Raw genomic sequence first — 57,671 nt, forward strand, 5'->3', positions numbered from 1 at the left:
ATCACCGGCCTCAACGAGCCCAGCGCGCATCTGCACCAGGAGCTGTCGGGCACCCTCACCGGCGGACACTGACCCCGGGTTCCGCAGAACACGCGGCGGGCCGCCAGGGTGGGCGGATTCTAGGGGTCGTTGCAACACCGAAGGTCAGTTGCTTGCTTGAAGCAGCTTAGTCAGACGCTCGGCTGGGTATCCCAGCCGAGCGTCTTGCGTGGACGCCCGTTGAGCTGCACGGCCACCGCCTCGTGACCGGCGCTCGGGCGGCGGGAGAACTCGCCGCCGCGCATACGGACGGCCAGGATCAGTACGGCCAGGCCGACGAGGGTGATCAGCGCCCCCGTCCACAGGGGCGAGGCGTAGCCGAGCCCGGCCGCCAAGCCGAGGCCGCCCGCCCAGGCACCGAGGGCGTTGCCGACGTTGAACGCGGCGATGTTGGCGCCGGAGGCGATCGTGGGTGCCCGGTCGGCGAAGCCCATGATCCGCATCTGCAACCCCGGAACGGTCGCGAAACCGAAGGCGCCCATGAGCAGCAGGGCCGCCAGCGCCGCCCACTTGAGGTGCGCGACCAGGGCGAACACCGCCAGGACCAGGGCGAGCACCGCGAACAGCGTCAGCAGGGTACGGCCGAGGTCGCGGTCGGCCAGGCGCCCGCCCCACAGGTTCCCCGCGAACAGGCCCACACCGAACAGCACGAGCAGCCACGGTACGGTGGCCGCGGCGAACCCGCTGACCTCGGTCAGGGTGAAGGCGATGTAGGTGAAGCCGCCGAACATACCGCCGAAACCGAGCACCGTGACGGCCAGTGACAGCCAAACCTGGACGCTGCGGAAGGCCCCGAACTCCGCGCGCAGCCCGCCCCGGGCACGCTTTCCCTCATCCCTCCGGCTCGGGACGAGCAGGGCGATACCGGCGAACGCGACCACGCCGATGGCGGTGATGGCCCAGAAGGTCGACCGCCAGCCGAGCGCCTGGCCCAGGAAGGTACCGAAGGGCACGCCCAGGACGTTGGCGGTGGTCAGGCCCGCGAACATCAGGGAGACCGCGGCGGCTCCGCGGTGCGCTGGTACGACGCTGGCGGCCAGCACGGCACCGATACCGAAGAAGGCCCCGTGGCACAGGGCCGCCAGGACGCGCCCGGCGAGCATGACCTCGTAGGTGGAGGCCAGCGCGGAGACCGCGTTGCCCGCGATGAACAGCACCATGAGCAGCAGCAGCGCACGTTTGCGGTTGACGTCGTTGAGCAGTGCGGTCAGGCCGACGCCCCCGACCGCGACGGCGAGCGCGTAGCCGGAGACGAGGTAGCCCGCGACCGTGGGCGTGACGCCGAAGTCGGCGCCGACCTCCGGCAGCAGACCCATGATGACGAACTCGGTGAGTCCGATACCGAAGCCCCCGACGGCGAGGGCGTACAGCGCGAGCGGCATGGGGACGTACTCCTTCGAGAGACTTGTATTTGCGTGTGCACTAGTTGCAGACACAACGAGATAGTTGCACACGCCTCCTATCAGCGCAAGCTGCTATGATGTGTGTGCTTCAGTAAGCCGTGTCACCCGAAGGAGGCTGCGGAGCATGGGCATCGCCGACGACGCCGTCGAGATCCGGGCACATGGGTGGCGCACGCTCGCCGCGGTCCACGGCCTGATCGAGACCGCCCTGGAGAAGGCGCTCCAGTCCCGGCACGGCATCTCCGTGGTGGAGTACACGGTCATGGACGCCCTGGGACGCCAGGACGGCTGGCACATGCGTATGCGTCAGCTCGCCCGCGCCGCCGCCCTGTCCAACAGCGCTACCACCCGCCTGGTCACACGGCTGGAGGACCGGGGCCTGCTCACCCGGGTGCTGTGCGCGGACGACCGGCGCGGCATCTATACCGAGCTCACCCCTGACGGGTCGGCCCTGCTCGCCGAGGCGCGCCCCACCCACGACGCGGTTCTCAAGGAGACGCTGGACGAGGCCGCGGCCACACCCGAGCTGGCACCCCTGGTGTCCGCCCTGCGCGACCTCGCTCCCCGGTCACTCGTGTGAGCCGCACGCCCGCGGCCGTGTCCGCGGACGGATGCCGCAGGCGGTTGTCCACAGGCCGGAGAGGCCCCTGGTCCGCTGGTCGGGCGTGCCCTACTTTCGAATCATGAAGTTCCTGGTACGCGAGCGCGTGTTCGACATCGGTGACGACTACTGGGTAACCGACGAGGAGGACCGCAAGGTCTTCCTCGTGGACGGCAAGGCGCTGCGGTTGCGCACGACCTTCGAGCTCAAGGACACCGAGGGCAACGTCCTGGCGGTCATCCGCAAGAAGCTGTTCCGGGTGCGCGACCGGATACGCGTCGAACGCGAGGGCGGCACCTCGGCCACCGTGCGCAAGCGCCTGTTCAATCCCGTGCGCGACAAACTCGTGGTGGAGGTGGAGGACGCACCGGACTGGGAGGTGGCCGGGGACCTCTTCGACAAGGAATACGTCATCAGCGACGAGCACGGCACCGTCGCGCACGTGTCCCGCAGATGGTTCCGTGTCCGCGACACCTACGCCGTGGACGTCAACACCCACCGACACGACATCGGCGGCGACCCCGCTCTGGTGATCGGCGTGGCGGTGGCCGTGGACACCCTGACCGACGACGGGGACTGAGCACCGCCGCCCTCGGTCCATCCCCCGGCCGGTCGGGGAGCCGGCCCGCCGCGGACACCGGTCGTACCCCGCTCCGGAACGGGCGGGGCTCCCCGCCCACGGTGTCAGTGGCCGGTGCCACCGTCGACGCGCTCGCGCAGCAGGTCGGCGTGGCCGTTGTGGCGGGCGTACTCGGCGACCAGCCTGACCAGGGCCACCCGTAGCTGGAACGGCTCGCCGCTGCGTGCCTCCGTCCCGGTTGCGTCCAGGGAGGAGGCGGCGGCGATCTCCCGGGCGCGGACGACCTCCTCGCGCCAGACCGCGAAGTCCTCGACCGGGTCGCCATCCAGTCCGTCGAAGTCCTGGTCGGGGTCGTCGTCGGAGTAGTACAGCAGCGGCAGCTCCTCCCCCGCGAACTGGATACGCAACCACCACCGCTCGACACCGGCCAGGTGCCGGACCAGTCCGTGCAGGCTCATCCCGGAGGGTTCGACCGACCTCCTGGAGAGTTGCGCGGCGGTGAGTCCCGCGCACTTGGCAGCGAAGGTGGCGCGGTGCCAGTCCAGGTACGCGGTGAGGACCCCGCGCTCGTCCCCGGTCCTGGGCAGGGGCGGCCGGTCGGCCGCCTCCCAGATGGGCGCGTAGTTGTTCGACAGGATCTGGTGCATGGTTCCAGTGTGCGCCGCGCCCGCGACAGTCGGCCGCCGGGAGGTCCCGCGCCGTCCCGCGGACCGGGTGGCTGGCTTGTAGTGCCCGGCATGTCCCGGACGGGTCAGGCTGGCCCTGCCAAGGGACGGCGTGGGCGGAAGGGGCCATGAGGAAGAGGGACGCCTGGGAGCGGGCGGATCTCCTCAGGCGGCGGGCCAGGAGCTGCCCGTGAGGTCGTAGGCCAGGTGGAACCACACCTTGCGGATACTGGGATGCCCGTTGTCGCCCCAGGTGGTGGCGAAGCTGTCGACCAGGGCCAGCCCCCGGCCGCTCTCGGCGGTGAGCCGGTCGCCCTCCATGGGCTCGGCGCTCAGCGGGCCGTCCTCACCGGCTGGGGAGCGTGTCGGTTTGCCGCCGTCGCGGCAGACCAGGGTGAGCCCGTTGGCCGACCGGGTCACCCGCAGCACGAAGGTCTGGCCCTCCTCCCCGGAGCGGCTGTGCCGGATGGCGTTGGTCGCCAGCTCGGTGCCCAGGAGCGAGAAGACGTACCGGTAGTCGCTGTCCCGGCTGGCCGCGCAGGTGTCCAGGAAGGCGCGGGCCAGCGGCACGCTCGCGGGCTCGCCGGGGAACTCCCAGTGACGCTTGGTGAACGGAACCGGCGACCGTCCGCTGAAGTAGTGCCGGTACTCGTCCGGTACACCCGCGAGAACGGTGTCCTCGGCCTTGGTCAGGGTGGGTACGGAAACGAGCGTGGGCATGGAGGACTCCTTCGGCGGGGCGGCTCGGACGGGCAGGCGAACCGCGTGAGGGGCGGCTGGGGGAGCGTCCAGCGGCCGCATGTGAGGGAAGGCGGCACGGAACGGCTACGACCTTACGCGATCAGACCCCTGTGGGACAGGGGATGTGGATGTGGTGAGTCGCGCGAATCCCGGTGTGTGCCCCGTGTTCGTGCCCGCGGGTCCGGACCGCCTCCCCTCCCGGCGGCTCAGCCCGCGGCGTCGAGCGCCTCCTTGGCGGCGGCCTCCGCCTCGACGCGCTCGGCCGGGACCAGCCCCACACGCGTGCGCCGGTCCAGTAGGTCGCCGGTGTCCATGGCCCCCTCGTGGCGCACCCCGAACCGGAGTTCGGCGCCGGTGACCCCGCGTACGACGGGCGTGAGCAGCGCCGGGTCCGCGTCGGCCCCGGACAGGACGTCGACCGCCTCGGTGCCGTACCTGGTTACCAGGCGGCGCGGGGCGTCGATGGCGTCGAGCTCCTCGTAGGAGGCCGCGCCCACCAGCGGCAGCGCGCGTGTCCGACAGGGCCCGGCGGACAGGCGGCGGGCGTGCACCGCGGTGTCCACGGCCTGCTCGGCCATCGCACGGTAGGTGGTGAGCTTGCCGCCGACCACGGTGACCGTGCCGTTCGGAGCGACCGTGACGGAGTGCTCTCGCGACAGGTCGGCGCTGTGGCCGTCACCCTCCAGCAGCGGACGCAGCCCGGCGAAGGCGCCGAGGACTTCGCTCCGGTCCAGACGGGTCGCCAGGGCCCGGTTGATCTGGCGGAGCAGGAAGTCCACGTCGTCCTCGGGGACCTCGGGGACGCGAAGGGCCGGGCCGTCCACGGGCTCGTCCGTGAGTCCGGCGTACACCCGGCCGTCCGGCTGGGGCAGCGCGAACACGAACCGGCTGGCGCTGCCGTCGATCGGCACGGTGAGCGCGGCCTTCGGGCCGCCGAGCGCGGCACCGTCGAGCACCAGGTGGCTGCCCCGGCTGGGGCGCAGGCGCACGTGCGGGTCGAGCTGGTCGGCGTGGACCCCGGTGGCGTTGACGACCGCGCGCGGGCGCACGGGGACGATCCGGCCCGTGGTCTCGTCGCGCAACACGACACCGTCGGCGGAGACGCTCTCGGCCGAGCAGCGCGTGATGACCCGGGCCCCCTCGCGCGCGGCGGTGCGTGCCAGGCCGAGGACGAACCGGGCGTCGTCGACGAGCTGGCCGTCGAAGGAGAGGACGCCGCCGAGGAGGCCGTCGGTGGCGACGCCGGGGAGCAGGCGCCGGGTCTGGCGTGCGCTGAGCACGCGCGGTCGGGGCAGTACGCTGCCGGGGGTGCCGGCCAGGGATCGCAGGAGGTCGCCCATGCCCGTACCCGCACGTACGAACAGTGCTCTGGCCAGTCCGCTCCCCCGGTGGACGGGCACCACCATGGGCAGGGGCCGTACCAGGTGGGGCGCGGTCACCCGCATGAGGACGTCCCGTTCGCGGGCGCTCTCGTAGGCGATGCCGACCTGCCCCTTGGCGAGGTAGCGAAGGCCGCCGTGGACGAGCTTGGAGCTCCAGCGACTGGTACCGAAGGCCAGGTCGTGGCGTTCGACCAGCACGGTGGACAGGCCTCGCGAGGCGGCGTCGAGCGCGACACCGGCGCCCGTCACTCCCCCTCCGATGACCAGGACGTCCGCCTGGGGGTGGTGCTCCAGCGAGGCGAGGTCCGCGGCGCGCCGCGTGGCGTTGAGGGAGGAGGACGCGGGGGTCGTGGTGTTCATGAGTGCTCCTGATTCCTTCGTCGGTGGTTGCGGCCCGTCCTTCTCGGGGCTGGTGTACGTGGGCTGACCGAGGACCCGGCCTGGTGGTTCACGGAGCGAGGTAGCCGTCCAGCAGGGAGGTGAGTTCGTCGACGAGCCCGGGCTCGTCGATCACGTCGGCGAACAGGCGGCGGGAGGTGACGGTCCCCTGGACAGTCACCAGCACGAAGCGGGCCAGTACCTCGGGGTCGCCCGTGCGGACCGAACCGTCGCGCTGCCCCTCGGCGATGGCCGGCTCCACCAGCTCCAGGGCGGCGTGGTGGCTGGTGCCCAGCCGATGGAAGGTATAGGTCGTCAGGAGCTCGGGCTCGGTGTCCACGATCCTGGTGAACAGCGGGTGGGCGAGCATGGCGCGGGCGATCCCGGCGGCGTGCCGTACCAGGAGGACGCGCACGTTCTCCCCGGCCGGGCCGTCACTGGAGGAGGTCTCCTCCTCCAGCAGGATCCGTCGCAGTTCCCGGGTGAGCAGGTCGGCGACGAGCGCGGTCACGTCGGGCCAGCGCCGGTAGACGGTGGGCCTGCTGACCCCGGCCCGGCGGGCCACGTCGGTCAGGGTGGCGCGACGCACCCCGAAGTCCTCGACACAGGCACGGGTCGCGTCCAGGATCCGATCATCAACGTTACGTTTTGACGCCATATGTAAAACTGTAGAGCATGACTGACGACACTGCCCCCTCCGGTGGCTCCGGGCCGGCTCCTGACGCCGACACCGCTCCGGACATGAGCTGGTTCGCCTGGGGCGATCCCGCCAAGGCGACCGGTCTGGACCCCGGGCTGCGCGATCTGATCTCCCAGGTGCTGCGGGCGCCGCTGGAGGACCTGCCCCCGGTCCCCGAGGAGCGGGTGGAGCTTCCCCCCTCTCGTCTGGATGCCCGGCTGCGCGAAGTCCTCGCCGGGGTGGTCGGTGACGGCCACGTGCGCACCGACGACGCCGTCCGGCTGCGCCACAGCGGCGGCAAGAGCACCCCCGACCTGCTGCTGCGTCGCGCGGGCTCGGCCGATCCCGCCCCGGACGCCGTCCTGTACCCCGCCGGCCACGACGAGGTTCAGCACGTTCTGGAGGTGTGCTCGGCCGAGCGCGTCGCCGTGGTGCCCTTCGGCGGCGGCACCAGCGTGGTGGGCGGAGTGGCCCCGCTGCGCGGCGGCTTCCACGCCGTGATCGCCCTGGACCTGCGCCGTCTGGACCGGCTGGTGTCCGTGGACACCACGTCGATGACCGCCGTCCTGGGCGCGGGCGTGCGTACCCCGCACGCGGAGGCGATGCTGGCCGAGTACGGGTGCACGCTCGGACACCTCCCGCAGAGCTACGAGTACGCGAGCATCGGCGGATACGCGGCCACCCGGTCCAGCGGCCAGGCCTCCTCCGGTTACGGCCGCTTCGAGGACATGGTGGTGTCACTGCGTGTGGCCACTCCACGCGGCACCCTGGAGACGGGCGGTCCCCCCGCCTCGGCCGCCGGACCGGACCTCGGCCGCCTGCTGCTGGGCTCGGAGGGCACGCTGGGGGTGATCACCGAGGTGGGCCTACGGGTACGGCGCCGCCCGGAGCGGGTCCTGGACGAGGCGTGGTCCTTTCCCGACTTCGCGACCGGGGTGGAGGCGCTGCGGACCCTGGCCCAGTCCGACATACGCCCGACCATGGCGCGGGTGCTGGACGAGTCGGAGACCTTCGTGGGCGCGGCCATGGGCGGGCGCGAGGCGGCTCCCGGATGCCAGGCGGTGCTGGGCTTCGAGGGCGCCGGGGCCGAGGTGGAGGCCCGGGCGGCGGCTGCCCGGGAGGCCATGGCCGCGGTGGGCGGCGCCCCGCTTGGCCCGGAGCCGGTGGCGCACTGGCGGCGCAACCGGTTCTCCGCGCCCTACCTGCGCGACACCCTGCTGTCGGCGGGGGTCCTCGCCGAGACCCTGGAGACCGCATCGTCCTGGGCTGACCTGCTGCCGCTGTACACGGCGGTCACGGGCGCCCTCACCGGGGCGCTGGAGGACGGAGAGGGCGGTGCGGTGGTGATGTGCCACGTGTCGCACACCTATCCCACGGGCGCCTCGCTGTACTTCACGGTGGCGGCGGCGGCCGGTGCCGCGCCGCTGGAACGGTGGAGCCGGGCCAAGCGGTCGGCCTCGGACGCGATCACGGCCCACGGCGGGACGATCACCCACCACCACGCTGTGGGCACCGACCACCGGCCGTGGATGGCCACGGAGATCGGGCCGCTGGGCGGCGATGTGCTGCGCGCGGTCAAGGCTTCGCTGGACCCCGGGGGCGTGCTGAACCCGGGCAAGCTCATTCCCGACCCGTAGGCGGCACCTGCCGACGGCCCCGCACGTCCTTCTGGCACACGTCCATCAGGCCCTCCCCGTGGGAGAGCTGCCGCTCCACCTGACGGGCGAAACCGTCGAGGAAGTCCAGGAGCTCCGCCTCTTCGAAGTGCGGGGCCTCGACGGTGCAGGAGGTGGTGGCCAGAGCGTTGACGGTGGTGAAGGCGGAACTGCCGAAGACCAGGCCCGTCCTGCCCCCGGGCTGACCCGGCCGGGGTCCCGCGTGAACGGGGGACCCGGCCGGGGCCGGTCCTACTCGGTCTCGCCGACCCTGGCGATCTGGCTCTCGACCTCGTCCGTGAGATCGTGGACCGTGTCCAGCGCGTCCGTCAGCTCCGTCTCCTCCGGAGAGAAACCGTAGTAGACGACCACCCACATGTTGTCGGCGATGAAGACGCCGGAGGCGAACCCCGCTTCCATGTCGAGCTCGGAGAAGGCCTCGACGAACCCGATGGAGAAACCGGAGTCACCGAACGAGCCGGGGCGCCAGACGGCCTCGTCGTACTCCTCGCCCTCGAAGGAGAGCGTGCCCACCTCGCCGGGCGCGGGCCACCCCTCGGCCTCCTCCAGGATGTCGAGCATGTCCTGCGAGCGCTCCTCCATGCTCTCGCCCTCAGGGTCCAGGGCGTTGACGGTGATCGAGACGGACGCCTCCGAGGCATCGGCCTGCGCCCCGCACTCGAGGTACCCGTAGTCGTCGCCGTCGGAGGGTGAGAACTCCCCGCTGAGCTCCAGGTCGCCGCGCTCCAGCACGTCCTCGACCATCTCGGAGGGGAACGCCTCCTCGCAGTCGGGGAAGGCCGTGTAGAGCTTGGGCACCGATGACACCGCCCAGATGACGCCGCCACCGACGACCAGCAAGAGCGCGGCGCCCGCGGCCCCGGCGATGATCATATTCCGCCGTCTGGTGTTGCCGGAGCCGGGCTGTCCCGGGTGGCCGGGCACACCTCCGGGAGGGTAGGGGCCCTGGGGCGGCATGCCGCCGGGGGGAGCCGCGTACCCGTACTGGGGGCCGGCTCCCGGTACGCCCTGGGGCGGCTGCGGGCCCTGAGGGCCGGAAGGGCCGCCGCCGTAGGGCGGCTGGGGAGGTTGCGGGCCGGGAGGGCCCGGGGGAGGACCGGGAGGGCCGCCGCCGTAGGGCCCCTGGGGGTGCTGCTGCCCCGGGTGGGGGCGGCCCTGGTGGGGGCCGGGCGGGCCGTGGGGCGGTTGAGCCGTCATCTGAGGAGACTCCAGAGGGGGAGGGAGGATACGGACACGTACGGTGCGCCTGCCGATGACAGCGACACACGACCCCGCGTGACATACGAAGCGTCACCAAGCTACCGACGAATCACCCCGGACAGGCACGGAAACGGAGTTTCGCATTGGCCCGAACCGGCCAATGCGGCTTCCCGGTGCCCCGACAATGGATCCTGTGGCACGAGGAAAGCTCCGTATCTATCTGGGATCGGCCCCCGGCGTCGGCACCACGCACAACGCCCTGACCGAGGTCCGCCGCCGGGCCGAGCACGGCACCGACGTGGTGGTCGCCGCCGTCCACACCTACCGCCGCGAACGCACCTCCGCCCTGCTGGAGGGCCTGGAGGAGGTACCACCGCACCCGTCCGGCTCCGTGGACACCGCCGCCGTGGTCTCGCGCGCCCCGGACACGGCCCTGGTCGACGACCTCGCCCGCACCAACGCGTCCGGCGCGTCCAACACCACCCGCTGGCAGGACGTGGAGGAGCTGTTGGAGGCGGGTGTGAATGTGCTGTCCACCGTGGGCATCCACCAGCTGGAGTCGCTCAACGACGTGGTCCACCAGATCACCGGCGTACGCCCGGAACAGACCGTCCCCGACCATGTGGTGCGCCGCGCCGCCGAGGTCGAACTCGTGGACGTCACCCCGCAGGAGCTACGCCGCAGGATGGCGTACGGAGACATCCACCCAGCCGAGCGCGTGGACGCCGCCCTGGCCGACTACTACCGGGAGGGCAACCTGGCGGCACTGCGCGAGCTGGCACTGCTGTGGACCGCCGACCGGGTGGAGCAGGGCCTGGCCCGTTACCGGGGCGAGCACGAGATCCGGCGGACCTGGGAGGCCCGGGAGCGGGTCGTGGTGGCGCTCACCGGCGGACCCGAGGGCGAGACGCTGATCCGCCGTGCCGCCCGCGTGGCCGCCCGGTCGCGGGGCGGCCATCCCCAGCCCAGCCACCTGCTGGCCGTGCACGTGGTACCGCCGAACGGGATGGCACAGGCACCCACCGAGGACTTGTTGCGGCAGCGCAGACTGCTCGCCGAACTGGGCGGCACCTACCACCAGGTGGTCGGCAACGACGTCCCGACCGGGCTGCTGGACTTCGCACGGGGAGTGCACGCCACCCAGATCGTGCTCGGTTCCTCGCGCCGCCGCAGCTGGCAGTACGTGTTCGGCCCCGGGGTCGGCGCGATCGTGGCGCGCGACTCCGGGGACATCGACGTGCACATCGTCACCCATGAGCGGGTGGGCAGCGGGCGGTGGCTGCTGCCGCCGCCCGGCCGGGGCCTGGGCGAACACCGGCGGGTGGCCGGGTGGACGCTGGCCTTGCTGGCTCCCGCCCTGATGTCGATGGCGATGGCACTGCCCCTGTTCGAGGGCGTGAGCGCGGCCTCGGACGCGATGCTGCTGTTGCTGGCCACCGTGGCCGCGGCGGCGGTGGGCGGCCTGCGCCCCGCACTGCTGTCGGCGCTGTGGAGCACGTCCCTGCTCACCTTGTTGCTGTCCCCGCTGCACGGACGTCCTCCGGTGTCCCTGGACAACGTGCTGGCGCTGACCGCGTTCACCCTGGTGGGAGCACTGGTGGCGATCGTGGTGGAGGTGGCGGCCCGGCGGTCGGCGCAGGCCGCACGGGCCCGGGCCGAGGCCGACGCGGTAACCCTGCTGGCGAGCAGCGTCCTGGCGGGCAAGGAACCCCTCCAGGCCCTGCTGAGACGGATCCGGGAGACCTTCGGGCAGCGGTCGGCGACACTGCTGGACCGGCTGGACGACGGCCGGTGGCGGGCGGCGCACAGCGTGGGAGCCCCGGCGTGTGAGTCCCCCGAGGAGTCGGACGTGCTGGTGTCGATCTCCGACAACCTGGCGCTGGCGCTGCGCGGCCGGGTACTCCCCGCGGCCGACCGGGGCGTACTGCGGGCGTTCGCCGCGCATATCGGCATCGCCCTGGAGCACCAGCGGCTGGAGTGGGACGCGGCCGAGGCACGCAGCCAGGTGGCGGGCAACCGCATCCGCACGGCTCTGCTGGCGGCCGTCTCGCACGACCTGCGCACACCACTGACCTCGATCAAGGCGAGCCTTTCGAGCCTGCGCGCCACCGACATCGCCCTTACCGACGAGGACCGCGAGGACCTGCTGGAGACGGTGGAGGAGTCCACCGACCGGCTCAACCGGCTGATCGACAACCTGTTGGACATGAGCCGGGTGCACACCGACAACGTGCGTCCCAAGCTGCGCACGGTAGGCCTGGAGGAGGTCGTGCCCGTCACCCTTCTGGGCCTGCCGCACGGAGCGGTCACGGTGGACGTGCCCGACTGCCTGCCCCGGGTGCTGGCCGACTCCGGACTGCTGGAGCGCTCGGTGGCCAACGTGGTCTCCAACGCGGTCCGCCACAACCCGGATCCGCGTGTGCCGGTGCTGGTCGCGGCCAGTGCGCACGGTGACAGCGTGCAGTTGCGGGTGGTGGACCGGGGGCCGGGCGTCTCCGACGAGGCCAAACAGCGCATGTTCGAGGCCTTCCAGCGCCTGGGCGACGCCCCTCGGGGCACGGGGGTCGGTCTCGGACTGGCGGTCGCGCGTGGTTTCGTTGAGGCGATGCATGGGAGGCTCGACCCCGAGGACACCCCAGGAGGCGGGCTGACCATGGTGTTCACGCTCCGTGCCGTGGATGGGGACGAGGCGGACAGCGGGGACGAGAGGCAGGTCGATGCGAGTCCTGGTCGTTGACGACGACATACAGATCATCCGGGCGATGCGGATCAACCTCCGGGCCCGCGGGCATGATGTGGACACCGCGGCCAACGGCGCGTCAGCACTGCGGCTGGCCGCCGAGAACCACCCCGACGTGATCCTGCTCGACCTGGGCCTACCCGACATGGAGGGCATGGAGGTCATCCAGGGACTGCGTGGATGGTCCCAGGTTCCGATCATCGTGCTGTCGGCCCGGCACTCGGCCGGGGAGAAGGTGCGCTGCCTGGACTCGGGCGCCGACGACTACGTCACCAAGCCGTTCGGTATGGACGAGCTGCTGGCTCGGATGCGGGCCGCCGAGCGCCGGTCGGTGCGTACCGAGGAGGCTCCGCTGGTACGTACGCCGTGCTTCACCGTGGACCTGGGCGCCAAGCGGGTGCTGCGGGAGGGCGAGGAGGTGCGGTTGACCCCGACGGAGTGGCACATCCTGGAGCTTCTGTCACGGCACGCGGGGCAGCTGGTCACCCAGCGCCAGCTGCTGCACGGCGTGTGGGGCCCGGCCTACCAGAGCGAGACCAACTACCTGCGGGTGTACATGGCCCAGCTGCGCCGCAAGCTGGAGCCCGACCCCGCGCGTCCCCGGTACCTGATCACGGAGGCGGGGCGGGGGTACCGCTTCGAGAGGAGCGGTTCTCCACAGCCGGAGTAACGCGCCCCGATCAGCTGGCGAAGGCCAGTCCCTCGGACAGCTCCATGAGCATGTCGAACTCGTCGGTCCCCACATGGCCCCGATTGGCCCTGGCCACCGCCAGGCAGGGCGCGAAGGCGCGCACCCATGCCATCAGCCGGTCACCGTCCACCCCCAGGACTCCGGAGAGCACGTCCACTCGGTACACCACCTCTGTCAGGCTGGTGGCCCTCCACAGGGCCCATTCCACGGCGTCGACCGCGCCGTCGCCCAGGCAGGCGCGCGGATCGACGGCCACCAGGCCGCGCTCGCCGCCGTCGATCACGTTGCCCGGGTGCAGGTCCCCGTGCAGGGGCACGACGTCGACCGTCCCGTTGGCCAGGTCGCGGGCCCGGCAGAACCCCTGGTGCATGGCCGACGCGGGCACCACGTCGGCGGCCGGCCCCTCGGCGCGCTCGCGGTTCCACAGGTCGAAGACGAACTGCACCCGCGAGGTCAGGGGGCGCAGTTCGAGCAGTTCCCGGCGGGGCACCTCGACGGCGTGCAGCTGGGCGATGAGTGCGCCGATGGTCTCCATGGACGGGATCACTCCGCCCGCCGCGATGGTGTCGCCGTCGACCCACTCCATGAGGATGGCGCCCCGCTCGCAGTCCACCCCCCGCACGCGTGGCACGCGCCCGGAAGCCTCCCACATGCGCAGGAGCCGGGCCTCGGACACGGCCAGACCGGTGTCCGGAGACAGCTTGAGCACGGCCCGGGTGCCGTCGGGCAGGACGGCGCCGATGACGACGGAGGTCCGGCCGTGGGGGGCCGGCCCCTCGATGGTCAGCCGCCACTCCGAGGCAAGCTTCTCGACGATCGCGGGGAGCTCGGTCAGCCAATCACTGACATGGCTGCCGAAGCGCCGTTCCAGACGCCGACGCTGCCGGTCGTCGACGAACTGCACTGTGACGTCGTTCATACATCCACCTTAGATCGCCCACGTCGATGCCTGCCCGGGGTCGAGCCCCTTCGCGGGTCGACGGACCGGCGGTCCGTGCTGCGCGAGCGTTGTTCGGGCCCCGGGCCGGTCGCGGGGGAGCCTCCATACGACGTGGGGAATGCGAAGCCGCCGGAGGAGCCGCGCCCGGATCACTGCCGTGCCGCCTGACGGCGGCGCGGTACGGGTACCGCATTTGTGGGTACGGGGAGTTCCCGCCCGCTTGGTTCCTACCCGCCCTCGTGTCTTCGGTAACGGTACGGAAACGGCCCGAATCACGGGATCACCCACGGGCTCCACTGAGTCACCCTTGGTGGAGTCCTGCCGAGGATCCCTGGCGGCCGAGGACGCCGTGCGGTTCAGACCAGGCGCCCCTTGATCACCCGGTGCTGGGCGAGGAGGGTGTCCACGACCAGCTCCGAGGGCCACAGGGGCGCGGTGATGGCGGTGACGTCCAGCTCACGCAGCAGGTCGAAGTCGGGTCCGTCGACCAGCCTCCAGGCGGCGACGGCGACCTTGTCGTGGCCGTGGCGGCGCAGCCGGTCGACGGCGTCGAACACCGAGGGTGCCCAGGTGCGCAGGTAGCCGACCTGGACCGGGGAGCTGAGGCGGCGGCTGAGCATGCGTGCCACGTCCATGACGACCTGGCGCTCCTCGGTGCCGGTGGTGCCGTCAGCGGCCAGGACCACGCCGTCGGACGGCTTCCGGCCGGAGTCGGTGAGCCGTGCGGCGAGATCGGCGACGATGGACGGGACCGCCCCCAGGGGAGCGGTGCGGCAGGAGTCCTCCAGACGGCCGAGGTCGAGCCGGGAGAGCAGGCGGGCACTGGCGACGTCGCCACCCGCGACGAAGGCGGGGACGACCACCTTGGGGCCCCGGACGGAGCGCAGGGCGGCGGTGACGTCGGCGGGGCCGCCGAATGCCTGGGCCACCGGCACCTCGCCCCTGCTGGCCACAGCCTCGGCCAGGCCGCACAGGGCCTCCCTTCGGTGGGCGTCACGCGAGTCGTCGGCTACGAGGACCATCGTGGGGACCATGCACAACTCCTTCGTACTTCGCCTGGAAAACTGCCGTTGCCCGCAGATCGTAAAGCGGCACAGTTTCGAGGGGGTTCTGCCGTGTTACACGGAGGAAAACAGCGGACAATGGCTGCTGTGGTTATCACCGCCGAGAGCACCCGTGAACCATCACAATCGCCGAAAAAATCAGGGCTGTCCACTTCTCCGGAGGGTGGCGTACGCCTCACGGCACGCGCCGGGGAAGACGGCTATCCTTGCTCCTCAGGAAGCACGGTGCCGACCACCTGCCCAGACGGACGCTCCACGCTCCACGCCGGCAATTACCCCGCAGCAGGACATGGCGGACACCACATCCATAATTCACAGATGAACAAACCGCTGATTTCGCCTGAGCACCTCTCTAGAGAAATCTCCGGCAAAGGATTTCACATGCATTCGTCAAGTGCGGATGCACGTGCCGCTGAATGTGCGCTGGGCGCCCCGCCTGATACGGCGTGGATTTTCCGCCTCCTCCCTAGGCCGCCGTTTCCACTCCGGTTCGTCCCCGACGCCCGCCGGGCGCCCTCGGGCCGGTCGCCCCGCCCGAGATTCCCTACCGCGCGACCCCTTGGCATACCGCGCCCTCATCTGTCAAGGGTGCGCACTCCCCCAGGGCGCCATAACCGCGCACCACCTGACGTGGGGAGACAGGACGCGGGTTCGGCGTGACTACTTGCCATGAACCCCCGGATCCGCCCACACTTGGTACTGATGGAGCATGTCCCCGCAGGCACAGGAGCCGCAGGACCGCTCCGGGTGACCGCGGCCGCCGGTCTCCTCACCACCGGACGGGCCGCGCCCTGAGATCCGCACCGAACCATCCAGACTGGAGTGAGCATGGCCGTCCACCCTCGGGTGCAGACGCTGGCCCAGACCTTTCTCGCGCACGCCGACCAGGAGGCCCCCGGCCTGGTCGAAGGTCTCTACCTGACCGGTTCGGTCGCCCTCGGCGACTTCCGCCCCCACACCAGCGACGTCGACTTCGTCATCGTCACCGGTCGCACACCGGGACCACGCGAGCTGGAGCTGCTGCGCAGGGCCCACGCGCGCACACGCGCCGACATCCCCAAGCCCCAGTTCAACGGCGTCCACGTCACCTGGAACGACCTCACCCACGACCCGGCCTCCTGCGGCTCGGTCGCCTCGGTGATCAGCGGCCGGTTCCGCAGCCGCGCCAGCGCCGACGTCAATCCCGTCACCTGGCACATCCTCGCCGAGCACGGTGTCACCGTCCGCGGCCCGCACCCTCTCGAACTGGACGTGTGGGACGAGCCCGAGAGCCTGCGCGCCTGGTCCCTCGGTTCCTTGGACGAGCAGTGGCGGCGCTGGCGGGAGAAGGCGGGGCGTCTGGTCACTCCGCGCGGCCTGGCGGTCCTCGGCTCGCTGGCACCCTCGTGGAGCGTGCTGAGCGTCAGCTGCCTGCACTTCACCCTCAAGACCGGGGAGATCACCTCCAAGTCCTGCGCGGGCGCCTATGCCCTCCACGCCTTCCCCGAACGGTGGCAGCGCATCGTCAACGAGTGCCTGCGTGTGCGCCGCAGCGCCAACGCGTCCTCCCTGTACGAGAGCGCCCTGGCCCGACGACGAGCCGCCCTGGACTACATCGAGATGGTGCTGGACGACTCCCTGCGCCGCGGCCTGGCCGCCTGACGTGCCTCCTCGGTGCGCGCGGCGCCCCTTCGGCCGTCCGCCGCCGGGTCCGGATTCTCCGCTTCCGTACGACCTCCCGCACGGTCCCGCTAACCTGGTCGCATGACCATGCGACCCATCGTCCGTTTCGGCGACCCCGTCCTCGTCGCGCCGACCACCCCCGTCACGAAGTTCGACCAGCACACCGAGGTACTGGTCAGGGACCTCCTGGAGACGGTCGACGCCCCCGGACGGGCCGGCTTGGCCGCCACCCAGATCGGGGTGGGCCTGCGCGTGTTCAGCTACAACGTCGAGAACCGGGTCGGCTATGTGATCAACCCGGAGATCGCCGAGCTGTCGGAGGAGGTCCAGGAGGGCGAGGAGGGCTGTCTGTCGGTCCCCGGGCTGTGGTATCCCACCAAGCGGGCCGAGCGCGCCGTGGTCACCGGCGTGGACCTGCGCAACGAGCCGGTCACCCTGGAGGGAACCGGGCTGATGGCCCGCTGCCTCCAGCACGAGACCGACCACCTGGACGGCATCCTCTACGTGGACCGTCTGAGCCCCCAGTCCCGCAAACAGGCCCTGCGCGATATCCGCCGCTCGGACTGGTTCATGCCCGCCGAGCCGCCCGAACCGACGGGTGTGCAGCTCCCCCGCGCCTTCGGCGGCGCGAGCTGACGGAACCTCCCGCGCACGGCCCCTCAGTCATGCCGTGAGGGGACGATCCGGTCCTTCGCTCCGGGTATCTTCGGGCACATCCCCGCGCACTCCCCCAAGTCACGTGAGTCAAAGCAATAGGCATATAACGCCAAGATCTCGTATGGCCTGATGAGCATCTCCCACCGCCGCGGCCCCCCCGGCACACGCCGGCGGCACCGGATGCGCCAGGACCATCCTCGGAGCAGACATGAGACCCACTCCTTCCTCCTTCCCGCGCGGCAGACGTGCCGCCCTGGCCCTGGCCGGGCTGACCACGGCCCTCGCGGTCGGCCTGCCCGGCACGGTGCACGCGGAGCCGGAAGACGACGAGGTTGACATCGATGAGCTGAACCGGCGAGCCGAGGAACTGGAGGAGTCCTACGACGGCGAGCTACTCCAGTTCACCGAGATCAAGGAACGCGTGGAGGAGGCCGAGGAGGACCTGGAGGAGGTCGAGGAACGCCTGGACGCCTCCCGGGACGGCGTGTCCACCATCGCTTCCACCCAGTACAAGAGCGGAGGCGCCCTCGACCCCGCGTTCCAGGTGATCTTCTCCAGCCAGCCGGAGGAGATGTTCTCCGACTCCGCGGTCCTGAGCTACCTCGGGCAGAGCCAGTCCGAGCAGATCGCCGAGCTCGTCGAGACCCGCGACGAGGCCTCGCAGGTCGCTGAGGGGCTCCAGGAGGAGAAGGACGAGGCCGCGGAACTCATCGAGACGCTGGAGGCGGAGAAGGACGAGGTCGAGGAGCGCATCAAGAAGTACGAGGAGGAGCAGGTCCCCGAGACCTCCGGCGACGGCACCATCCCCGAGAGCGCCAAGGGCTGGGGGTGGAGCGGTGCCTCCCCGCGTATGGCAGCGATCCGCGACGAGATCGTGCAGACGATGGGCGCCCCCTACCCTGTGGGCTGCCTGCGCGCCGACTCCGGCGACCACGGCGCTGGCAACGCATGCGACTTCATGATGAGTTCGGGCGGTGCCCTGCCATCAGCGGAGAACAAGGCCCTGGGCGCCCAGATCTCCCAGTACGGGATCGACAACGCCGACCGGCTGGGCATCAAGTACATCATCTGGGAACAGCAGATCTGGCAGTCCACGGCACGCCAGTGGACGTGGATGAACGACCGGGGCGACAACACCCAGAACCACTACGACCACGTGCACATCTCGTCGTACTAGGCGTAGGGCGTTCTCGCCTCAGCCGCGGGCACGGCGAGGAGCACGCGGCGGTGCCGGCCGGACGGCAGGGGCCGCCGGGTCAGGCGCGGGACCCTCGCCCGCTGAGGGCGACCGGGAGGGCGGCCAGCAGCGCCACGGCCGTGAACGCGAAGGCGGGGCCGTAACCGAGCAGCTGGATCAGCAGGCCCAGAGCCACCGCTCCGGCGCCCGAGCCCGCGTCGTAGCCGATGTTCCACACCGCGCTGGCCCGGCCGTACCCGGCCGGACCGGCGCGGTTGAGCATGAGGGTGACGGTCTCGTTCTGGACCGCACCGAAGCCGAGGCCGAACACCGCCGCGCCGAGAAGCACCAGCAGCGCCGTCCCCGCACCCGGGCCGTCCCCTCCTCCGGACGACCACAGGGCAGCGGTGATCAGGGCCATGCCGAGGACCGCGCCGACCATGCCCGGCAGCAGCAGGAGGACACGCCGGTAGCGGTCGTGCAGCATCCCGGCGGTCCAGCGCCCCACCACGACCGCCAGCGCGTAGGTGGTCAGAGCGCCACCCACCAGCCACGCCGCCTGCTCGAAGGGGATGGCCAGGAAGGTGATGATCGCGCTGGCAGCCGACGCGGTCAGCAGCATGAGCACCAGCGGCGCCGCCAGCGCCAGTAGCAGCGAGGGTTTCGCGGAGGTGCCGGGGACGCTCTCAGCCGACCGGTCCACGCTGCGCAGCGCCGCACGGTTGCGGCCGCCGTCGGCGAACCAGACGCCCCCGGCCAGGACCGCGCCCAGCACTGAGCACAGACCGGTGATCCAGAACGCGGTGCCGAAGCCGATGTTGAGGGCCAGCCCCACCCCGCCGGGCAGGATAAGCACCTGGGGCAGACCGACCGCCAGCCCGTAGTAGCCGGTGGCCCGGCCCACCTGGTGCTGTGGGACCAGACGGGCGGCGAGCACCGTCCCGGCGACGCTGACCATACCGAAACCGACACCGCGCACCGCCGAGATGGCCAGGAGCGCGGCCAGGTCGGTGGTCAGGGCGAACAGCGGGGCGGGCAGGCCCATGATCAGCGATCCGACCGGGAACGCCCACCGATAGCCGCCCCTCTCCAACAGCCAGGGCATGGCGAGTTGGGTGAGCACGGTGGTGAGCATGAACACGGCGGTGGTGCTCCCCGCGCCGAACTCGCCCACGCCGCCACGGGTGGCCCACAGCGGTACCAGCGGGAGGACGGCGGCGAAACCGCACAGTCCGATCGCCGTGGCCGCGATGAGAAGGGCGAAGCCCTTGCCGCGCAGCCCTGGCAGGGCCTTGTCCGCGGACTCGTCGGACGGTGTTCCGCCGCTCCCGGGGGAGGACGAACGAGATCGGATCATCCGTCCTTTCTAGCCGACGTAGGTATACCTGTCGAAACCGTGCGTATCAGGCCCCGTCCGTCTCTCACGCCACCGCGTCGGGAAATCCGCCCGAGCGGCGCTACCCGTGTTCGGGAGCGGTCCTCTCCGCGAGCCAGTCCCGGATGCGCACGGTCAGTTCGGGGGTGAGGGCGCGTTCGGCGTGCCCCATCCCCGGGATGATCCACAGGTCGCGGGGCTCCAGGGCGGCTTCGTAGATCGCGGTGGCGTGGGAGACGGGGAAGTAGGTGTCGGCGTCCCCGTGCACGACCAGCAGAGGTGTCGGGGAGATCTTCCCGGCGGCCTCGCGCGGCTCGGCCGGTCTGGAGTCCCACTCGCGGTTGATGACCCGGACCCTGCGGAAGCTGCGCAGGAGGAAGCGGCCCACGCTGCCTCCGATGCCGAGGTGAAGCAGCCGCATGCGGCGTGTGCCCTTGTAGTACCAGCGGCTCGGTCCACTGACCGAGACCACCGCGTCCGTCCCGCCGTAGACGGCGGCGTGCCGGACGGCGACGGCGGCCCCCATCGAGAAGCCCACGACGGAGACGGAGGTGTAGCCGAGTTCGCGCAGACGGACGACGGCCGCCTCCAGATCGTGGATCTCCTCGTTGCCGACGGTGCTGCGTCCGCCGGAACGGTGGTGGCCGCGGAAGTCGAAGGTCATCACGTCGCCGACGGGCAGGAGCGCCTCGGCGAAGGCACGGGTGTTCGGGTTGCGGTAGGTACCGGTGAACCCGTTGGCGAGGACCACGGCGGTGGTGCGGGCTTCGGAGCAGCTCAGGAGCACGGCGTCGATACCGACTCCGTCGGAGGTGGTCAGCCAGTAGCGGTTCTCTTGGGGCTGGGAGAGCGGGTGGTCAATGGCATCGGACACCCCACCATCGTGCCCGATCAGTTCCGTGGGTCGAAGCCCGGGCCCAGTGTGTCAGTCCCGTCGCCGTAGCCGGCAGCGGTGCCATGGGAGGGGTGGCCGGCGGGCGGAGCCTCCCGGGAGGGGACTCCGCGGGGCTCACCGTAATCGGCTTCCGCGTGCTCGTATCCGTCGTCGTACTCGCCGTAATCGTCGTCGTACTCGTACCCGTACTCGTCCTCGTACCCGTCATAGCCCTGGTCCCAGGCCTCACGGACAGCGGCGGGCGGGAAGGCCAGCGAGCGCAGGTCGAGCACCGCGTGGACGAGGACCGGCACCCATATGCTCCCGGTTCCCAGGTAGAGGACGGTGAACAGGGTGCCCGACACGCCTGCGCTGACCAGCCCCCACCAGCCCTGGTAGAGGTGCGCGACGGAGAACAGCACCACCGACAGCACGGCGGCGATCCACAGCGGCACGTCCATGCTGGCCACCAGGACGATGAACAACCCCCGGTAGAGCAGTTCCCCGAACACTCCCCCGGTGACGGCCACCCCGGCGGCCAGCACCCGCTCGGTGGCGGTGCGCGGCACGAGCAGGCCACGGGCGCGCTCGGGCTCGGGAAGGGCGACGGGCGTGGCCGCGCGCCGTCTGCGGCGGCCGGAGGCCCGACCGCCGTGCGGGTCGTACCCCGCCTGCTCAGCGGCTCTCCCGGAGCCGCGGCGCCTGCGGCCCCCACCCTGCTTCTGGCCCGTACCGAGTATGGGCAGGTTCTTCGGCAGTCCGTTGACCAGTACCCACAGCACCGCCAGGGCCAGTAGGCCGCCGACGGCGCCGCCCGCGACCGGTCCCCAGGCGTGGGGTGCGCGCAGCCCCAGGTCGGCGGCGGCGAGGTTCGGCGAGAGCAGCAGCACCCCGAGGGCCGCCAGACCCCACAGCACGTGGACTCCCAGCGTGAGGGCGTGCACCAGCGTGAGGGCTTGCGCGTGGCTGTCGCGCCTACGGGACAGCCACGCGAAGGCCCTCCTTCCGAGGAGGGGTTCGCCGACCGCCGCGAAGAGGAGCAGCAGGACCGTCAGAACGGTTCCGGCGAAGCTGAACTGAGGGAGGGATTCCGACCATGGCACGGAGGTAATAGTAGAGGTCCGAAACGAGTCTTAGTGCACATGCCAGATTTCGGTCCCAGCTTCCTCTTGCCGTGCGACCCGCGAGGGGTGACCGTGGAAGTGCCACAGGTCACACCACGGGCGGTGGCACCCGGCCCGCGTGACCACCGCTCGGACCCCGAAGGGCTGGGTAGCAGGGATGGCAGACCGAGCCGTAGACGTACCGAGGGCCGACAGGCCCCAGAACATCCGCGATATCGCGCTGGTCGGCCCGTCCGGCGCCGGTAAGACGAGTCTGGTCGAGGCGCTGCTTCTGACCACGGGGGAGATCAGCCGCCCCGGCAGCGTGGCGGAGGGCACGACCGTCAGCGACCACGACGATGTCGAGATCCGCCAGAGGCGTTCGGTCCACCTCACCGTCAACCCGGTCATGGCCGGTGACGTGAAGGTCAACCTGCTGGACACCCCCGGATACGCCGACTTCATCGGGGCCATGCGCGCCGGGCTGCGCGGCGCCGACGCCGCCCTGTTCGTCATCTCCGCCCTGGACGGTGTGGACGGCCGCACCCGCGTGCTGTGGGAGGAGTGCGCCGCCGTGGGCATGCCCCGGGCGGTGGCCGTCACCAAGATCGACCATCCTCGCGCGGACTACGACGAGGTGGTCGCCCAGTGCCAGGAGGCGTTCGGCCCCGGCGTCCATCCCGCCTACGTCCCCGCCGTGGAGGGCACGGGGGACGATCGCCGCGTGGTCGGCGTGTGGGGACTGGTCTCCGAGCGCTACTACGACTACTCCGACGGGGGCGGAGCCGCCCCCGCTCCGCGCTCCGCGCCTGACTGGCTGCGTGAGACCGCGGGTCCGCTTCGGGAGGCCCTCATCGAGGAGGTCATCACCGAAAGCGAGGACGAGGACCTCATGGAACGCTACATGGAGGGCGGTGGACTCGACCCGGACCGGCTCATCGCCGACCTGAAGACGGCCGTGGCCGCGGGCGGCTTCCACCCGGTCCTGGCGACCAGTCCCACCCAGGGCGTGGGCGTGCGCGAGCTGCTGCGCGAACTGCCGCTGTCGTGCCCGGATCCGACCCGCCGCCCGTTCCCACCGGTGACCACACCCGCGGGGAAGCCGGTGCGGGGCATGTCCTGCGACCCGGACGGACCGCTCGTCGCGGAGGTTCTCAGCACCACCGGTGACCCGTACGTGGGCCGGATGAGCCTGGTGCGCGTGTTCTCCGGAACACTGCGCCCCGACGCCCGCGTTCACCTACACGGACACGGCGTGCCCTGCGGCCTGGCCGGGTCCGGTGAGCTCGACCGTGCGGGCAACGACGAGCGCGTGGGTTCGTGTCCGTACCCCTGGGCCGCGAGAGCCGCCCGGCGGGCCAGGTGGTCGCCGGTGACCTGTGCCTGGTGGCGAAGCTGCCGGACGCCCGTACCGGTGACACCCTCTCCGACCCGGACCGGCCGCTGCGGGTGGCCCCATGGCACTTCCCGCAGCCTCTACTGCCCGTGTCGCTGACCGCCGCCTCCTCCGGGGACGAGGACAAGCTGTCACAGGCGGTGGCCCGTCTGGTGGCGGAGGATCCGTCGCTGCGGGTGGAGGTGAACCCGGAGACCCGCCAGATGGTGCTGTGGAGCCTGGGTGAGGCGCACCTGGACGCCGCGCTCGACCGGTTGGAGCACCGCGGCGGGGTGCGGGTGGGGACCGGCGAGGTGCGGGTGCCGCTGCGTGAGACCTTCGCGGTCCCGGCACAGGGCATGGGGCGCAACGTCAAGCAGAGCGGCGGACACGGCGAGTTCGGCGTCTGCCGGATCCAGGTGGAGCCGCTGGAGTCGGGCGCGGGCCTGGAGTTCGTCGACGAGATCGTGGGCGGGGTCGTGCCCCGCCAGTTCATCCCTTCGGTGGAGAAGGGCGTTCGCGCCCAGATGGCGGACGGCATGGACTCGGGATATCCGCTGGTGGACATCCGGGTGAGGCTCTACGACGGCAAGGCGCACTCGGTGGACTCCTCCGACATGGCCTTCCAGAAGGCGGGCCGCCTGGCGCTGAGGGACGCGGCGTCGGCCGGGAGGCTGACGATGTTGGAACCGGTGGACGAGGTGTCCGTGGAGGTGGACGACGCCTACCTGGGCGCGGTGATGAGCGATCTGTCGGCCCGGCGCGGCCGGGTGGTGGGGACCGAGACGGCCAGCGGTGGACGAGCGGTGGTGCGTGCGGAGGTGCCGGAGCTGGAGATCACCCGGTACGCGGTGGAGCTGCGGTCGGTCTCGCACGGCACGGGGGTGCTCGCCCGCCACTATCTGTGCCACGAACCGCTGCCGCACCAGGTCGCCGCCAGGCTGCCCGAACCGAGCCGGGCGCACTGATCCGGCAGACGGGTTCCGGACGGCGCGGGCCGGCGGCGGCTAGAAGATCCGGCCCGGCCCGCTGCGGTCGGCGAGGGCCGCGAAACGGAAGGTGTTCACCGGGTGGCTGGACAGGAGGTTGACCAGCATCACGAAGAAACCGGTGTCGGTGTGGGCGCGCGCGGCGATGTCGTCGAAGTCCACGGACCGGTAGAGGTACTTGCCCGCCGCCAGCACCCTGAGCCCTTGCACGCCCTCGGGGCAGAACGCGTAGGCGTGGTTGTCGGCCGTGTACTCCTGCGCGCGGCCCAGGGTGGTGCCCACACCGGGGATCACGTTCGCCACCGAGACACCGAACTGCCGCCAGAACGACGTGTGCCCGGCGGCGATGTGCCCGACCTCGTGGCCGATCACGAACCGCAGCGCGTCGGGGTCGGCCAGGCGCCCGCCCACCTCGAACAGGTCACTGTTGACGGCCACGTAGCGGCGGAACCCGTGCCCCGAGGCGAACGCGTTGATCACACCGTTGCCCAGCACGATGTAGGCCTCGGGCACGTGCCGCATGTTGAACGCGGCGGCGGCCTCGGCCACCATCCGGTGCGCCTCCGGAAACTGCCCCTCGGTGATACGCACCCCGTTGACGCGCTGGCGCGCGTACAGCTGCCCGCGCACGAAGTACACGAGCGCGGGGATGCTGAGCAGTAGCAGCGGCTCGTTCGGGTCACCGGAGTAGGCGCGGCTGAGCGCGCCCACCACGGCGAACAGGGTCACCCCCACGCACGCGGCGAGGAGGGGGATCTCCCTGGGATGGCGCAACGACCTGCGCAGACGGCGGTCACCCCACCGCCATGGGACGACCCCCATCCGCGGTCAGAGACGGTAGTCGGTGTCGGGATGGTCGTCGTCGGGCCCGGGGGGCGGCGCGTCGTGGGCGCTGCCCCGCGGCGGCGGACCGCCGTAGGCCGGACCGGACGGCGGGCCCTGCGGCGGGCGCAGCCCCTGCGGGAAGTCGTCCTCGTCCAGCAGCGCGGCCATGTCCGCGGACAGCGTGGACTCCTCGACCTTCTCGCTGCGCCACTCCTCGCGGAGCTCCTCGTCCTGGCCCTCCATCACCGACTCCATGTCGGCGTCGTGGGTGGTCTTGGACCGGTCCGTCTCGGGGTCGGGCCAGGAGGAGGCGAGGTAGGCGCTGTCGTAGGCGTCGTTGGAATCGGACGGGCCGGAGACCGGGGAGCCGGACGGCGGCGGGCCGAGCGGGTCGGAGAGGGGATCCGAAAGCGGGTCGGAGAGCGGCTCCCCCTGTGGCGCGGGCGCGTCGATCGGGGCGCCGCTCGGCGGCTCGGCCGGACCGCTCATGGTCGCGTACGTGTCCGCGGGCTCCTCGGGCGGCGGCCCCGGGAACGCCTCGCCCGCGGGCGCCGCGGAAGCGCCGCCCGGCTGGCGGTCTTTGCCCAGGTAGGACAGCGCGGCGACGGTGATCGCGGCGAGTCCGGCGCGCAGGGTGGGCTCGCGGGCGGGCGCGAAGAACGGCGAGTGGTTGCTGGGGACGTTGCCCATCTTCTCGTACGGGGTGTCGCCGGGGGCGGCCTCCCACACGTCGTGCGGGGTGGCGCCGACGAACCAGAGCACGTAAGGGATGGGCTGTGGGTCGTCGGGCAGGCCGAAGTAGCCGAAGTCCTCGGTCGCCGGGGAGGGGTCCGGCAGGTGGATGACGTAGTCGTCGCCGAAGTAGGCGTGGTGCGCGGCGGCCACGTCGGCGGTGCTCTGCGCGTCGTTGAGGGTGGCCCCGGCACCCTGGAAGCGCTCGATGTCAGGCTCGCGGGTGGCCCCGGACGCGGCGGCCTCGGCGCGCACGATCCGCTCGATGGCGGACTCCAGCTGCGCGGCGACGTTGTCGTTCAGGGTCCGGGTGTTGATCTCCAGGTACGCCTCGTCGGGGATGATGTTGGCCTTCGTCCCGGCCTGGATCCTGCCGACGGTGAGTACCGCCATCTCACTCGGGCTGACCTCGCGGGAGACCACGCCCTGTAGACGGGTGACGATGCTCGCGGCGATGAGCACCGGGTCCACGGTCGTGTTCGGCTGGGAGGCGTGGCCGCCCTCCCCGTACACGCGCACCCGGTAGGAGCTGGAGGCGCCCAGGATGACCCCGGCGCGGTGGGAGATCAGCCCGGCGGGCTGCGGCCCCAGGTGCTGGCCGAGGACGACGTCGGGGCGGCCGAACCGGTCGAACAGCCCGTCCTCCAGCATGGTCTGCGCGCCGTCGAGGGTCTCCTCTCCCGGCTGGGCGACGACCATCACGGTCCCGGACCACTCGTCGCGGGTCTCCGAGAGCAGGTCGGCCGCGCCCACCAGGCAGGCGGTGTGGGCGTCGTGCCCGCAGGCGTGCATGACGGGAACCTCGACGCCGTCGTCGACGGCACGAGTGGTGCTGGCGTAGGGCAGCCCGGTCTTCTCCTCCAGGGGGAGCGCGTCCATGTCGGCGCGCAGCATCACCGTGGGTCCGGGGCCGTTGCGCAGGATGCCGACGACCCCGGCCCCGCCCACACCCTTGTGGACCTCGTAGCCGGTCCGGGTGAGCCATTCGGCCACACCGCTGGCGGTGCGGTGTTCAGCATGGGAGAGCTCGGGGTTCTTGTGCAGATCGACGTAGAACCCCTCCACGAGCGGGAAGAGCTCGTCCAGGAGTCGCATGACCACGTTCCCGTGCTGGGCGGCACGGTTGGGGTCCACCGCGTGCGGCACGGCTTTCACCGCCTTCTTCCGTATCTCAACTGGGTCGGAGCTGCCCAGCGGGCACCCGTCTGACGGCACAGCCTATCGGCGCGCCTGTCACGGGCACACACTGGCACGTTCACCCACGGTGCGCCGCGGTGTGACGTATGGGTTAGGGTCTGCACACGGAAAGCCACCCCCCGTCGAGTTGCTCACATCACACGCGCCTCAGGCACCTCGATCCCACATCTGGGTGAGGAAGAACTCCGGCGGTTTTCCACCGAATACGGGAGAACTGCTGGCATCCCTTGCTACATCACAGTAAGGTAACGCAGCACATGTCCGTTCGTCCGACCCTACGGTGTCCCCCTCGCGCGCCACGCGGCACCGTCCCTGCGTACTCCCTGGCCTGTACACACGGCCACGAGAGCACGCACACACCCTCAGTATCAGAGTGATCTCGGAGTCCACCCGTGTCCTCATCCATGACCAGTCCGACAGACCGAAATCCGGAGCCGGGACGAGGCGCGACAACCCCGGCCACGGACGAGAAGACAGATACGACGGCCCCGGTCCCCGGCCGTGACTCCCGCCTGGACAACGCCAAGTTCGTTCTGATCGCGCTGGTCGTCATCGGCCACGCGATCGGACCACTGCACGACTACGGGCCCGCCAGTGCCCTGTACTACTGGATCTACTTCTTCCACATGCCCGCGTTCATCCTGATCAGCGGCTACCTCTCGCGGTCCTTCGACGCCTCGTCGAAGCGCGTGGAGAAGCTGGTCCTGACGTTGGCCGTGCCCTATCTGACCTTCTGGACGATCCACCAGACCATCCACTTCTTCACGCGCGGCGGGCTTCCCGACTCCCTGTCGGTGCTCCAGCCGACCTACGCCCTGTGGTTCCTGGTCGCCCTCTTCCTGTGGCGCCTGAGCGTGCCGATCTGGAAGCGGCTGCGCTGGCCCGTGCTCATAGCGGTGGCCGTCTCGATGTTCGCCGCCACGACCGACCTCGGCGGGACGCTCTCGCTGGGGCGTGTCCTCAGCTTCCTTCCGTTCTTCGTCCTGGGCCTCAGCCTGCGCCGCGAGCACTTCGACCACCTGGACAGGCTGTGGGTGCGGATCGCGTCCGTACTGGTGCTGGGGACGACGGCGGTACTGGCCGTGCCCATCTCCGACCGCCTGAGCAGCGACTGGCTCTTCTGGGCGAGCAGCCTCACCGACCGGGACATCGACCCGCTCCTGCCCAGTCTGGGCCTGCGGATGGCCTTCATGGGCCTCGCGCTGGTGATGACCGTCGCCGTACTCGCGCTGATTCCGAAGCAGCGCATGTGGTTCACGCCGTTGGGCGCCTACACCTTGTACGTGTACCTGGGCCACTCGGTGGTCATCGTCATCCTCCAGGCATCCTCCTGGTACGGCCTCATGTCCGGGGCACCGGGGATGGTGACCATGGTCGCCTTCGGCCTGGGACTGACACTCCTGCTGTGCACCCCGTGGGTGCGCCGGAGTATGCGCTGGGCGGTGGAACCGCAGCTGACCTGGTTCCTGCGCGAGGACGCCGCGGTGCACTCCGGGGACAGCGCCCGGAAGCACGGCGGGGCCGACGGGGGCTCCGGGGACGACCGGAAGAAGAGAGCCGGGGCCTGACTCCGTTCCCCCCTTCCACGAGCCGGGTCACGCGGAAACGACGGGGGCGGTGCGCCGACACGCACCGCCCCCGCCCTTGCGTACCCTGCCCCGCCTCGGAAACGGGAGGGACCAGGGAGATCAGCTTCCGCTGTTGACCACCGTGCCGGAATCGGCGCCACCGGCGCCCGTGGCGGATCCGGAGGCGGTCTCCGTCCCGGCCCCGGAGGCGAGCAGCCCGCGGCGACGCGTCTCGAAACGGCGCGTCTCCTTCCACAGCCGCAGCACCAGGACGAACTCGAAGAAGGCCAGCGCCAGGACGGAGAACACGGCGACCGGGATGATCAGGCTGTTCAGCGGCGTGAAGAGGGCGACCAGCACGGTCACCGGCGCCACCACGCACAGGAACATCTCGAACTCGATGCCGCTGAACAGGTGGGGGCGCACCCGGTGCCGCAGAAGCATGTCACGCACACGCGGGTAGAAGCCGGTCGGCACCGGGGCGTCCGGGCGGGCGGGGGCATCCGCCGTCTCGTCGTCCTCGAGATCGGCGTCGCCCTGGCCGGCGGCCCCCAACTGGTCGGTGTCACCGGTCAGCTCGGCGAGGGTCTGGTGCATGCTCCTACGGGTCTTGGCCACCTGTGAGCCGTTGAGGTAGCGCAGCAGGTCGAAGAAGACCACGACCGGCGCCACGATCAGGTAGGCCGCGTTCCCGGTGACCGCCCACTGGCCGATCAGCAGGGCCATCACGCAGCCGAAGAACCGGATGCGGTCGAAGACGAAGTCGACCCAGGTGCCGAAGACCGAACCGGTGCCCTTCAGCCGGGCGATCTTGCCGTCCATGCAGTCCAGCACGAAGCTGAGGTGGAACAACAGGGCGCCCAGCAGGAGCCAGGGCCAGCCGCTGCCCGTGACGAGGGCCGGTGCGGCGAAGCACAGCGCGGAGAACAGACCGAGGATCCCGGCTCCCAGCGTCAGCTGGTTGGGGGTGATGCTTGTGCGGTTCGCCGTCCAGGCGACCAGGCGTCCGGCCAGGGGGTCCACCAGGAAGACCGTCCACCAGGCATCCTTCGCCTTGTAGGTCTCTTCCTTGACTTGCGCGAACGTGAAACGCGACATTCGGGTTCTCCAGGAGTGCCGTTCCCGCGTGCCGCCGTCCGGTCGCGCACAGGCACCGACCGAGGGCACGGGAAGGGGCCGAATAGGCGGGGATCGAGTCATCATGCCAGATCGGAGGTCGCTCAACCTAATCAGTGACGGCATACTTGACTGGTAAGAGGGGGATCAACAGGCGGTCGCGCGGTAGAAGCGGATGGTCCACCCCCTTCGGTCTCGACCGAGGTATGAGGCATTGCGTTTTCTGAACGACCAGGCACCCCAGCAGGACCTGACCTACAGCGACGTGTTCATGGTTCCGGGCCGCAGCGCCGTGGGCTCCCGGCTCAGTGTGGACCTGTCGTCGTCGGACGGCACCGGCACCACCATCCCGCTGGTGGTGGCGAACATGACGGCGGTCGCCGGACGCAGGATGGCCGAGACCGTCGCCAGGCGCGGCGGAATCGCGGTCATCCCGCAGGACATCCCCATTGAGGTGGTCTCCGACGTCGTCGCCTGGACCAAGCAGCGGCACCTGGTCCACGACACCGCCATCACACTCAACCCCACCAGCACCGTCGGCGAAGCGCTCAACCTGCTGCCCAAGCGTGCGCACAACGCCGTGATCGTGGTCGACGGGGGCCGCTGCCCCGTCGGTGTGGTCACCGAGGCCGACTGCGTCGGCGTCGACCGCTTCGCACAGCTGCGCGACGTGATGTCCACCGAGCTGCTGACCATCCAGGCGGACACCAAGCCGCGCGAGGCGTTCGGGAGGCTGCACGACTTCCGGCACCGGCTGGCACCGGTCGTGGACGGGGACGGCGCCCTGGTGGGCGTACTCACCCGCACGGGCGCGCTGCGCTCCACTCTGTACACGCCCGCCGTGGACGCCGACCACAACCTGCGCGTGGCCGCCGCCGTCGGCATCAACGGCGACGTGGTGGGCAAGGCCGCCGAGCTGCTGGCCGCCGGTGTGGACACACTGGTGATCGACACCGCACACGGTCACCAGGAGAAGATGCTCACCGCGGTCTCCAAGGTGCGCTCGCTGGCGCCGAAGGTGCCGATCGTGGCGGGCAACATCGTCACCGCGCAGGGCACCCGCGACCTGATCGAGGCGGGCGCCGACATCGTCAAGGTCGGCGTCGGCCCGGGCGCGATGTGCACGACCCGCATGATGACCGCTGTGGGCCGCCCGCAGTTCTCCGCCGTGCTGGAGTGCGCCGAGGCCGCACACGAGCTGGGTAAGCACGTGTGGGCGGACGGTGGCGTGCGCCATCCGCGCGACGTGGCCCTGGCCCTGGCGGCGGGCGCGTCCAACGTGATGGTGGGCTCGTGGTTCGCGGGCACCTACGAGTCGCCGGGCGACGTCATGCGCGACGCCGAGGGCGGACAGTACAAGGAGAGCTTCGGCATGGCGTCAGCCCGCGCGGTCCGGCTGCGTACGGCCGAGGACTCCCCCTTCGAGCGGGCCCGAAAGGCCCTGTTCGAGGAGGGCATCTCCACTGGCCGCATGTACCTGGACCCGGAGCGGCCCGGCGTGGAGGACCTGATCGACCAGATCGTCGCCGGTGTGCGCAGCTCGATGACCTACGCGGGCGCCACCTCGCTGGCGGAGTTCCGCGAGCGCGCCGTGGTGGGCGTGCAGAGCGCCGCCGGCTACAACGAGGGGCGCCCGGTCCCCACCAGCTGGTAGGGACCGTTCTCTTTACGCGCTCGCAAGCTCGCGTCGGGGCTGGGGAGTGTTTTTTAGAAGGCTTTCAGGTCAGTGAGCGGCCGTCCGGGCCATCTCTCGCAAGACGATGTGCGAAGTTCAGCCTGGTCGTGCTTCACGAGCGCAGAGGCGTAGCGAGAGGCAGCCCGGTGGACGCGAGCCCGAAATGATGCAAAAAACACGACCTAATGGCCCTCCTTCGCGGCGAGTACCGCCTTGCGGTGCTCGCCGCACAGCTTGTCGGCGTGCCGTACCGGCTCGGGCACCCGGTACTTGGGCGACATCCTCAGTACGAGCTCGGCCGAGCCCTCCAGGTCCACGCGGTGGCCGACGGACACATAGACGGGTTTGACGCCCACGCGGGTGCGCAGCACGCGCCCGATGACCTCACCGCCCCGCTCGGCCAGCGCGAAGGAGTCGGCGACCACCTCCGAGCGCCCGGCGACCATGGGCGTCCATGATCCCCGCTCGTTCCCGGGCACGCTGTGTTTGCCGTAGAGCACCGACTTGGCCGATCCCACCACCGGCAGGTCCAGTAGGACCCCCAGGTGGGAGGCGACCCCGAAGCGACGCGGGTGCGCCAGGCCGAAACCGTCACACAGGTACACGTCCGGGGTCACCTTGAGCTGGCCCAACGCCTCCAGGACCGGCGGGGACTCACGGAACCCGAACAGCCCCGAGATGTAGGGGAACGACGGCTCGGAGGAGATGGCCACGGACTCGACCACCTCCAGCGTCCGGACGTCCATCACCACGGCCGCCGCCGAGAGCGCCGTGTCGTCCTTGGCGTAGCTGACGTCCAGACCGGCCACCAACCGCACCGCGTCCACGTCCAGCGGTTCCTCACGCGCCTGGTCGGCCATGCGCCGTTGGAGCGCGACGGCCTCCTTCGGGTCGCTGGGCCAGTTCTCGGGGTCGTCCAGGACCCGTGCGACCCGTTCGGAGATCTCCGACACCCTGATCCTCCCCTTCGTCCGGTGGTCCACTGCCTCCATCCAACCTCATCCCCGCACCGGGACGCCGCGCTGTGGCCCACCCCACAGGATTCGGCTCCCGGAGCAACCGGCTCGGAGCAGTACCGTGGCGTCCGCAGTTTTGCACTGACTGGTCAGTTCAAAAAGTAGAGGAGACCAGGGATGCGCCGAGCCACCGGAGCTCGTGTCCAGGCTGAGGGCCTCACCCTCGCCACCCGGGAGGGCCCCGTCTACACGGAGGTGGGGTTCACCGCCGGACCGGGCACGCTCACCGCCTTCCAGGCCGACTCCGGCGGCGGCCGCAGCGCCCTGCTGCTGACCCTGACCGGACGGATGCGCCCCTCGGCGGGGACCCTGTACGTGGACGGCCACTCCCTGCCCCGGCGAGCCCGCGGTGTCCGCCGGATCAGCTCACTCGGGCTGATGGACGGTGTCAACGACCAGGACGAGCGGCTCCGGGTCCGCGAACACCTCTCCGAAGGGCTGCTGCTGCGCGCGGGTCCCGCCTCACGTGGGCTCGCCGACGAGGCCATGGACGCCGCCGACCTGGGCGAACTCGACCGGAGAACGATGGTCAGGGACCTGTCGATGCTCGAACGGCGCCGCTTCGGGGTGGCCCTGGCCCTGCTGGCCGAGCCCCGGCTACTGGCCGTCGACGACGTCGACGGCGGACTGGGCACCGACCACCAGGCCGCCATGTGGCGCACCCTCAAACGGCTGTCCGAGGAGGGGCTGACGGTGATCGCGGCCTGCGCCGACGCCGACGCGTTGGAGGAGGTCGCCGGGCCGGACGACCGGGGGCCGATCCCCCTGCCCCAGGCCCCCCAGGAGCAGCGCCCCGACCGGACCCGGCCGGCCCTCCCCGGGAAGGCGGGTGGCCACCATGACCAGGCGTAGGCGCCTTCTCCCGACCAGAGCGCTCGCGGTGTCCCGGGCCGGGCTGCTGACCGCGCGATCCTTCCTGCGCTCACCGCTGCCCACCGCGGCGCTGGCCGCGCTCCTGCTCGTCCCACTGCTCTACTCCGGCATGTACCTGTGGTCGTTCTGGGACCCGTTCGGCAGGATGGAGCACCTGCCGGTGGCCCTGGTCAACGAGGACCAGCCGGTGGAGGTGGACGGCCAGGAGGTCGGCGCCGGGGAGGAACTCACCGACACCCTCCTGGAGGGCGGCGACCTCGACTGGCACCTGGTGGACGCCGAGGAGGCCGCACGCGGCGTCGGTGACGGCACCTACTACGTCTCCCTCACCATCCCCCCTGGTTTCAGCGCCGACCTGACCTCACCCTCCCGCGACCGGGAGTCCCCGGCACCGGCGACCCTGGAGGCGCACTACAACGACTCCAACAGCTTCGTCGTCCGCCAGCTGGCCGGGAGCGCGTTCAGGGAGGTCCGCGACGCCGCAGCGGCGTCGGCGGTCAGCGGCTACCTGGACGAGATCTTCTTGGGGTTCAACGAGATCCACGACCGCACCGAGGAGGCCGCGGAGGGCGCCGACGAACTCTCCGGCGGCGCCGACGACGCCGAGGAGGGGTCCGGGGAGCTCTCCTCCGGCATCGGCGAGGCGCACACGGGCGCCGGGGAACTGAGCGGAGGCCTGGACGAGCTGTACACCGGGTCGCAGGAGTTGGCCAGCGGTGCCGACAGCGCGTCCGAGGAGGTCTCGGAGCAGGTGGAGGAGCTCGACGAGCTGGCCGACGAGTGGCTCCCCCAGCTGGAGGAGGACGTCCCCACCATGCAGGAGCACGCCGAGTCCGCCGCCGAGGCCACCGGGGACCTGTCCACCGCCCTGACGGAACTGCCGGAGGCCGACACCGACACGCTCGTCGAGGTGGACGAGCGGTTGGCGACCCACCTGGAGGAGCGCCCGGACCTGGAGACGGAGGATCCCCGGCTGCACACGCTGCTGAGCGACCTACAGGGGTCCATGGACACCGCTCTGTCGATGGCGGGGTTCGTCGAGGACAACCGGGACGGCATCGGGTCGGTCGCCGAGGACGCCGCCGCGCTGAGCGAGGAGGCGGCAGCGCTCTCGGAGGACCTGCCCGACATGGTGGACAAGGCCGAGGACGCCCGCGACAAGGTCGACGAACTCGACGAGGGCCTGGCCGATCTCGCCGCGGGCTCGGCGCAGCTGCGCGACGGTCTGGAGGACGCGACCGAGGGCGCCGGTGAACTCGACGGAGGGCTGGCGGAGCTCAGCGGCGGCGCCGGTGACCTGAACGAGGGGCTGGGTGAGCTGGCGACGGGTTCCGACGAACTCGCCGAGGGACTCGGTGAGGGCGTGGAACAGGTCCCCTCCTACTCCGACCAGGGACGCGCCGACGCCTCGGAGACGATGAGCCAGCCCGTCCGGCTGGACAGCGCGGTCTCCAACGAGGCACCCGACTACGGGACCGGGTTCGCGCCCTTCTTCGTGCCGCTGTCGCTGTGGGTGGGCACCATGGTGGTGTTCATGGTGCTGCCGCCGCTGTCCTCGCGCGCCCTGGCCTCCTCCGCCCCCTCCTGGCGGGTCGCGCTCGCCGGCCGGATAGTCCCGCTGCTGCTCGGCGTGGGCCAGGTACTGGTCATGATGGCCGCCCTGCACCTGCTGCTGGGCCTGGAGGTATGGAACTGGCCGCTGCTGATCGCGTTCCTGGCGCTGACCGCCGCCGCCTTCGCCGCGACCGTGCAGTACCTGAACGTGCGGTTCGGCGCGGCGGGCCGCGTGGTCGCGCTGGCGCTGCTGGTGCTCCAGCTGACCTCGGCCGGCGGCACGTACCCCATCGAGACCAGTCCGGCGTTCTTCCAGACCATCGGCCCCTTCCTGCCGCTGCACTGGGCCGTGGGCGCGCTGCGCCAGCTGATCGGCGGCGGTGACATGGCTCTGGTGTGGTCGGCGTTTGGCGTCATGTCCCTGTGGCTGTTGGTACCGCTGGTGCTCACCTGGTGGACCGTGGAGCGCAAGCGCGTGTGGACGATGGGCGCGCTCCACCCGGCGCTGGCGCTGTGAGGACGGACGACGGGGCGTCCGGACATGGCGCACCGGCCCGGATCCGGGCAGAATGGGGCGGATGAGCGCCAACACCCCCGACCAGCCGGTGAGCGGTCGACGAGAGACCACCCGGCGCCGCCTGTTCGAGGCGGCGGTCACGCTGATCTCCGAACAGGGGTACGGCGCCACGACCGTCGACGAGATCGCCGAGCGCGCGGGGGTCGCCAAGGGCACCGTCTACTACAACTTCGGTGGTAAGGGTGAGCTGTACGCGGCCCTGATGGAGTGGGGTGTGGCCCGGTTGGCCGACACGCTGAAGGATGCGGTCCCCGCCCCGGAGGCCGGCGCCCCGCCCCGCGAGGCGCTCGCGGCCGTGCTGCGCGCCGGGGTGGTGTTCATCGGCGAGCACGAGTCCCTGGCCCGGCTGCTCATGGCCGAGGCCTGGCGCACCAACCGGGCCTGGTACGCCACGGTCCGCCAGATCCGTACCGAGGCGATCGGGGTCATCAGCGGCCTGTTGGACGAACTGGCCGAGGACGGCATGCTGCGGCCGGGCATGGACACGGGTCTTGCGGGATCGGCGTTGTTCGGCATGGTGGTGACGGTGGCCCTGGACTGGCGCACGCTCCAGCCCGAGCGTCCGGTCGAGGAGATCCACGCAGCGCTGGCCCTCATGGCCGACGGCCTGGTCCGTCCCCCGGCGTCCCCGTACTGAATCAGAACTCGAGAACGTCTGAGAGGACGCCCCCGCGATGGTCAATCTCTACCCCCTGCTACCCCTGGTCACCGGGGTGGTCATCCTCTTGGTGGTGGCACGCGACACCCGCCTCGAACTGCGGCTGGTCCGTCGCGGGATGCGCGCCAAGGCCCGGGTGATCGGCTACAACGAGACCTCCACGGCCTCGCGCATGATCGTGCAGTTCCGTACCGAGGACGGCGAGGAGGTGCACGCCGAGCACGAGAACACCGGGTGGACCGCCTCCCGCGCCGGAGAGATCGTGACCGTCGCCTACGATCCCGACCGGCCCGCGCTGGCCCGGATCGTATCCGCGCCGTGGCTGTCGCACTGGGTGCGCGGGCTGTTCGGAGGGCTGGGCGCGGTCCTGATGCTTACGGGATCGTTCCTGGGCTACCTGGAGTGGTACTGACGGGCCGGCCGGCGATCGGCTGGCCCGATGCGCTCCCCCGTCCCACGGCAGGATCGCCGCGTTCGGTCCCGGGCGGAAACGCCAGTACGCTCCACGGCGGTGTGCGGGCCGAACGCCGATGCCCCTCTCCCCGGTCACGCGCCTGAGCGGACCCGACGGCAGCGGTCGCGCAGAGTGGGACGACTCCCCCCGCTTCGCCATATGTGACCTTTACCCTATTGTCGCAATGGTTAACAGAAGAGAACACCCCTACCATCCACCTAACAAGTGGACATTCTCGCCCTTCGTGGCAGACTGCCTCCACCACCCGGATATTTCAGCGTTTCATCGGCGAGATACGATCCCCACGCCGAAATGCCGTGTTTGTGGTTACCCTGCGGTACGTCCCGCGTCGAGAACCCCGACGGACGCCGCCCCACGGGACGGGAGGCCGCGCATGCGGGCCGAGAGGTGCCGGGCCCCGGCACCCGGCGACCGCGGCCCCGTACCGCACCCCCGACAAGACTTCAGACGCGGATCGACAGGAGAACCGTGCAGGCAGTACCCAAACGACGCGGGCGGACCATCACCGCCCGTATCCGCGCAATGGTCATGATCCCCACCACCGCCCTGGTGGTGCTCTGGCTGATCCTCACCTTCGCCCTCACCGGTGACGCGGTCATACAGCTGATACGTTCCAAAGCCACGAACGACCTGGTCACCCCCGCGGCCATCGGCCTCGTGGACGTGATGCAGGAGCGGTCGCACACGATCGCCTACATCGAGCACCCCGAGGACACCGGACTCGAGGAGGAGCTGGCCGACGCGCGCGAGCGCACCGACGGCTCCATGGGTGTGGTCGTCGACGAGCTGATCGGCTTCGCCGACCTCGCCCCCGAGGAGAGCGGCCGCCACATCGAGATGCTGCACATGCAGTACGGCGATCTCGACGAGCTGCGCGAGTCGGTCGACGCGGGCGAGGCGTCCCGGGACGACATCCTCGACTACTACAACGAACTGGTCCTGCACGGCGCCGACAGCTTCGACAGCCAGGCCCGCGAGGGCAACACCGGGGCCTCGGTCAGCCCGGGCTTCACCGCGACCTACATGTTCCGCACCGTGGACCTGTTCGCGCAGACCGACGCCCAGATCGCCCGGGCCTTCGCCAACGACGAGCTGAACCTGGAGGACCAGCGCCAGTTCACCGAGCTGGTCGGCTCCTACGAGAGCCTCCTCGAGGCCAACGCCCACTACCTGGGGGGCGAGGGCCAGGAAGAGCGCTACGAAGCGCTGCTCGCAAGCCCCGAGTACCAGCGGCTACAGGAGATGCAGCAGGAGATCATCGACCGGCAGATCACTACTGAGACGGTCATCGACCCGGTCACCCGGATTCCCAGCGAGGTCGAGGACCGGTCCATGCCGGTGGACTCCGCGGAGTGGTCCGAGGCCTACGACCACGTGCTCGCCGAACTCACCGCCATCGGCGCCGACGAGGCCCTGCACTCGGCCGGGTTGACCCGTGAGGGCGCCAACCAGGCCGTACTGGTCGCCGTCGCCGGCAGTCTCGGCGTCGCCGCCGTCATCCTGGTCGCGTTCCTGCTGGCGCGCCGCTCCTCGCGCGTACTCACCGAGCGCCTGCTGCGCCTGCGCGACGACTCCAACGACCTGGCCGACCAGCGCCTGCCCGAAATCATGCGCCGCCTGCACGAGGGCGAGCGCGTGGACACCGAGACCGCCCTGCCGAACCTGGCCGCCGACCAGGACGAGATCGGCGACGTCGCCAGGGCGTTCAACACCGCCCAGCGCTCCGCCGTCCAGGAGGCTGTGCAGCAGACCGAGCTGCGCCAGGGCGTCAACCGCGTGTTCCTCAACATCGCGCACCGCAGCCAGACGCTGGTCCACCGCCAGCTGCGCCTGCTGGACCGGATGGAGCGCGAGCAGGAGAACCCCGAACAGCTGGCCCAGCTGTTCAAGCTCGACCACCTGGCCACCCGCTCGCGCCGCAACGCCGAGAACCTGCTCATCCTCGGCGGCGAGGCGCCGGGCCGCACCTGGCACCGCCCGATGCCGCTGATCGACGTGCTTCGCGGCGCCATCTCCGAGTCCGGCGACTACACCCGGGTCAAGCGTGAGCGGATCGCCCGCGTCCACCTCAACGGTCCGGCCGTCGCCGACGTCATCCACCTGGTCGCCGAACTGGTCGACAACGCCGCGATGTTCTCTCCGCCGCACACACAGGTGCGCCTGAGCAGCGATGACGTCCCCAACGGCGTGACGATCGAGATCGAGGACCGCGGCCTGGGCATGACCGAGGGCGAACTAGCCTCGGCGAACGAGCTGCTGGCCAGCCCGCCCAAGTTCGACGTGATGCGCCTCAACGAGAAGATGCGCCTCGGCCTGTTCGTGGTCTCGCACCTGGCTCACCGCCACGGCATCCGTGTGCACCTGCGCTCGTCGCCGTACGGGGGCGTGCAAGCGATCGTCCTGCTGCCGCACGAGCTGATCTCCGGCGACCGCGCCTCGCTCCTCTCCTCCGAGGACGGCGGCGAGGACGTGTGGGAGGTGCGCGAGATCCTCGACCGCTCACCCGACGGGCCGAAGCCCGCGGGCGGCAGCAGGCCCGTACTGACCCCGGTGTCCGCACCGGACGAGAACACCGTGACCGAGAAGGAGGTCGAAGAACGCCCAACGCCTGGTCCCGAGGGCTCCAGGGCCGACGGTGGCGACGACCTCCTGGACACGGACCGTGGTCCTGCCTCCCCGGCGTCCGGTTCCGAGGACACCGACCGGCCCCCTCTCCCCACCCGTACCCCGACCATCAGCGCCGTTCCCAGCCCTGTTGCCGGCTCCGGCACCGAGCCGCCCGCCACGGTCCAGGCCGGCGGGGGACGCCCGCCGCTGCCCAAGCGACGCCCCCAGGAGAGCCTGGCGCCGCAGCTGGCGACAGACCCCGGGGCCGACACCCAGAGCGGACCCGCGGCGGGTGGCGCGTCCGGATCGGGTCCGGCCCCGGACAGCAAGGAGCGGCTGGCGCGCCTACGCCAGAACATGTCCGCGTTCCAGAAGGGGACCGACCGCGGACGGCGCGAAGGCAAGCAGCAGACCAACGACACCGACAAGGACGCGTAACCGTGACGAGTACTCCCGAAAGCGCCCAGCGTGACAGTGGAAACGGCGCGGGCAAGAAGGACATCGACTGGCTGCTGGACGAACTGCTCGACCGCGCGGTGGGCTCACGGCACGCGATCGTGCTGTCCGCCGACGGCCTCCTGATCGGACGCTCCCAGGAGCTGGGCAAGGAGGACGCCGAGCACCTGTCCGCGGTGGCGTCCGCGTTCCAGAGCCTGGCCCGGGGCACCGGGCGCCACTTCGGCGGCGGCGAGGTCCTCCAGACCGTGGTGGAGATGGAGAGCGCGTACCTGTTCGTCACCGGTGCCGGTCGGGGCGCGTGCCTGGCGGTGCTGGCCGAGGAAAGCTCCGATGTCGGTCTCATCGCCTACGAGATGAACGTCCTGGTCGAGCAGGTGGGCCGTTATCTGAACGCCGCGCCCAGGCATGAGGGCGACTCCGGGGAAGCCACGCGTTAGGGGACGGTATGCAAGCGCACAACGAGTTGCCACCCGACGGGATACCGCACGGCCTGCCGCAGCGCGACGCGGTCGGCGGATACGACGAGGGCGCGTCCGGAGCGCAGGACGCCGGACCGCTCGTACGCCCGTACGTGATCGCGCAGGGCCGCGACCACGCGGACACCGTCCAGCTGGACATGATCAGCGTGGTGATCGCGGCCAAGCGGGCCGAGGTCGACGAGATGGCGCTGGAGCCGGAGCAGCTCCGCATCCTGGAGCTGTGCCGCCGCCCCCAGTCGGTCGCCGAGGTGTCCGCGCACCTGGACATCCCGGTGGCCGTGGTCAAGGTCCTGCTGAGCGACCTCCTCAACCGCGGCCTCGCGTTGGCCCGCGCCCCCTACACAGCGAAGAGCCCGGTGAGCCGGGACGTACTCCAGGCGGTTCTCGATGGCATCCAACGACTCTGACGACACACAGGCGCCCGTCCCGGCGGCGCTGAAGATTCTGGTGGCCGGGGGTTTCGGAGCCGGTAAGACCACACTGGTCGGATCGGTCAGCGAGATCGCTCCGTTGAGCACCGAGGAGGTGATGACCGAGGCCAGCTACGGGGTCGACGACCTGTCCGGGGTGGAGGCCAAGACGACCACCACCGTGGCGCTGGACTTCGGCCGTATCACCATCAACTCCGGCCTGGTGCTGTACCTGTTCGGCACGCCCGGGCAGGAGCGGTTCTGGTTCATGTGGGAGGAGCTGTCGGAGGGCGCTCTGGGCGCGGTGGTCATCGCCGACACCCGCCGCCTGGAGACGTGCTTCGCGGCGGTGGACTTCTTCGAGCGGAGGGGCGTGCCCTTCGTGGTGGCGGTGAACTGCTTCGAGGGTGCCCACACCTACGAGGTCGACGAGGTCCGCGACGCGCTGAGCCTGAATCCGACGATTCCGGTGGCGTTGTGCGACGTGCGGGAACGCGAGTCGTCCAAGGACGTGCTGGTGACGCTGATCAACCGGGTGGCCGAGCAGGTGGCCGCCTGAGGCGTGTGCGCTGGAGGGGGTTCGGGGCTTTTGCCCCGGACCCCCTCTTTCCGCGCGACCACGAACACGGAATTGCGAAAAAAGGAACATTTCGGACAAGGCCCGGGGTTCCGGACGAACTTTGAGCCACGGAATCGCTGTACACAAGGGGCTTCCAGGTAAAGTACGCCCCGTGGGACGCCGCCGGGCATCCCACCCGCAGCCCCTGGACCCGTCCGGGGCGGGCCCGCACGAAGGTGACTGGAGTTCTCCATGAAGCGGTTCGAGTGGCGCGACCGGATCCATGCCCTGGACGCCGAGGACGACTGTGAGCAGATCACACGCGTCCTCGGCAGCCATGAGTTCCCCTGGGACATCGAGCAGGCCCTGGGCCTGGCTCTGTACCGCACCTACGCCGTGCCCAGCATCGGCGAGCTGCTCGGCAGGACCAACGAGTTCACCGAGCGCACGCAGCACCGCTACGACGACACCGCGCTGATCCTCAACGACATCATGGAGCATGGTTTCGGTCCCGGACGCGGCCGCGACGCGCTGCGCCGGATGAACCAGATGCACCGCTCCTACGACATCAGCAACGACGACTACCGGTACGTACTCAGCACGTTCGTGGTCATGCCCGTGCGCTGGCTCAACGACTACGGATACGGCTGGCGCAGACTGAGCGAACACGAGATCAGCGCCATCACCAACTACTACCGCAAACTCGGCAAGTACATGGGGATCAAGGACATCCCCGAAACCTACGAACAGTTCCGGGACCTCCTCGACTCCTACGAGCGCGATTACTTCGCCTACACCGAAGGCGGCCGCGCGGTCTCCGACGCCACCCTCGGCCTGATGGTGGACTTCTACCCGGCCTGGCAGCGGCCGCTGGTGCGCCCCTTCACCAAGGCGCTGCTCGATGACCGGCTCATCCGAGCCTTCGACTACCCCGAGCCCTCGGCGGCCTGGCGCAGGATCAGCGACACCGCGATGAGGCTGCGGGCCCGGGTGGTGCGGCTGATGCCGCCACGCCAGGAGCCGCGCTGGGCCCGGCAGAGCCCCAACATCCGCAGCTACCCGCAGGGCTACGACGTCAACCGGATCGGCACCTTCCCCAAGGGCTGCCCCGTCCCGCACGACCTGGCCACCCAGGAGGTCGCCGCCACGGGCGCCCGCGTGCCCGCGCCCGACCAGGCGGTGGCACCGTCCACGGACTCCCCGACGGGCATCGGGACCGCGGAGAAGTAACCCCCAGCTCCCCCCACAGCACACGGACTGACCGTGTACCCCCGCCCCCACCATGCGCGCCCCGAACCGCGCCGTCCCCTTCCCCGAAGGAAAGCACGAATGAAGCGTTTCGACTTCCGCGACGAGATCGCCCGCCTGGACGCCGAGGCCGACTGCGTACGGATCCTCCAGATCCTCAACGCCCACGAGTTCCCCTGGGACATGGGCCGGGCACTCGGCATCGCCCTCTACCGCACCTACGCCGTACCCAGCGTCGGCGAGCTGCTCGGCAGGACCAACGAGTTCACCGGCAGCACCCAGAAGCGCTACGACGACACCGCGCTGATCCTCAACAACATGATGCGGTACGGGTTCGAACCGGGTAAGGGCCGCGACGCGCTGCGCCGGATGAACCAGATGCACCGCTCCTACGACATCAGCAACGACGACTACCGGTACGTACTCAGCACGTTCGTGGTCATGCCCGTGCGCTGGCTCAACGACTACGGATACGGCTGGCGCAGACTGAGCGAACACGAGATCAGCGCCATCACCAACTACTACCGCAAACTCGGCAAGTACATGGGGATCAAGGACATCCCCGAAACCTACGAACAGTTCCGGGACCTCCTCGACTCCTACGAGCGCGATTACTTCGCCTACACCGAAGGCGGCCGCGCGGTCTCCGACGCCACCCTCGATCTGATGGTGACCTTCTACCCGCCGCGTGTGGCAGGACTGGCCCGGAAGTTCTCCATGGCGATCCTGGACGAATCGCTCATCAAGACCTTCCGCTACGACCCTCCCAGCCGGGCCTGGCGCCGGTCCGCCGACATCGCGCTGAAGCTGCGCGCCAAGGTCGTGCGCCGGATGAAGCCCCGCGAGGAGCCGCTGTGGGCGGACGAGGCCCCGAACATCCGCAGCTACCCGCAGGGCTACGACGTCAACCGGATCGGCACCTTCCCCAAGGGCTGCCCGGTGGCGCACAACGTGGATCCGGTAGGCCACGAGGAGCTGTACGGCGCGAAGGGCCAGGAGGACAGCGCCCCGGAGGCGGACGCCGGGACGCCCGCGCAGGCGTCCGCGGACGGTCGCCCGTGACCGCCACGGCCGACCCCGTGCCGCCCGGGGGCTCCGCCGCTCCCGTCGTGGGCGGGCGCACCGCTCCGCTGCCCCGGTCCGTGCACGCCTGGTACGGCAGCGGCGCCGTGGCCACCGGCATCTTCAACACGGTGCCGGGGCTGCTGCTTCTGATCTACCTGACCGACACCCTGGCGGTGAGCCCCGCGCTGGCCGGACTGGTGGTGTTCCTGCCCAAGTTGGTCGACCTTCTGGTCAGTCCGTATATCGGCATCTGGTCAGACAGGACGCGCTCGTCGTGGGGGCCGCGCCGCCCGTGGATGCTGGTCGGGGCGCTGACCCTGCCGGTGCTGTTCGCCGCGATGTTCGCCGGTCCGCCGCTGGAGGGCGATGCCGCCGCCGGATACGTCGCGGCGGTGTTCGTGGCCGCCGCGCTGGCGTCGTCGATGTTCCAGGTGCCGCACACCGCCATGCCCGGGGAGATCACCTCCGACTACCACGAGCGGTCCACGTTCAACACGTGGCGGACCGCGTTCGTGGGGCTCGCCCTGATGCTGGGCGGCGCCCTGGCGCCGGTCCTGCAGTCGGCCCCCGAGGACACCGCGACCGGGTACCGAATGATGGGCCTGGTGATGGGCGGCGTGGTGCTGGTGTCGATGCTGGGCTCGGTGATCGGGACGCGTCGTGCGCCGCGCCCGGTGTTCCCGCACCGTTCCGAGGGCCTGTTCGCCCAGCTGCGGGTGGCCTTCGCCCACCGCCACTTCCGTGTGCTGTTTCCCGCCAACATGCTGATGGCGGTGGCCGGAGGCACCATGGTGGCCGGTGTGCCGTACGTGACGGCCAACGTCATGGGCAACCCGGAGTACACGAGCGTCCTCATGGTGTGCGTGCTGGTGCCGCTGATCGCCTCGGCCCCGCTGTGGAAGCGGCTGTCGGTACGGGTGGACAAGCGCGGCGCCGCCGGGTACGCGGCCGCGGTGTTCGCTCTGGGGAGCCTGGGGCTGCTGCTGATCCCCCTGTGGGGCTTCCCCGGCGCGGTGTTCTCCTCCGTGCTGGTGGGCTTGGGCCTGTCCGGAACGACGCTGCTGCCGTGGTCGATGCTGGCCGACTGCCTGGCCACAGCCAACGCCTCGGGGCAGCGCCAGGGCGGGGTGCTTTCGGGCGTGTGGACCTCGGGGGAGGCAATGGCGCAGTCGGTGGGCACCGGCCTGCTGTCGCTGTCACTGGCGCTGAGCGGCTACGTGGAGTCCGGCGCGGGAGAGGTGGTCCGGCAGAGCGACGAGGCGCTGCGCGGCATGCTGATCGGCAGCGCGTTGGTGCCCGCCGTGGTGATGCTGTGCTGTCTGGTACCGCTGGCGTTCTACCGGCTGACCGCTGAGGACGCGGCCTAGCGGACGTTGCCGGTGTGGCGGGCCGGCGAGGACCTCAGCGGCCCAGGCGGCGCCACAGGGCGCGCGGCATCAGCCGCATCCCGGTGAAGAGCGGCTGGAGCACACGCGGCGCCCACACGGTCGTGGCCCCCGAGCGCAACCCGGCCGACACCGCGTCCGCGACCTGGCCGGGGGTGGCTGAGAACGGGGCGGGTTCCACGTGCGCGGACATCCGCGTCGACACGTAGCCCGGCCGCACCACCAGCACCCGCGCCCCGGAACCGTGCAGGGAGTCGGCCAGTCCCTGCGCGAAGCCGTCCAGGCCCGCCTTGGCCGACCCGTACACGAAGTTGAACCTGCGCACCCGTACGCCCGCCACGGAGGAGAGCACCACCAGCGTCCCGTGCCCCTGCTCGCGCAGGCGTGCGGCCACGGCCAGGTCAGCGGACACGTGTCCGGTGTAGTTGACCGCGGCGGCACGGGCGGCGGCGGCCGGGTCGGCCTCGTACTCGGACTGCCGCCCGAGCACCCCGAAGGCGTCCACCACCACGTCGAGGTCACCCACCAGCGCCACCGCGTCCGCGACGGTACCGGTATGGGTGCCGGGCAGGCCGGCGTCGAAGTCCACCGAGTGCACGGCGGCCCCGAGCCCGGTGAGCCAGTCCGGCGGTGAGGACGCCCCTCCCCGGGCGGCCAGCACCACCTCGCGGGCTCCCTCGCGAACCAGCCGCTCGACGATGGCCAAGCCGATCTCGCTGCGGCCACCGAGCAGCAGAACGCTCCGCACCGTTCCCACAGAGTCGCGCACGGCGCTCCCCCGCCTTCCCAGACAGTCGTCATCGTGTTCGTGCCTACGGCCCGGCGTCACAGGAGCCGCAGGCGGCGGGCCATGTCGGAGACCAGCGCCCCGCTCGGATCGGCCCGCTCACGCACCCGGCGCCACTCGGGCAGCTCCGGATACATGGCGTGCACGGTCTCGGCCCTGGCCCGGCTGTCCTTGGCCAGGTACAGGCGTCCTCCGGCGCCGATCAGCCGCTCGTCGAAGCCGTCCAGCATCGCGCCGAGCCCGGGCAGGTCCGCGGGCAGGTCCACGGCCAGCGACCACCCGGGCCGCGGAAAGGACAGCGGTCCCGGCGTCGGCTCGCCCATCCGCTTGAGGACCGCCAGGAACGAGGGCGCCCGTGCCCGCGACAGGCTCTCGGCGATGCCCGCCAGGGTGTTCTCCGCGCCGAAGGGCACAACGAACTGGTACTGCACCGCACCGGGGCGCCCGTACATCCGGTTCCATCCCCGCAGGGCGTCCAGCGGGTGGAAATAGCCGGCCAGCGGCTGGGCACGGCCGCGCCACCGCCGGGGCGCCCGGCCGTACTGGAGGGCGTTGAACGCGCCGACGGTCCACCGGTTCACGGCCCCCGCCGGCGGGGTGAGGGGCGGCACGGGCACGCTCGCGTTCCGGTACCGCAGCGGCCGCCGGCGCAGTGGCGGCGGAAGGTCGCCCGTGCGTGCGTGGTCGGCCCGGGTGACCACCCCCCTGCCCAGGGCGCCGCCCCGGGCGAACAGGTCCAGCCAGGCCACCGAGTAGCGGTGGCCGGTGCCTGCCATCAGCCCCAGGGTCTCGTCCAGGCCGTCGGTGCGGTCGGTGTCCACCCGCATGTAGGAGGACTCGACCGGGAACACGGCCAGGGTCACCTCGGTGACCACCCCGGTCAGGCCCATCCCACCGACGGTCGCCCAGAAGAGCTCGGGGTCCCCGCCGTCCGGCCCCGGAGCCAGGCGGCGCGTGCGCCCGTCCGCCGTGACCAGGGTGAGGGCGCGCACGTGCGCTCCGAGGGAGGAGTCGGCGGGGTGGTTCTTGCCGTGGATGTCGGCGGCGACCGCCCCGCCCAAGGTGACGTGTCGGGTCCCGGGGGTGACGGGGACGAAGTGGCCACGGTGCAGCAGGTGGGCGATGAGGCGGTCCATGCTGGTGCCCGCCGGGACGGTGGCCTCCCCGCGCGCGGCGTCCAGGTACACGGGCCCGGTCAGCCCGGTGCAGTCCAGTACCAGCCCTCCGGCGTCCTGTGCGGCGTCGCCGTAGGAGCGCCCGAGGCCGCGCGGCACCGCACCGCGCCCTCCGGCCAGGGCGAGTGCCTCGGCCACCTGCTCGTGCGTACGGGGGCGCACCACGCGGGCGGCCGTCGGGGAGGTGAGTCCCCATCCGCGCAGGAGTGTCCGCCGACCGGGCCCGCTCACAGGTAGATCCCCAGTCCCACCAGGGACGCGAACCCGACCAGGATGAGTTGTAGGGGCCGGTCGCGCAGGGCGATCTCCTCGGGCTCCTCCCCCACTCCCCGGTCCACGAGCAGGTTGTAGCGCAGGACGAACATGATGAACGGAACGATACTCATCGTGTGGAAGAGCGTCCGCGGCCCCTCGCCCTGCTCCAGCGCCCACAGGCAGTAGGTGACGATCATGGCGCCCGACGCCATGGTGCGGGTCTGCGCCAGGTAGGCGGTGGTGTAGCCGCGCAGGGTCGGGCGCACCTCCTCCGCGTTCCCGGTCGCGCGCAGTTCGGCCTCGCGCTTGCCGACCACCACCAGGAGCGCGGCCAGCGACACCACGATGACGAACCACGAGGTCAGCGGCACGCCGACGGCCACCCCGCCGGCGACGGCGCGCAGCACGTGGCAGGCGGCGACCGCGACCAGGTCACACACCACCACGTCCCGGAGGTGGCGGGTGTAGGCCAGCGTGAGCAGCACGTATCCGGTGAGCAGGGCGGAGAGCGCGGGGCTGCCCAGCGTCAGGGAGGCCAGTGGTGCGGCGGCACAGAGCAGGACCCCCGACGCGGCCGCCACCGGAGCGGGTAGCGCGCCGGAGGCGACCGGCCGGTGGCGCTTGCGCGGGTGCGCGCGGTCGCGGGGCGCGTCGTGGACGTCGTTGAGCAGGTAGGTGCCGCTGGCGGCCGCGCAGAACAGGGCGAACACCGCGGCACAGGTCAACAGCGTCTCAGGCCGGCTGAGCGCTCCCGCGGCGGCGGGGGCGGCCAGGACGAGGAGGTTCTTGAGCCACTGCCGGGGTCGACACGCGCTGACCAGCGCGGCAGCCCTTGTCCGGTCGCCGCGCGGTGCCCCGCCCGCCGGGGGCCCCGCGGCCTGCGTCCGCTCCGTCACCGGGACCGCGGGGTGGAGGAGCGCGCACCGGCGCGCCCGGTCGGGCACGCCGGACGGGCGCGGGGGTCAGCTGCGGTGGTCACGGCGGCGACCCGTGAGGAACAGTACGACCGCGACGCCGACGAAACCGACGCCGGCGACGAGGAAGACGATGGGGAAGGTGGTGTGCAGCAGGGGGAGCATGGTGCGCCCCGCATCCGCTCGGTCGATCGCCTCCTGGACGGTCTGGTCGTCGAAGACGAGTTCGGCGTCGAGCAGGGTCAGTACCTCGTCGCCGTCCACGACGACGACGCGGTCCTGGTCCTCGCTGACCTTCAGGGGGGAGCCGGTGACGGGCTCGATCCAGTAGGTGCGGGTGATGGAGAAGACCTCGTCACCGGTGACGTCGCCCTCTCCCTCCAGCCCGGCCACGGAGCGTGGCAGGGTGCGCTCGCCGACAGTGGTCCCGTCGACCTCCTGGACGAACTTGTAGGCCTCGACGCCCTCGATCTCCTCGGTCCCCTGGAACTCCATGGGGACGACCTCCTGGACGGTGGTCTCGAAGAAGTCGTGGTCGCGCTGCTCGGTGAAGAAGGGGAACTTCCACGCCTGACCGCTCTGCGCGACGGACTCGTCGTTGACCATGGAGTCACAGCAGTCAACCGCCTCACCGGTGACTCGGTCGTGTCCGGCCCGTCGGCTGGTGGAGGTGATGCCGAACTCGGTGTCGGCGTCCTTGAGCCAGGTGAACTGGTCCCACACGACCGTCTCGTCGGTGCTGGAGGCCACGTCGGCCCGAATGGTCGAGTGGGCCTCCAGAGTGGCGTTCTCGACGAGTTCCACGTCCTCGACGTTGAAGTAGGTGGCCCCCTCAGCGACGTTGACCGTCTCGCTGTAGTAGTCCAGAGGGGTCTTCATCAGTGAGCTCGACAGCCACGTGCGCATCATGGGTGCAAAGGCGAGGGAGAAGACCCCAAACGCGACGAGAACGACCGCAACGGTACGGCGCATGTGCCCTCCTGGGCGTATGAGAGTCCAGATCTGGAACTGGGTCTAGTGGAACTAGGTCCAGTTCCGGGTAGAGTACTGCCCAGTAGGGAACGGCGTCACCAGGGCGTGTCGAAATTTTTATAACACGTTCTAGTGAAACGCGTTCTGGTTCCTCCCCCGTATCTGGAAGGCCCATGGCGCCCACCCCTTCCGCGCCCGAGGACCCCTCCGGCGACACGCGCACACCCTCCCGGACCGCCGTACTGCCGCAGGTCGACGGCCGCCACGAGGCCCTCGACGGCATCCGCGCCGCGGCCGCCCTGATGATCCTGGTCTTCCACGTCGCCACCGAGACCGGCGACGCACTGGCGCCCGGGGTGCTCGGCGGGCTGCTGTCCGCCTTCGACCTGGCCGTGCCCCTGTTCTTCGCCCTCTCCGGCGTGCTGCTGTACCGGCCCTGGGCCCGCGCCGCCCTGGACGGGGTACGCGGGCCGCGTACCCGTCCCTACCTGTGGCGCCGCCTCGCGCGCGTGTTCCCCGCCTACTGGGTGGTGGCCGTGGCCGCGCTGCTGGTCCACTCCCAGAGCGGACTCGGCTCGTTGCGGCACTGGTGGGAGGTCCTCACCCTGACCTTCACCTTCAACACCGACCCCTCGTGGGTGGGCTCCGGCCCCTACGGCCTGGGCCAGATGTGGAGCCTGTCGGTGGAGGTGGGCTTCTACCTGCTGCTGCCGCTGTTCGGACTGCTCCTGGCCCTGTGGGCTCGCCGGGGCAAGGACGTGGACGCCCGGGGCGGACGTCTGCTCGCCGGCCTGCTCGTGATGGCGGCGCTGGGCCTGGCCGCGCTGGTCCCGCAGTTCTATCCCGAGCAGCGCGAGTACATGCACCTCTGGCTGCCCCGGGCGATGGGCCTGTTCGCGGCCGGGATGGCCCTGGCCGTGCTCTCGGAGTGGGCCTGGCGCGAGCCCGGCGCCGACGGACCGGTGCGCCGCTTCTGCCGGACCGTCGCCGCCTCCCCCGGGGTGTGCTGGCTGTCCGCGGGCGGGTTCTTCGTCCTCAACGCCACCTACGCCGCGGGGAGCCGGTTCATCGGCTCCGGAAACATCTGGACGTCGGCGGTGGACTCACTGACCGGGATCGGGTTCGCGTTCTTCCTGATCGCACCCGCCGCGCTGGCCCCGCGCCCGGCCTCGGCGCCCGTCCCGCTGCGGCGGGCCGCAGCCTGGCGGAACGGACGGTGGCTGGATGCGCTGCTGCGGCACCGGGTGTGCCAGTTCCTCGCCCGGATCTCCTACGGCGTGTTCCTGTGGCAGTTCATGGTGCTGTACCTGTGGCGCGACTTCACCGGGCGTGAGATCTTCACCGGGTCGTTCTGGATGGACGCGGTACCGGTGACGATCGGAACGGTGCTGCTCGCCATGGCGACCCACCGGTGGGTGGAGGAGCCAAGCCGCCGGTGGTCCCGCAGGTGAGCGGTGTTTCCCTCGGGGCTCCGTTCCGCTTCGCCCCGTGACACGCTCCAGTCGGCGGCCCGGCCGTCATCCCCCCGACTCCCACGGGTTGCCCTCCACGACCGGAGCCATCCCGCCCACCGACACCCAGTTCAGGCACAGCCCGCCCCGGTCCTCAGGATCCTCGGGCACGAACACCGCCAACCTCTCTCCGGGGGCGCCCACCGGCACGTACCAGGTACCGTTCTCCGGTGCGGCCGGCAGGTCCACCTCGATCCAGTCGTCACCGACCGCCACCACCACGCCGACGTCCTCCTCGGACGTGTAGCCGAGGGTGACGATCTGCGCGGAGCCGCCATGCGCGCGCACCGGCCAGGACATACCCCCCTCCCAGGGCTCCAGGCACTCGTCCGCCGGCCCGGGGGCGAACATGTAGCCGTTGTCGGAGGGCCGTGCCGGGACCAGGTAGCCCGCGTCGTTGAACACGTACGCGGTGTCGGACTCCTCGGGACCGGTCATCCGCCGGGCGATCTCGGGCGGGGCCAGCGGCGACAGCACCCACGAGCTCATGCGGCGCGGACCGTTCCACTCCAGGACCACGTCCTCAGGCACCGGGCGCGCGTACAGTCCGCCCTCATCCGGAACGGCCGCCAGCGAAGCCCGCACCGTGTCCAGATACCACTGGAGACGGTCGCCGCCCAGGGTCTGCGCGTAGGTGTGCGTGGAGTAGCCGGCCGCCGCCGCGTACACCACCGTCGCCAGCACCGCGGCGGTCCGGGCACCGCGCCGGGGCCGCACCCGGTAGGGCTCCTCCGGGGCGTCCCCCGCACCGCCCGCCAGGGCGCGCGCACGCTCCTCCCGGGTGGGCAGGTAGGCCAGGGCCAGACACAGCGCGAACACCAGCGCGGCGTCCGCCACGTACCGGGGATCGATGGCGGTCACATCCTGGAACCGGCCCCGGGCGATGTTCGTCGGGACGATGTCCACGATCACCACATAGCCCAGCAGCAGCGCCCACGCCCGCCACGACCCGCGCCGCATGCGCAGGCTGACCAGTACGATCGTCGCGAACACCGCCCAGGCGCCCAGCACCACCACACCTCGCGGGTCGACGAGGCCGCCCGTCGGGGTGACGGGCCCCCACTCCAGCGGACCGCCCAGGGCACCGACCGGGAACACCTCGGTGAGCAGCCCACGCAGTGTCGCCAGCGCGGGCTGGCTCTCGGGCACGCCCGCGCCCTCGCCGCCCTCCGCCACACGCATCCGCACCAGGTAGAACACCGTGTAGACCGCGAAGAGCGCGCCCATCGCCGTCCAGAACGGCCGGTGCAGCGCCCAGGCGCGACGGGCCCCGGCGACCGGCCCACCCGGATACAGGTGGGCGACGGCCACCGCGAACAGCACCAGCGGCAGGAACATCGCCTTGACCGTGAACAGCATGCCGAACACGACGGCACCTCCGGCCCACCAGGCGATGCGCTGGTCACCGGTACGCAGGTGGCGCACGGTCCACAGCAGGGAGAGCACCAGGGCGAGCTGGAAGGGGACCGCGTTGAGCGCCGCCGACCACCAGCCCAGGACGGGGATGGTCAGCGGGGCCAGCGCGTACACGGTCAGCGGTACCAGCAGCGCCCAGCGGCGGCCGAACAGCTCCCACACCAGGCGGAGGAAGCCCAGCAGGGCGGCGGCTTGGAAAGCCAGCATGGTGCCCGCGCTGATCCACCAGTCGTAGGGCCAAAAGACGGTCTGGAGGTAGACCAGGAACAGGGCGCCCGGCATCAGGTGGCCCTTGTGCAGGGTGAGCAGGTAGTCCGGGCTCAGGTCGCTGGCGTGGGCGGCGGCGAAGAAGAGGTAGTCGTCCTCCACGAAGTAGGACTCGGTGAGCACGTGGAACCTGAGCCCGACGGCCACCACGACCACCAGCAGCCCCGCCAGGACCAGTCGGTCGCGCGCCAGGCGGCGCACGGCGGCCAGCACCGCCGAGACCCTGGTATCGCGACCATCGTGCCCACTCGCTGTGGGAGGAACAGGCGGCATCGATTCCCTCCCGCCGCAGGTTGGCCAACCCGGAAGATGAGTGTCAGAATACAACTCGTTCCATTTTCTTCCTTGCCCCTTAGTACATTCCGCCCTGGCCAGTGCGTATATAACAGGAACACGATTCAGGCCCACGTTCCGTCGGGGCCGTGGACACCGTGGAGGTGATGCCGGTGGGGCTCGAACAGGTCCGCCGCGACTGGACCCGGCTGGGGACCGCCGAGCCCTTGTGGGCGGTGTGCGTGGACCCCGGCAAGCGGGGCGGCGGCTGGGACGACGACGAGTTCCTCGCCTCGGGCCGGGCCGACGTCGACCCGGCCGTCACCCGCCTGGAGGAGTTGGGCATCCGCCCGGAGGGCGGCCGGGTGCTGGACTTCGGGTGCGGCGCGGGACGGCTGTCCAACGCGTTGGCCGCGCACTTCGCCGAGGTCGTGGGGGTGGACATCTCCGCGCCGATGCTCGCCGAGGCCCGGCGCCTGGACCGCTCCGGCGGCCGGGTCAGGTTCGAGCTGAACGAGCGCCCGGACCTGTCGGTGTTCGAAGGCGACTCGTTCGACCTGGTCTACACCGACCTGGTCCTACAGCATCTGCCGCCCGAGCTGGCTGAGGGCTACGTGCGCGAGTTCGCGCGGGTGGTGCGCCCCGGCGGCGCCCTGGTCCTGGGCGTGCCCGAGTCCGAGCGGCGCACCTTCAAGGGGATGGTGTTCCGGTACGCGCCGTGGCCGCTGGTGGCCCTGGCCCAGAGGACGCTGCTGCGCTACCCGGCACCGATGCGGATGCACACCCTGCGCGCCGAGCGCATCGCCGAACTGGTCCCGAACGGCCGGATCGCCGCATCCGACGAGTACTGGGGCGGCGACCACTGGCGTCACATGCGCCACTACGTGGTGCTGGAGGGCGCCACGTGACCAGCGAAACCACCCACTCCGACGGCACCGTCCCGTTCCGCGCCACCCTGGCCCGGTCGGTGGGGCTGTTCACCGCCTTCCGCGGGGAGCAGACCGACCCGGCCCGCTTCTACGGCGCGCTGGCCCGGGACACCGTCGCCCAGCTGCGCTCCTACACCCCCCTGGACGGCAGGCTCGTGGTGGACGTGGGCGGAGGTCCCGGCTATTTCGCCGACGAGCTGCGCGCCGCCGGGGCCCGCTGCCTGTGCGTGGACTCCGACGCCCACGAGATGACCCTGCACGGCCGTGGGGCCGACGCCCACGGCGTCCAGGGCAGCGCCCTGGAACTACCGCTGCGCGGCGGTTCGGTGGACGTGTGCTTCTCCTCCAACGTGCTGGAGCACGTGCCGGACCGGACCCGGATGGCCGAAGAGATGGTGCGGGTGACCCGGCCCGGCGGGCTGGTGTACCTGTCGTACACGCTGTGGCTGTCGCCGTGGGGCGGACACGAGACCTCTCCGTGGCACTACCTGGGCGGCGCGTACGCGGCCGAGAGGTTCGCCCGACGCCACGGGAAACGGCCCAAGAACGACTTCGGCCGCACCATGTACGCCGCCCACGCCGAGGAGATGCTGCGCTGGACGCGCGGGCGCGCCGACGTGGACGTGGTGGACGTGCGGCCCCGCTACCTGCCCGACTGGGCCAAGCCGGTCGTGCGCGTGCCCCTGTTGCGCGAAGTCCTCACCTGGAACCTGCTGCTGGTGCTGCGCAGACGCTAGGACACGCCCCTCGGACACCGACCCCGCTGCGCGGCGGCTCCCCGGCAGCACCCCTGCCGCCCGCAGCCGCCGGTCCTCGGGACCGGACACTCACCCGAGGCCGAAGGGCAGCCTGCGGTGTGTGTGCTGGAGGCTGATCCAGTGGTCGGTGGTGAACTCATCGATCGCCCACTCACCGCCGAAACGGCCGAGCCCGGAGTGGTTCTCGCCGCCGAACGCGGTGTTGGCCTCGTCGTTGAGCGTGGAGTCGTTGACGTGCGTCATGCCCGCGTGCAGACGGCGGGCGAACCGCACCCCCCGTTCGGCGTCGCGCGTGTACACGGCGCTGGACAGGCCGTACTCGGTGTCGTTGGCGATACGCAGCGCGTCCTCCGCATCCTCGGCCCTGATGACCGTGGCCACCGGGCCGAACACCTCCTCGGACGCGCAGGGCAGGTCGTTGGAGGCGAGCAGCAGGTGGGGCGGCAGGACCCTGCCCGCCGGACCGTACGGGTCCCCGGACAGCAGGAGCCGCGCGCCCTGCTCCACGGAACGCTCGACCACGTCCCGGATGCCGTCGCGCTGCTCGTCGTCGATGATGGGGCCGATCTGGGTGGCCGGGTCGGCGGGATCGCCCACCTTCAGCCCTCGGGCACGCACGAGCATCCGCTCGACCAGTTCGTCGTGGACGTCGGCGGTGGCCACGACCCGGTTGGTCGCCATGCAGATCTGGCCCTGGTGGTAGTAGGAGCCGAACACGGCGGCGTCCGCGGCCATGTCCAGATCAGCGTCCTCCAACACCACCAGGGGGCCGTTGCCGCCGAGTTCGAGCGAGCGCCTCTTGAGCGGGGCCTGCCTGGCGATGTGGCGGCCGACCTCGGTGGAGCCCGTGAACGAGATCATCCGGGAGGTCTCGTGGGCGGCGAGCGCGTCTCCGATCTCACCGCCCTTGCCGATGACCACGTTGAGCACACCGGGGGGAAGCCCGGCCTCCTCGTAGATCCGGGCGAGCAGGAGCCCGCCCGTGACCGGGGTGTTCTCAGCGGGTTTGAGGACGACGGTGTTGCCGAGGGCGATGGCGGGCGCGAGGGAGCGGTGGGAGAGCTGGAGGGGGAAGTTCCACGGGCTGATCACCGTGACGACGCCGAGCGGCTCACGGTAGACGCGGTTCTCCTTGCCAGGGGTGATGCCGGGCAGGATGCGGCCGGCGACCCGCGTGGGGTAGGAGGCGATCTCGGCCATGCCGCTGCGCACCAGCTGCCACTCGAACTCGGCGCGCTCGCGAACGGCGCCGGCCTCGTGCACGATCCAGTCAACGATCTCGGTCCGGCGCGCTTCGAGGATGCGGATGGCCCGCAGGAACAGTTCGAGGCGGTCGGCGGCGGGGACGGCGGCCCACTCCGGCCACGCCCTCGCCGCCGCCTGGTAGGCGAGGTCCACGTCGCTCTCATCGGCCAGGCTGATCTCGGTGAGGAGCGTGTCGTCGTAGGGGTCGAGGTCCTGGAAGACGTTCCCGGAGGATCCGTGGCGCCACTCGCCTCCGATGGGCATTCGGTCCAGACCCGTGTAGGCGCTCGGCCGCTGGTCGGCGTGCATCGGCTCTCCCCCGGATAGGCGTCGCTGCCTGCCACGGTGGCCCGGGGGCCGCGTGCGGGCAACGGGACTTGCCGCTTCTTGGCCAACTGTTCAGCGACTTTCGGGGCCGCCGTTCTCGATTCGCCGTACGTTCGCGACCCGACCAGGGCCGGTCACCGATCCGGGGCGGCCGGATCCGGCCAGAGGTGAGTGCTGGACCCTTCACGTTCACCTCCGCGCCCCGTTCCCAGGTCAACCCATTCCCACCAGACCACAGAGGCCACAGAGGCCACATCGGAGTCGCTTGTACGCGTGTTGTAACCTCGCGTCCAGAACACCCCCTCACGGAACCTTTCGGGAGCTCCTGTGTCCGGACCTGCCGGTGTGAACCCCGTCGAAGGCATGTCTGAGGCCGAGGAGGCCGAAGCCCTGTCCGAGGCCATGGTCTTCCTCGGCACCGATTTCGAGTCCGCCGTCGAAGGACTGACGGGAGCCGTGTCCGAGCACGTGTCCGGCGGTCTGGGCGACTACGACCTCGACACCATGCAGCACATCCGACGGGTCGCCGAGAACGGCATCAACCTGGCCCAGAACGTCCAGGAAGCCGACCTGGCGATCACCGACACCGACCACGAGAACGCCGACGAGTACCAGGAGGGCCTGGAAGCCCTCGACATCCAGATCAACTTCTGAACCTGCCCCCACCACAGCGGAGCCCCTGTCGTGAGCGACATCGCTTCCATGTCCCTCGGCCTGCCCGAGGACATCGACGCCGACGTCGGCGCCATCGAGACCGGTGCCGACCAGCTCGACACCGTCCGCCAGAACATGCTCGGCCAGTCCGAGGGCGCCCACAGTCAGTTCCAGTCCTCCGCCGGGGAGTTCACCGACCTCGTCGCCTGGAACATCGTCTCCAGCTCCTCCCAGGCGCTCGCCTCCTGGAGTGACGCCGCCAGCGCCCTCACCTACGGTGCCGCGATCCTGCGCCAGTGGGGACTCGACATCGAGACCTACCGCTCTGAGCGCGCCAAACTGGAGACCCGCTGGGAGGAGGCCAAGTCCGGCGCCGAGTCGGCGTCGAATCCTCCGGCGGCTCCTCCCGCGGGTCCATCCTCGGCGCGGGGACCCGTGAGGGGCTGGAGACGACGCAGTTGGAAACACTGCGCGAGGAGCTGCTCACCGAGCACTCCGGACACTGGGAGACCCTGATGGACCAGGCCGAGCAGACCGAGAAGGACCTGCGCAACGGTCCCGGCCAGGACACCCTGGAGCGCCTGATCGAGTCTGCCCTGCTGTCCGGCAGCCAGCTGACGTACTTCGGCGACGCGGTCCCCAGCATGGTCCCGGACGCACTGAGCGGGGACGAGCACCCGTCGGTCGTCAACCTGTGGTGGTCCTCCATGACCGAGGAGGAGCAGGAGCAGGCCATGAGGGACCATCCGGAGCTGCTCCGCGAGCTCGACGGCATCCCGGCTACCGTCCGCGACGAGCTCAACCGCGACCACCTGGACGAGGAGATCGAACGCCTGGAGGAGGAGGTCGCGGACTCGGAGGAGGAGTACGACGAGGCCATGGATTCCTTGGGTGACTCCGGTGGAGAAATAGGCGCCTACAGCGCTCAGAACGACCTGAGCGGACTCAAAGGAGAGCTCGAGACGTTGACGGACCTCCGGGAGAGCCTGGAGGACGACAAGGCGGACAGGTACCTGCTCGCCCTCGACGCTGAGGGTGACGGGCGTGCGATCGTGGCCAACGGCAACCCCGACACCGCCGAGAACGTGGCGACGCTGGTCCCCGGGACCACGACGACCTGGCAGAGCATCAACGACCAGGTGGGACGTGGCGACAACCTCATGGAAGCTGCCGCGAACGCGGATCCGGACGGCAACCACTCCGTGATCAGTTGGACCGGATACGACGCTCCCAGCGTCCCCGAGGCGGCCACCAGTGGACGCGCCGAAGAGGCGGTGGACGAACTGAGCGGCTTCCAGGACGGTCTGCGCGCCACCCACCAGGGGCAGCCGTCCAACAACACCGTCATCGGACACAGTTACGGGACGACCGTGGTCGGGCACACCGCGCAGAGCCAGCAAGGCCTGGACGCGGACGAACTGGTACTCGTAGGCAGTCCCGGAGTCAACGCCGACCACGTAACCGACCTAAGACTTCCCGCTGAGAACGTTCACGTGTCAGCGGCAGAGAACGACAACATCAACAAGGGCTGGTTCGGTCTCGGATCCGAGGCCGTACACGGCACCGACCCCACAGAGCAGGGCTTCGGGGCGGCTGTCTTCGAATCGGACGAAGGCAGCGAGGGTGGTCAGTGGCCCCTCGGAGACGCCCACTCGGAGTACTTCGAGCTCACAAATAAATCTCTACGACACATGGGCGAGGTCATCGCAGGCGAGCACT

General features: G+C 70.8%; 48 protein-coding genes and 1 pseudogene (1 of these 49 running past the window's edge). 28 read left to right on the plus strand and 21 right to left on the minus strand.

Translation table 11 applies throughout. The features are described 5' to 3' along the window. Window positions 1-170: 170 nt before the first annotated feature. On the minus strand, window positions 171-1,421 hold the full coding sequence (locus AC0T5L_RS11535) for an MFS transporter (protein WP_476165426.1): 1,251 nt from the start codon (window positions 1,419-1,421) through the stop codon (window positions 171-173). Between the two features lie 145 nt (window positions 1,422-1,566). On the opposite strand from AC0T5L_RS11535, the gene AC0T5L_RS11540 reads away from it, so the two are divergent. Both AC0T5L_RS11540 and AC0T5L_RS11545 read left to right on the plus strand, forming a co-directional pair. After that, window positions 1,567-2,022, plus strand: coding sequence for a MarR family winged helix-turn-helix transcriptional regulator (locus AC0T5L_RS11540; RefSeq protein WP_476165427.1), 456 nt, complete (start codon window positions 1,567-1,569; stop codon window positions 2,020-2,022). Between the two features lie 103 nt (window positions 2,023-2,125). Next, window positions 2,126-2,623, plus strand: a complete 498-nt coding sequence (locus tag AC0T5L_RS11545) for an LURP-one-related/scramblase family protein (RefSeq protein ID WP_476165428.1) — start codon at window positions 2,126-2,128, stop codon at window positions 2,621-2,623. 104 nt (window positions 2,624-2,727) lie between these two features. Here AC0T5L_RS11545 and AC0T5L_RS11550 read toward each other — a convergent pair whose 3' ends face one another. The 4 genes from AC0T5L_RS11550 to AC0T5L_RS11565 all read right to left on the minus strand — a co-directional run bounded on the left by AC0T5L_RS11550 (window position 2,728) and on the right by AC0T5L_RS11565 (window position 6,447). Further along, entirely contained in the window at window positions 2,728-3,270 is a 543-nt protein-coding gene (locus AC0T5L_RS11550) for a DinB family protein (protein ID WP_476165429.1), read from the minus strand. A gap of 183 nt (window positions 3,271-3,453) precedes the next feature. Beyond that, window positions 3,454-4,008, minus strand: a complete 555-nt coding sequence (locus AC0T5L_RS11555) for an ATP-binding protein (protein WP_476165430.1) — start codon at window positions 4,006-4,008, stop codon at window positions 3,454-3,456. A 227-nt stretch (window positions 4,009-4,235) separates the two neighbouring features. Continuing rightward, window positions 4,236-5,771, minus strand: coding sequence for a glycerol-3-phosphate dehydrogenase/oxidase (locus AC0T5L_RS11560; protein ID WP_476165431.1), 1,536 nt, complete (start codon window positions 5,769-5,771; stop codon window positions 4,236-4,238). Window positions 5,772-5,859: 88 nt separating this feature from the next. After that, the gene (locus AC0T5L_RS11565) at window positions 5,860-6,447 is read right to left on the minus strand and encodes a TetR/AcrR family transcriptional regulator (RefSeq protein WP_476165432.1); all 588 of its coding nucleotides are present in this window, start codon (window positions 6,445-6,447) and stop codon (window positions 5,860-5,862) included. A gap of 17 nt (window positions 6,448-6,464) precedes the next feature. Here AC0T5L_RS11565 and AC0T5L_RS11570 point away from each other — a divergent pair, with 17 nt between their 5' ends. Next, complete coding sequence (locus tag AC0T5L_RS11570) at window positions 6,465-8,105, plus strand: FAD-binding oxidoreductase (RefSeq protein WP_476165433.1); 1,641 nt, start codon at window positions 6,465-6,467, stop codon at window positions 8,103-8,105. A gap of 270 nt (window positions 8,106-8,375) precedes the next feature. Here the strand turns inward: AC0T5L_RS11570 and AC0T5L_RS11575 are convergent, their stop codons facing one another. Continuing rightward, entirely contained in the window at window positions 8,376-9,017 is a 642-nt protein-coding gene (locus AC0T5L_RS11575) for a hypothetical protein (RefSeq protein ID WP_476165434.1), read from the minus strand. A 511-nt stretch (window positions 9,018-9,528) separates the two neighbouring features. On the opposite strand from AC0T5L_RS11575, the gene AC0T5L_RS11580 reads away from it, so the two are divergent. Then, window positions 9,529-12,081, plus strand: coding sequence for an ATP-binding protein (locus AC0T5L_RS11580; protein WP_476165435.1), 2,553 nt, complete (start codon window positions 9,529-9,531; stop codon window positions 12,079-12,081). Further along, window positions 12,062-12,754, plus strand: a complete 693-nt coding sequence (locus tag AC0T5L_RS11585; RefSeq protein ID WP_476165436.1) for a response regulator — start codon at window positions 12,062-12,064, stop codon at window positions 12,752-12,754. Before AC0T5L_RS11580 ends, AC0T5L_RS11585 begins: the two co-directional genes overlap by 20 nt. A 10-nt stretch (window positions 12,755-12,764) precedes the next feature. On the opposite strand, the gene AC0T5L_RS11590 is transcribed toward AC0T5L_RS11585, so the two are convergent. Further along, on the minus strand, window positions 12,765-13,694 hold the full coding sequence (locus AC0T5L_RS11590; protein WP_476165437.1) for an aminoglycoside phosphotransferase family protein: 930 nt from the start codon (window positions 13,692-13,694) through the stop codon (window positions 12,765-12,767). 377 nt (window positions 13,695-14,071) lie between these two features. Next, the gene (locus AC0T5L_RS11595) at window positions 14,072-14,749 is read right to left on the minus strand and encodes a sirohydrochlorin chelatase (RefSeq protein ID WP_476165438.1); all 678 of its coding nucleotides are present in this window, start codon (window positions 14,747-14,749) and stop codon (window positions 14,072-14,074) included. Window positions 14,750-15,607: 858 nt separating this feature from the next. Between AC0T5L_RS11595 and AC0T5L_RS11600 the strand changes: the two genes are divergently transcribed. The 3 genes from AC0T5L_RS11600 (at window position 15,608) to AC0T5L_RS11610 (ending at window position 18,275) form a co-directional block, all read left to right on the plus strand. Next, a complete protein-coding gene (locus tag AC0T5L_RS11600) occupies window positions 15,608-16,420 on the plus strand; it encodes a nucleotidyltransferase domain-containing protein (protein ID WP_476165439.1) in 813 nt (270 codons plus the stop codon). 102 nt (window positions 16,421-16,522) lie between these two features. Further along, on the plus strand, window positions 16,523-17,077 hold the full coding sequence (gene def / locus AC0T5L_RS11605; RefSeq protein ID WP_476165440.1) for a peptide deformylase: 555 nt from the start codon (window positions 16,523-16,525) through the stop codon (window positions 17,075-17,077). Window positions 17,078-17,306: 229 nt separating this feature from the next. Beyond that, window positions 17,307-18,275 (plus strand): coiled-coil domain-containing protein, encoded by a 969-nt coding sequence (locus tag AC0T5L_RS11610; protein WP_476165441.1) that lies wholly within the window; start codon window positions 17,307-17,309, stop codon window positions 18,273-18,275. A gap of 79 nt (window positions 18,276-18,354) precedes the next feature. Here AC0T5L_RS11610 and AC0T5L_RS11615 read toward each other — a convergent pair whose 3' ends face one another. The 3 genes from AC0T5L_RS11615 to AC0T5L_RS11625 form a co-directional block, all read right to left on the minus strand. After that, the gene (locus AC0T5L_RS11615; protein ID WP_476165442.1) at window positions 18,355-19,632 is read right to left on the minus strand and encodes an MFS transporter; all 1,278 of its coding nucleotides are present in this window, start codon (window positions 19,630-19,632) and stop codon (window positions 18,355-18,357) included. A 100-nt stretch (window positions 19,633-19,732) separates the two neighbouring features. Beyond that, on the minus strand, window positions 19,733-20,524 hold the full coding sequence (locus AC0T5L_RS11620; RefSeq protein WP_476165443.1) for an alpha/beta hydrolase: 792 nt from the start codon (window positions 20,522-20,524) through the stop codon (window positions 19,733-19,735). 17 nt (window positions 20,525-20,541) lie between these two features. Further along, window positions 20,542-21,627 carry a CPBP family intramembrane glutamic endopeptidase gene (locus tag AC0T5L_RS11625; protein ID WP_476165444.1) on the minus strand — a complete coding sequence of 362 codons (1,086 nt, stop codon included), beginning with the start codon at window positions 21,625-21,627 and terminating at the stop codon, window positions 20,542-20,544. A 178-nt stretch (window positions 21,628-21,805) separates the two neighbouring features. Between AC0T5L_RS11625 and AC0T5L_RS11630 the strand changes: the two are divergent. Continuing rightward, window positions 21,806-23,970 (plus strand): annotated as a pseudogene (locus AC0T5L_RS11630) (elongation factor G-like protein EF-G2). Between the two features lie 39 nt (window positions 23,971-24,009). On the opposite strand, the gene AC0T5L_RS11635 reads toward AC0T5L_RS11630, so the two are convergent. Both AC0T5L_RS11635 and AC0T5L_RS11640 read right to left on the minus strand, forming a co-directional pair. Then, the gene (locus tag AC0T5L_RS11635) at window positions 24,010-24,813 is read right to left on the minus strand and encodes a M48 family metallopeptidase (protein WP_476165445.1); all 804 of its coding nucleotides are present in this window, start codon (window positions 24,811-24,813) and stop codon (window positions 24,010-24,012) included. A 6-nt stretch (window positions 24,814-24,819) separates the two neighbouring features. Then, a complete protein-coding gene (locus AC0T5L_RS11640; protein ID WP_476165446.1) occupies window positions 24,820-26,703 on the minus strand; it encodes an amidohydrolase in 1,884 nt (627 codons plus the stop codon). 446 nt (window positions 26,704-27,149) lie between these two features. Here AC0T5L_RS11640 and AC0T5L_RS11645 point away from each other — a divergent pair, with 446 nt between their 5' ends. Beyond that, complete coding sequence (locus tag AC0T5L_RS11645; RefSeq protein ID WP_476165447.1) at window positions 27,150-28,313, plus strand: acyltransferase family protein; 1,164 nt, start codon at window positions 27,150-27,152, stop codon at window positions 28,311-28,313. A 120-nt stretch (window positions 28,314-28,433) separates the two neighbouring features. Here the strand turns inward: AC0T5L_RS11645 and AC0T5L_RS11650 are convergent, their stop codons facing one another. Then, window positions 28,434-29,411 (minus strand): CDP-alcohol phosphatidyltransferase family protein, encoded by a 978-nt coding sequence (locus AC0T5L_RS11650; RefSeq protein WP_476165448.1) that lies wholly within the window; start codon window positions 29,409-29,411, stop codon window positions 28,434-28,436. 232 nt (window positions 29,412-29,643) lie between these two features. On the opposite strand from AC0T5L_RS11650, the gene AC0T5L_RS11655 reads away from it, so the two are divergent. Beyond that, entirely contained in the window at window positions 29,644-31,083 is a 1,440-nt protein-coding gene (locus tag AC0T5L_RS11655) for a GuaB1 family IMP dehydrogenase-related protein (protein ID WP_476165449.1), read from the plus strand. Window positions 31,084-31,286: 203 nt separating this feature from the next. On the opposite strand, the gene AC0T5L_RS11660 is transcribed toward AC0T5L_RS11655, so the two are convergent. Next, window positions 31,287-32,057 (minus strand): endonuclease V, encoded by a 771-nt coding sequence (locus AC0T5L_RS11660; protein WP_476165450.1) that lies wholly within the window; start codon window positions 32,055-32,057, stop codon window positions 31,287-31,289. A gap of 180 nt (window positions 32,058-32,237) precedes the next feature. Here AC0T5L_RS11660 and AC0T5L_RS11665 point away from each other — a divergent pair, with 180 nt between their 5' ends. The 11 genes from AC0T5L_RS11665 to AC0T5L_RS11715 all read left to right on the plus strand — a co-directional run bounded on the left by AC0T5L_RS11665 (window position 32,238) and on the right by AC0T5L_RS11715 (window position 44,451). Beyond that, a complete protein-coding gene (locus tag AC0T5L_RS11665) occupies window positions 32,238-32,972 on the plus strand; it encodes an ATP-binding cassette domain-containing protein (RefSeq protein WP_476165451.1) in 735 nt (244 codons plus the stop codon). Beyond that, entirely contained in the window at window positions 32,959-35,064 is a 2,106-nt protein-coding gene (locus tag AC0T5L_RS11670; protein ID WP_476165452.1) for a YhgE/Pip family protein, read from the plus strand. The genes AC0T5L_RS11665 and AC0T5L_RS11670 overlap by 14 nt, the downstream gene beginning before the upstream one ends. A 52-nt stretch (window positions 35,065-35,116) precedes the next feature. Further along, window positions 35,117-35,761 carry a TetR/AcrR family transcriptional regulator gene (locus tag AC0T5L_RS11675; RefSeq protein WP_476165453.1) on the plus strand — a complete coding sequence of 215 codons (645 nt, stop codon included), beginning with the start codon at window positions 35,117-35,119 and terminating at the stop codon, window positions 35,759-35,761. A 37-nt stretch (window positions 35,762-35,798) separates the two neighbouring features. After that, window positions 35,799-36,194 (plus strand): DUF3592 domain-containing protein, encoded by a 396-nt coding sequence (locus AC0T5L_RS11680; RefSeq protein ID WP_476165454.1) that lies wholly within the window; start codon window positions 35,799-35,801, stop codon window positions 36,192-36,194. A 531-nt stretch (window positions 36,195-36,725) separates the two neighbouring features. Then, window positions 36,726-39,302, plus strand: a complete 2,577-nt coding sequence (locus AC0T5L_RS11685; protein WP_476165455.1) for a sensor histidine kinase — start codon at window positions 36,726-36,728, stop codon at window positions 39,300-39,302. Between the two features lie 2 nt (window positions 39,303-39,304). Then, entirely contained in the window at window positions 39,305-39,760 is a 456-nt protein-coding gene (locus AC0T5L_RS11690) for a roadblock/LC7 domain-containing protein (RefSeq protein ID WP_476165456.1), read from the plus strand. 8 nt (window positions 39,761-39,768) lie between these two features. Then, complete coding sequence (locus tag AC0T5L_RS11695) at window positions 39,769-40,209, plus strand: DUF742 domain-containing protein (protein WP_476165457.1); 441 nt, start codon at window positions 39,769-39,771, stop codon at window positions 40,207-40,209. Continuing rightward, a complete protein-coding gene (locus tag AC0T5L_RS11700; protein ID WP_476165458.1) occupies window positions 40,190-40,771 on the plus strand; it encodes a GTP-binding protein in 582 nt (193 codons plus the stop codon). Before AC0T5L_RS11695 ends, AC0T5L_RS11700 begins: the two co-directional genes overlap by 20 nt. A gap of 252 nt (window positions 40,772-41,023) precedes the next feature. Then, window positions 41,024-42,001 carry an oxygenase MpaB family protein gene (locus AC0T5L_RS11705; RefSeq protein WP_476165459.1) on the plus strand — a complete coding sequence of 326 codons (978 nt, stop codon included), beginning with the start codon at window positions 41,024-41,026 and terminating at the stop codon, window positions 41,999-42,001. Window positions 42,002-42,100: 99 nt separating this feature from the next. Further along, a complete protein-coding gene (locus AC0T5L_RS11710; protein WP_476165460.1) occupies window positions 42,101-43,081 on the plus strand; it encodes an oxygenase MpaB family protein in 981 nt (326 codons plus the stop codon). Continuing rightward, a complete protein-coding gene (locus AC0T5L_RS11715) occupies window positions 43,078-44,451 on the plus strand; it encodes an MFS transporter (protein WP_476165461.1) in 1,374 nt (457 codons plus the stop codon). The genes AC0T5L_RS11710 and AC0T5L_RS11715 overlap by 4 nt, the downstream gene beginning before the upstream one ends. 34 nt (window positions 44,452-44,485) lie before the next feature. Here the strand turns inward: AC0T5L_RS11715 and AC0T5L_RS11720 are convergent, their stop codons facing one another. The 4 genes from AC0T5L_RS11720 to pgfA all read right to left on the minus strand — a co-directional run bounded on the left by AC0T5L_RS11720 (window position 44,486) and on the right by pgfA (window position 48,572). Then, window positions 44,486-45,238 (minus strand): SDR family NAD(P)-dependent oxidoreductase, encoded by a 753-nt coding sequence (locus AC0T5L_RS11720; protein WP_476165462.1) that lies wholly within the window; start codon window positions 45,236-45,238, stop codon window positions 44,486-44,488. Between the two features lie 56 nt (window positions 45,239-45,294). Then, window positions 45,295-46,662, minus strand: a complete 1,368-nt coding sequence (locus AC0T5L_RS11725) for an FAD-binding oxidoreductase (RefSeq protein WP_476165463.1) — start codon at window positions 46,660-46,662, stop codon at window positions 45,295-45,297. Then, complete coding sequence (locus tag AC0T5L_RS11730) at window positions 46,659-47,582, minus strand: decaprenyl-phosphate phosphoribosyltransferase (RefSeq protein ID WP_476165464.1); 924 nt, start codon at window positions 47,580-47,582, stop codon at window positions 46,659-46,661. The genes AC0T5L_RS11725 and AC0T5L_RS11730 overlap by 4 nt, the downstream gene beginning before the upstream one ends. 66 nt (window positions 47,583-47,648) lie before the next feature. Further along, window positions 47,649-48,572, minus strand: a complete 924-nt coding sequence (gene pgfA / locus AC0T5L_RS11735) for a cell envelope lipid trafficking protein PgfA (RefSeq protein ID WP_476165465.1) — start codon at window positions 48,570-48,572, stop codon at window positions 47,649-47,651. A 173-nt stretch (window positions 48,573-48,745) separates the two neighbouring features. Here pgfA and AC0T5L_RS11740 point away from each other — a divergent pair, with 173 nt between their 5' ends. Beyond that, window positions 48,746-50,023 (plus strand): acyltransferase family protein, encoded by a 1,278-nt coding sequence (locus AC0T5L_RS11740; protein WP_476165466.1) that lies wholly within the window; start codon window positions 48,746-48,748, stop codon window positions 50,021-50,023. Between the two features lie 66 nt (window positions 50,024-50,089). Here the strand turns inward: AC0T5L_RS11740 and AC0T5L_RS11745 are convergent, their stop codons facing one another. Next, window positions 50,090-52,039, minus strand: a complete 1,950-nt coding sequence (locus AC0T5L_RS11745) for a hypothetical protein (RefSeq protein ID WP_476165467.1) — start codon at window positions 52,037-52,039, stop codon at window positions 50,090-50,092. A gap of 149 nt (window positions 52,040-52,188) precedes the next feature. On the opposite strand from AC0T5L_RS11745, the gene AC0T5L_RS11750 reads away from it, so the two are divergent. Next, window positions 52,189-52,947, plus strand: a complete 759-nt coding sequence (locus AC0T5L_RS11750; RefSeq protein ID WP_476165468.1) for a class I SAM-dependent methyltransferase — start codon at window positions 52,189-52,191, stop codon at window positions 52,945-52,947. Further along, entirely contained in the window at window positions 52,944-53,705 is a 762-nt protein-coding gene (locus AC0T5L_RS11755; RefSeq protein WP_476165469.1) for a class I SAM-dependent methyltransferase, read from the plus strand. The genes AC0T5L_RS11750 and AC0T5L_RS11755 overlap by 4 nt, the downstream gene beginning before the upstream one ends. 90 nt (window positions 53,706-53,795) lie before the next feature. On the opposite strand, the gene AC0T5L_RS11760 is transcribed toward AC0T5L_RS11755, so the two are convergent. Further along, entirely contained in the window at window positions 53,796-55,280 is a 1,485-nt protein-coding gene (locus tag AC0T5L_RS11760; RefSeq protein ID WP_476165470.1) for an aldehyde dehydrogenase family protein, read from the minus strand. Between the two features lie 381 nt (window positions 55,281-55,661). On the opposite strand from AC0T5L_RS11760, the gene AC0T5L_RS11765 reads away from it, so the two are divergent. The 3 genes in view from AC0T5L_RS11765 to AC0T5L_RS11775 are tightly spaced (at most 30 nt apart) and all read left to right on the plus strand, a layout consistent with a single transcriptional unit that may run on beyond the window. Further along, the gene (locus AC0T5L_RS11765) at window positions 55,662-55,952 is read left to right on the plus strand and encodes a hypothetical protein (RefSeq protein WP_476165471.1); all 291 of its coding nucleotides are present in this window, start codon (window positions 55,662-55,664) and stop codon (window positions 55,950-55,952) included. 30 nt (window positions 55,953-55,982) lie between these two features. Continuing rightward, window positions 55,983-56,468: a hypothetical protein gene (locus AC0T5L_RS11770; protein ID WP_476165472.1), complete on the plus strand. Its 486-nt coding sequence runs from the start codon at window positions 55,983-55,985 to the stop codon at window positions 56,466-56,468. Beyond that, window positions 56,411-57,671: the 5' portion of an alpha/beta hydrolase gene (locus AC0T5L_RS11775; RefSeq protein ID WP_476165473.1), read on the plus strand. The gene runs 2 nt beyond the window's last position; only the first 1,261 of its 1,263 coding nucleotides appear in the window; it begins with the start codon at window positions 56,411-56,413; the stop codon is cut by the window's right edge — 1 of its three bases falls inside, at window position 57,671. Before AC0T5L_RS11770 ends, AC0T5L_RS11775 begins: the two co-directional genes overlap by 58 nt.

It is taken from the genome of Nocardiopsis sp. TRM 82005, from assembly GCF_056312425.1.

Excerpts from the sequence above, each read along its gene's own strand:
- AC0T5L_RS11535 (WP_476165426.1), bottom strand. The coding sequence starts at position 1,421 with ATGCCGCTCGCGCTGTACGCCCTCGCCGTCGGGGGCTTCGGTATCGGA.
- AC0T5L_RS11540 (WP_476165427.1), top strand. The coding sequence starts at position 1,567 with ATGGGCATCGCCGACGACGCCGTCGAGATCCGGGCACATGGGTGGCGC.
- AC0T5L_RS11545 (WP_476165428.1), top strand. The coding sequence starts at position 2,126 with ATGAAGTTCCTGGTACGCGAGCGCGTGTTCGACATCGGTGACGACTAC.
- AC0T5L_RS11550 (WP_476165429.1), bottom strand. The coding sequence starts at position 3,270 with ATGCACCAGATCCTGTCGAACAACTACGCGCCCATCTGGGAGGCGGCC.
- AC0T5L_RS11555 (WP_476165430.1), bottom strand. The coding sequence starts at position 4,008 with ATGCCCACGCTCGTTTCCGTACCCACCCTGACCAAGGCCGAGGACACC.
- AC0T5L_RS11560 (WP_476165431.1), bottom strand. The coding sequence starts at position 5,771 with ATGAACACCACGACCCCCGCGTCCTCCTCCCTCAACGCCACGCGGCGC.
- AC0T5L_RS11565 (WP_476165432.1), bottom strand. The coding sequence starts at position 6,447 with ATGGCGTCAAAACGTAACGTTGATGATCGGATCCTGGACGCGACCCGT.
- AC0T5L_RS11570 (WP_476165433.1), top strand. The coding sequence starts at position 6,465 with ATGACTGACGACACTGCCCCCTCCGGTGGCTCCGGGCCGGCTCCTGAC.
- AC0T5L_RS11575 (WP_476165434.1), bottom strand. The coding sequence starts at position 9,017 with ATGATCATCGCCGGGGCCGCGGGCGCCGCGCTCTTGCTGGTCGTCGGT.
- AC0T5L_RS11580 (WP_476165435.1), top strand. The coding sequence starts at position 9,529 with ATGGATCCTGTGGCACGAGGAAAGCTCCGTATCTATCTGGGATCGGCC.
- AC0T5L_RS11585 (WP_476165436.1), top strand. The coding sequence starts at position 12,062 with ATGCGAGTCCTGGTCGTTGACGACGACATACAGATCATCCGGGCGATG.
- AC0T5L_RS11590 (WP_476165437.1), bottom strand. The coding sequence starts at position 13,694 with ATGAACGACGTCACAGTGCAGTTCGTCGACGACCGGCAGCGTCGGCGT.
- AC0T5L_RS11595 (WP_476165438.1), bottom strand. The coding sequence starts at position 14,749 with ATGGTCCCCACGATGGTCCTCGTAGCCGACGACTCGCGTGACGCCCAC.
- AC0T5L_RS11600 (WP_476165439.1), top strand. The coding sequence starts at position 15,608 with ATGGCCGTCCACCCTCGGGTGCAGACGCTGGCCCAGACCTTTCTCGCG.
- def (WP_476165440.1), top strand. The coding sequence starts at position 16,523 with ATGACCATGCGACCCATCGTCCGTTTCGGCGACCCCGTCCTCGTCGCG.
- AC0T5L_RS11610 (WP_476165441.1), top strand. The coding sequence starts at position 17,307 with ATGAGACCCACTCCTTCCTCCTTCCCGCGCGGCAGACGTGCCGCCCTG.
- AC0T5L_RS11615 (WP_476165442.1), bottom strand. The coding sequence starts at position 19,632 with ATGATCCGATCTCGTTCGTCCTCCCCCGGGAGCGGCGGAACACCGTCC.
- AC0T5L_RS11635 (WP_476165445.1), bottom strand. The coding sequence starts at position 24,813 with ATGGGGGTCGTCCCATGGCGGTGGGGTGACCGCCGTCTGCGCAGGTCG.
- AC0T5L_RS11645 (WP_476165447.1), top strand. The coding sequence starts at position 27,150 with ATGACCAGTCCGACAGACCGAAATCCGGAGCCGGGACGAGGCGCGACA.
- AC0T5L_RS11650 (WP_476165448.1), bottom strand. The coding sequence starts at position 29,411 with ATGTCGCGTTTCACGTTCGCGCAAGTCAAGGAAGAGACCTACAAGGCG.
- AC0T5L_RS11665 (WP_476165451.1), top strand. The coding sequence starts at position 32,238 with ATGCGCCGAGCCACCGGAGCTCGTGTCCAGGCTGAGGGCCTCACCCTC.
- AC0T5L_RS11670 (WP_476165452.1), top strand. The coding sequence starts at position 32,959 with ATGACCAGGCGTAGGCGCCTTCTCCCGACCAGAGCGCTCGCGGTGTCC.
- AC0T5L_RS11675 (WP_476165453.1), top strand. The coding sequence starts at position 35,117 with ATGGGGCGGATGAGCGCCAACACCCCCGACCAGCCGGTGAGCGGTCGA.
- AC0T5L_RS11680 (WP_476165454.1), top strand. The coding sequence starts at position 35,799 with ATGGTCAATCTCTACCCCCTGCTACCCCTGGTCACCGGGGTGGTCATC.
- AC0T5L_RS11695 (WP_476165457.1), top strand. The coding sequence starts at position 39,769 with ATGCAAGCGCACAACGAGTTGCCACCCGACGGGATACCGCACGGCCTG.
- AC0T5L_RS11700 (WP_476165458.1), top strand. The coding sequence starts at position 40,190 with ATGGCATCCAACGACTCTGACGACACACAGGCGCCCGTCCCGGCGGCG.
- AC0T5L_RS11705 (WP_476165459.1), top strand. The coding sequence starts at position 41,024 with ATGAAGCGGTTCGAGTGGCGCGACCGGATCCATGCCCTGGACGCCGAG.
- AC0T5L_RS11710 (WP_476165460.1), top strand. The coding sequence starts at position 42,101 with ATGAAGCGTTTCGACTTCCGCGACGAGATCGCCCGCCTGGACGCCGAG.
- pgfA (WP_476165465.1), bottom strand. The coding sequence starts at position 48,572 with ATGCGCCGTACCGTTGCGGTCGTTCTCGTCGCGTTTGGGGTCTTCTCC.
- AC0T5L_RS11740 (WP_476165466.1), top strand. The coding sequence starts at position 48,746 with ATGGCGCCCACCCCTTCCGCGCCCGAGGACCCCTCCGGCGACACGCGC.
- AC0T5L_RS11745 (WP_476165467.1), bottom strand. The coding sequence starts at position 52,039 with ATGCCGCCTGTTCCTCCCACAGCGAGTGGGCACGATGGTCGCGATACC.
- AC0T5L_RS11760 (WP_476165470.1), bottom strand. The coding sequence starts at position 55,280 with ATGCACGCCGACCAGCGGCCGAGCGCCTACACGGGTCTGGACCGAATG.
- AC0T5L_RS11765 (WP_476165471.1), top strand. The coding sequence starts at position 55,662 with ATGTCTGAGGCCGAGGAGGCCGAAGCCCTGTCCGAGGCCATGGTCTTC.